This is a genomic window from Chryseobacterium oncorhynchi (genome assembly GCF_002899895.1).
Classification (GTDB): Bacteria; Bacteroidota; Bacteroidia; order Flavobacteriales; family Weeksellaceae; genus Chryseobacterium; species Chryseobacterium oncorhynchi.
Map to the genome: position 1 here is coordinate 576,714 of NZ_PPEI02000001.1, position 57,671 is coordinate 634,384.

Genomic DNA, 57,671 nt, shown 5'->3' on the forward strand with positions numbered 1-57,671 from the left:
GTAAAACTCTGCACAAACTTCTGTATCTATTTCTGATGTGTTATTGATATAATATTTTCGGACAAGCCCATCTTCTACAAGATAGGCTTTGTTGTCCGAGAATTTATTTTTTCTTGAAAATTCAACTTCAGCAAATTTTTCCCAAACGGGATCACCATCCTCTACATTAAGGTGTGAAAACAGTGTTTTATTAATACTTGCCAATGCTGAATCAATTATAATTTACAGTAAATTTTCATCTACAAGGTTCGGAAGGGTCACCTTTAGATTAGGTTCAGCCTCCATTGCTCTTTTAATAGCGAAAATAGCGCCTTCATTTCTTGCCCAGCTTCTTCTGGAAATTCCGTTGTTGACGTCCCAGAAAAGCATAGACTTTAATCTTCTGTCTGCATCATCACTTCCGTCCAATAGCATTCCGAAGCCTCCGTTGATTACTTCTCCCCAGCCTACTCCACCACCATTGTGAATGGAAACCCAGGTTGCCCCGCGGAAACTGTCACCAATAACATTGTGAATGGCCATATCTGCAGTAAATCTGGAGCCGTCATAGATATTGGAGGTTTCTCTGTAAGGAGAATCTGTTCCTGAAACGTCATGATGATCTCTACCCAGTACTACAGGTCCTATTTCGCCATTTTTAATAGCTTTATTGAATGCTTCTGCAATCTTCATTCTTCCTTCTGCATCTGCATAAAGGATTCTTGCCTGAGAACCTACAACCAGTTTATTTTCCTGTGCTCCTTTGATCCACTGAATATTATCCTTCATCTGCTGTTGGATTTCTTCAGGGGAGTTTTTAATCATTTCCTCTAATACTGCACATGCAATATGGTCTGTTTTCTGTAAGTCTTCAGGATTTCCGCTTGCACATACCCAACGGAACGGTCCAAAGCCATAATCGAAGCACATAGGTCCCATGATGTCCTGAACATAGCTAGGATATTTGAACTCTCTTCCTAATGTCGGATTTTCTGACATTACATCTGCTCCTGCTCTGGAAGCCTCCAATAGGAAAGCATTTCCGTAATCGAAGAAGTATGTTCCTTTTTGGGTGTGTTTATTGATTACTGCAGCGTGTCTTCTTAATGTTTCCTGAACTTTTTCCTTGAATAATTCTGGGTTCTCAGCCATCATTGCATTAGATTCCTCGAAGCTTTGCCCTGCCGGATAATATCCACCAGCCCAAGGGTTGTGAAGTGAAGTCTGATCTGATCCGATGTCGATTCTTAAATCTGCCTGATCAAATTTCTCCCAAACTTCAACAATGTTTCCAAGGTAAGCCAAGGAAACAGTTTCTTTATTTTGTTGCGCTTCTCTTACTCTTTTTACTAATTCATCAAGATTCTCATGGATTTCATTGACCCATTTCTGTTCGTGACGGATTTTCGTGATTTTCGGATTTACTTCCGCACATACGGTAACGCATCCTGCAATATTCCCTGCTTTAGGCTGAGCTCCACTCATTCCCCCAAGACCTGAAGTTACGAAAAGACCTCCATTTGGTTCTTTATTGATCTTTCTGAAGGCGTTTAAAACCGTAATGGTAGTTCCATGAACAATTCCCTGAGGTCCGATATACATATAACTTCCCGCCGTCATTTGTCCATATTGAGTCACTCCAAGTGCGTTGAATTTCTCCCAGTCATCCGGTTTTGAATAATTTGGAATCATCATCCCATTCGTTACCACTACTCTTGGTGCATCTTTATGAGAAGGGAATAATCCCATCGGATGTCCGGAATACATAACCAACGTCTGTTCATTGGTCATTTCTGACAAATATTTCATTGTCAACAGATACTGTGCCCAGTTGGAAAATACGGCTCCGTTTCCACCGTAAGTAATCAATTCGTGGGGGTGCTGAGCAACTGCGTAATCCAAATTATTCTGGATCATTAGCATAATTGCTTTCGCCTGTTCAGATTTCCCAGGATAATCTGCAATAGATCTCGCCTTCATTTCATAATCCGGACGGAAACGATGCATATAAATTCTTCCATAGTCTTCTAGTTCCTGCTTAAACTCAGGAATTAGTTCTGCATGAAATTTTGGATCGAAGTAACGTAAAGCATTCTTTAATGCCAGCTTTTTCTCCTCCTCTCCTAAGATTTCCTTACGCTTTGGAGCATGGTTTATATTAGTCTCGTATAATTTTGTTTGTGGCAGCTGATTGGGTATCCCCTGCTGTATCTGTTCTTGGAATGTCATATTGCTATTTAAAGTTCTATGTTTAAACAATGTTTGAAGTTTTAAAGATATTCAAATTATGAAATATAGGCAACTAAACAAGGGAAAATGATTGATGATAAGGCCTTAGCATTACGGTTTATTTACCATTTTTGAATTTAATGCTATATTTGAATAGATGCACCTTAATTCCCCTCCAAGGAAGGGGAATTGTATTTACCAAAGGAAGTCGTTATTCAACATAAAAAAACCTCACTGAAAATCAGCAAGGCAACTATTGTATGTATTTAGAGCTTAAGTTAAAACATCATCATTTTTCTCTTCATGGTCATCTTGGTTGTCGCTAAGGCTCCAATAATTATTTTCTTCATCTTCCTCTCCTATCTCTTCCATTTTATCATCATCTTCTGCACCGGGAATATCCAGTCCTTTATCTATTTTATCCTCCTCAGCATATTCATCAAAAATAGGATTTCCATCGCCATCAAGCGAAATATGTTTTTCTTTTTTAAATATATCTTCGTTGGGATCATAATCCATACGTTCCAACCTTTCGTTCTGTTCATTTATATTGTTTTCCGGTGCCATAATTTTTAGGTTTTAATGTTTATTTAATAAGAACAAAAATAATTCCAAGTTGCTATGAATGATTAGAATAAACTTCAGGATTAGCACAATGAGGCATTTTCTCTCCCTTTGAAAAGGCTATCAAGTTCCCTGCAGCCAGCCTGGCCATTCCATTTCTTGCTTCAATCGTAGCGGAACCAATGTGTGGAAGAATACATACACTTGACAGCTCCAAGATTGGATCATCTGCTGACATTGGCTCAGGATTAGTCACGTCCAGCCCTGCTCCCCAGATTTTTCCCTCCACCAATGCATTATATAAGTCTCGTTGGTGATGAAAACCTCCTCTTGCTGTATTGATAAAAATAGAATTTGGTTTCATCTTTTCAAATACTGAATGGTTAAAAAGGTTGGCGTGTTCAGGTGTAAAATTGGCATGAATACTCAATACATCTGAATTTTGAATTAATTCTTCAAACGAAACATAGGTTGCTTCAAGCTCTCTTTCTGCTTGCTCATTATGACTCCTATTGTGGTAAATAATGTTCATATCAAAGGCCTTTCTGGCTTTCTCAGCCATTTCAAAACCGATTCTTCCCAGTCCGAATATTCCTAAGGTCTTCCCGTAAAGTTCTTGTCCCAAAGCATGTAAAGGATCAAATGTATTCCAATTTCCATCCTTTATTTTCTGAAAGTTATAACTTGCTCTTCTCGCTACCGACTGCATGAGTAGAAAAGCAACATCTGAAGTGGCCCTGCTCAATACATCCGGTGTATTTCCAATAGGAATATTTCTTTGGGAAGCTTCTTTGATATTCACATGATCAAACCCTACGGAATACAATGCAATTGCTTTAACATTAGGGCAGGTCTCAAAAAATGTTTTATCATATTTAAAATCGCCGCCGACATTTAAAATAGCATCTGCATTTTGACAGTACTTCAGCCATTCCTCGTAAGACAGATTCTCATTTTCAGAAAATATGATTTGTATTCCCTCTTCTTCCAACATTTTGATTCCAATTTCAGGAATCATTTTATTTATAAAGACTTTCATTGTTATTGATTAATAGATTTAAATAAAAAAACCTCACTCGCAAAAAGTAAGGTTATTCAACTTTAATATTAAAAAATTTATTTCTTTTCATCCGAATGATTTTAATCTCCTCCACATATTACGCAATATTTATTGAATCTATTCTCAAATATTAATGCATTATTTTAGGAGTTAAGGACTTAAGAGCATCCAATTTTCATTCCGAAATGAGTTAAAAAAAATCTAAATTTCAACTTATTTTTTATTGATTGGTATTTCCCAACATCGGAACAAATTTGTAAGCTCCAAATTCTTCTTTTTCGAATTCTGTAGGACCTACTTTTGTAAATCTAAATAAAACCTGTTCATCTGTAGGACCTAATGGAATAACCATTTTTCCTCCTACTTTCAATTGTTTCAAAAGTTCTGTAGGTAAGGTTGAAGCTCCACAGGTTACAATAATTTTATCAAAAGGGGCAAAAGTCGGAAGTCCAGCAAAACCATCTCCAAAGCTTTGAAATTTTGGGTATAAATGAAGTTCTCTAAGCTTATTTTTTGAGAAATCAAATAGATCTTTCTGTCTTTCCACCGTATATACATGGGCTTTCATTGCCAATAAAACTGCTGTCTGGTAACCACATCCCGTTCCAATTTCCAGCACTTTTTCTCCGGCTGTTATCTGTAATAACTCAGATTGTTCCGCTACTGTTGATGGATGAGAAATGGTTTGATGTGCCAGAATCGGGAAAGCTCTATCTTCATAGGCAAAGTCTTCAAAAATGCTTTCGATGAAAAGATGTCTCGGAACTTCATTCATTGCCGAAAGTACATTTTCATCTGAAATACCAATTCTGTATCTAAGATATTCTACTAAATTCTTTCTTTTTCCTTTATGTACAAACGAATCCTGCATCATTATTTAAATAATAGTTATTACGGTTACCGCTATTAGTGTTACAAAAGTAACAAAACAAAACGTACTAATCAACCTAGGCATAGTCCTTTTCTCCTATTATTTCCGCAAAAAAATAAAGCAATCAAAAAATGACTGCTTTATTTTTATTTCTTAATTCCATCTTATCGGATAAGGTCCATAAAAATCGCTGAAAGTATTATCAGCACATCTTTTTCTCACAAAAAAGTTATAGTTCACTGTCTTACTTAATCCTATATAAATAGCTTTTTGACCTGTGATAGCTAATTCTCCACTCGCTGGTGGTGCAGAACTAATCGTTAAGACAGTCTCATACGGAGAAATCCCATCATTTTCCCAGGATACTGTAGCATCAAAAGTAGAAGAATATATGGAAGAAGTCGTTTTTGAATAAGTTGCATATCCCGGTTTTACGCAAGTTGTGGTATTGCTGGCCAAAACAGTAACAGGTCCCTCCCAGTTGCTTCGTCCATTGGCTGTTCCACAATTTTTCCTTACGTAAAGGTCATATTTATTATTCTTATACAATGGGAGGTTATAGAAATTATTATTCGTTATAACAGTAGTTCCATTGCCTAAAGAAAAGCCATGATCTCCATACTGTACTTCATAATGTCCCTCGCCCGAGCTATTAATGTTCCAGGAAAACGAGTTATTTCCTTTTTCAAAATTCAAATTGGTTGGGGTTCCACATTTAGCCTGTGGGTCATATGGACTATCTCCTATACATCCTGCAGTACATAATCCAAAGAAGAGTACAATCGATATTAGTCTTTTCATCGTTATTTTTGAGACCGTTAATTTACTGTAATTTCTTTAATGCCTGAATATGTTCAAACTTAAATATCTTCAAGTGAAAAGTCATATATTTTATAAATGTACATTCACTATCTTTACAAAAATTTAATACAGCTATGTTAAAAGCAGGTTTGGTAGGTGCCGGACATTTGGGGAAAATACATTTAAAACTTCTTAATCAGTCAGATAGATATGAGTTTGTAGGTTTCCATGATAAAGATGTTGAAAACGGAAAAAAATTAGAAGCCGAATTCGGATATAAATATTTTGAAAATTTTGATGAATTGCTGGAGCAGATTGATATGCTGGACATTGTCACCCCGACAATTTACCATTATGATTATGCATTGAAAGCGATTGAAAAAAGACTTCATTTCTTTATTGAAAAACCGGTAACCCAAACTCTTGAACAGGCAGAGGAAATCCTGCGTCTATGTCAGGAAAACGGTATTAAAGCACAGGTAGGACATGTTGAAAGATACAATCCTGCATTTATTGCGACTAAGGAGTACATCAATAACCCAATGTTCATTGAAATCCATCGTTTGGCAGAGTTCAATCCTCGTGGAACAGATGTTTCTGTGGTATTGGACCTTATGATTCACGATTTGGATATTTTATTAAGCATGGCTAAATCTAAGGTGAAAAACATCCATGCAAGCGGAGTTTGTGTGGTAAGCAAAACACCGGATATTGCCAATGCCAGAATAGAGTTTGAAAATGGATGTGTTGCCAATCTTACTACTTCCAGAATCTCTATGAAAGCGATGAGAAAGAGCAGATTCTTCCAGAAAGATGCTTACATTTCAGTGGATTTCCTTGAGAAAAAAGCAGAGGTGATCAGAATGAAAGATGCTCCTGAAACACCTACACCATTTGATATGATTATTGAAAACTCTGAGGGAGAGAAAAATCAGATTCTGTTTGAATATCCAAATATTCAGCCTAATAATGCGATTCTTGATGAATTGAATTCGTTTGCAGATGCTATTACAGGTGATAAAAATGTGGAAGTTTCTCTTGAAGACGGAACTGAGGCATTAAAGATTGCCTTACAGATTATGAAATTAATTTCTTAGTTATTAAGGTTAAATATATATATAAAAGGCTGTCTTTCTGAGACAGCCTTTTTTTAAATTTATTGCAAACCTAGAAGGATTGATAGATTTTTTCATCCTAAAAAAGTCATTTTATAAAGGTTGATAATGATAGGCTATTCCTTATCATAACGGGAAATATTAATTTAAATTATTTGAAATAGAATCACAATAATTATCTTAAATTGCAATTCCATTTTCAACCTTTAAAAATAGGAATTTACCCTTAGCCTTATGAAAAAAATAGCATTTCTTTTTCTTTTAATTTCGGCATTTGTATCATCACAGACATCTGAATTGGAACAGAAAATAAGTTCTATTATAAAGGGTAAAAAGGCTACGGTTGGAGTTTCCGTTCTTGGATTTGAAAGCAATTTTAAATACAACAAAAATGGGGATCAAAAGCTACCCTTGATGAGTGTTTTCAAGTTTCACATTGCCTGTGCTGCGCTCGATCTTGTAGATAAAGGTAAATTATCCCTGGAACAAAAAATATTCATTAAAAAAGCTGATCTTCATGAAAAAACATGGTCTCCGTTTCGGGAAAAGTACCCTAATGGAAATATTGAAATTACTTTACATGAAATCATTGACTATACGGTAGCCTTAAGTGATAATAATCTTTGTGATGTACTCATAAAACTTGTCGGAGGAACCAAAGCTGTCCAGCAATTTATGGATTCTAAAGGAGTAAAAAACTTCCAGATCAAATATACTGAGCATGACATGGCTCTTAATGACTGGAAAGCATTGTATGAAAATTATAGCACTACCAATTCTGCTGTACAAATGCTGAAAACATTCTATGACGGAAAATTGCTTTCCAAAAAATCTACAAATTATCTAATGCAGATTATGCTGGGGACTAAAACAGGAACCAATAAAATTATAGAGCAACTTCCCAAAGGAACTCCTGTTGCCCATAAAACTGGGTCTTCCGGTAAGCCCAACAATGTTCTTACCGTTGCAGAAAACGATATGGGAATCATCACTCTTCCCAATGGGAAACATTATGCAATTGCCGTATTTGTAGTCAATTCTACAGAGGCGGAAGCAATAAACTGCAGGATTGTGTCTGATATTTCCAGAGCGGTTTGGGATAATTTTAATAAGTAAAATAATAAGCTTAATTTTAGAGCAGAGAATTAGATCAATTCTTTGAATTCATCAGTATGAAAAAAATAATATTAGCAGCGGCTTTATTTTGTTTTACATTCATCTTTTCACAGAAGAATCAAAACTATTTAGAGATCAGCTATGGAAGTGTTTGCTGTGGTCCTCTTTCTGAAAAACCAGTCATCAGTTTCTTAAAAGAGTTTAAGAAAAAAAATCAAATAAGAAGTCTGGAAATCCTTATGCAGAAAGGGCTTGGAAGAGAAGGAGAATTCAATCTGTACGTTGGCACCGATTTTCTTACAACCAATCAAAGAAGTCGACTTGTAAGAGGAATTACGGCAGCCGTTTCCAATCAAAACAACAACAGAAAAAGTGAAAACAATGGCAATGTAAATTTTGATCCGGCAACCATTGTACGTCAACAGGATCTTATAAAAGAAAAAAATTTAACTATCTATAAAAAATAAAGGAAAATGATCAAAAACATTGTAGTTATCGGAGCTGGAACCATGGGAAATGGTATTGCACACACTTTCGCACAAAGCGGTTTTAAGGTAAATCTTGTAGATGTATCTCAGGATGCCTTAGACAAAGGGTTGAAAACCATTACTACGAACCTTGACAGAATAATTGCAAAGGGAAACCTTACTGAAGAACAAAAAGCGGAAACCTTAGGAAACATCACTACTTTCACAGCACTTAATGATGCTGTTGGAGCTGCTGATCTTATTGTAGAAGCTGCTACAGAAAATATGGATCTTAAATTAAAGATCTTCGGTCAAATGGATGAATTGGCACCTGCCGGTTGTATCCTTGCAACGAATACATCTTCTATTTCCATTACTAAAATTGCAGCGGCAACGAAAAGAGCTGACAAGGTAATCGGGATGCACTTTATGAATCCTGTTCCTATCATGAAGCTTGTGGAGATCATTAAGGGATACTCTACTTCTAAGGAGACTTTCGATGCCATCTATGAAATGAGCAAAACTTTAGGTAAAGTTCCTGTAGAAGTGAATGATTATCCTGGTTTTGTAGCCAACAGAATTCTTATGCCAATGATTAATGAATCTATCGAAACACTTTACAACGGTGTTGCAGGAGTTGAGGAAATTGATACGGTAATGAAATTAGGTATGGCTCATCCGATGGGACCTCTTCAATTGGCAGACTTCATTGGACTTGATGTATGTCTTGCGATCCTTAATGTGATGTATGACGGTTTCAAGAATCCTAAATATGCTCCGAATCCATTGCTTGTAAACATGGTAACTGCTGGAAAACTGGGTGTAAAATCAGGTGAAGGCTTCTACGATTATTCTGAAAGCAAAAAAGCTGAAAAAGTTTCAAAAATGTTTTTGAAATAATTTTAAGTCAATAATTTTATTTATCTTTGAGAAAGTTAAAACATTAAAAAAATGAAATTACCAAAGTTTTTATTGGCAGATAATTCGGAATTTCCAGAAGATCTATTCGTAGTCCACACAGAATATCCAAGATTTATCCTAAACGTTGAGGAAGAGGAAGTTGAGTGGTTAGATGATCTAGAAGGAGATGATGAAGAGACTATGGCAGATGAAGCTACGAAAGTAGTAGAAGCAGCATTCAAATGGTGTGATGAAGAGTTGGCTAAGTACGACGAAGAAGAGGAAGATTAATTACATAACACTCTAAACATAAAAAAGGAACTCAAATTGAGTTCCTTTTGTTTTATTCTGATTTATTGAATTTCAATAATAAAAGATTGTCTTTATAAAGTTCTAATGTATTTCCGGAAATTACATACTTGTTTGCTTTTCCCATCATATCCATAAAGTTCTGCTCTACTCCGATGTTGTTACACATCATTTTTGTAGATCCCATCTGACCGGCAGAGAAGCTCCCTGAAGCAGGATCTACTTGTGCTGTTCCAAAATAGTTATTACAACCTGCATTTCCTGTGATCTTTTCTCCCTCGATATTCAATGTTGGAATTTTACCTTTTACATTGTCGGCCAAAGTCCATTTTGTATTGGCAAGAGCTGCCTGAGCTTTTCCTACTTTAGAGGCAGATGCACTGGTCATAGTTCCACATGAAGCTAATACCGCTGCTGTACATATACTTAAAAAAAGATTTTTCATTTTTTTCTTTTTGAATTAATCCAAATTTACGGATTTTATATTATTTAAACGGTTTCTATAGAATTTTATTGTTCTTTAACAGTGGATATTTCGCCTTTATTTTAAGCACAAATACATGACAGGCTTCCTGCATAGCATTGCTGTATCTTTAGCTTCAGTCAAAACTTAATACAAACATCATAAAAAAAAACGGACTTAAAAAAGTCCGTTTTTCTCTATTTTTTATCTTTTACAATTAAGATCTCAATTCTGCATTGAATTCTTTCTGGAAAGACTTAATCAGGGAATCCATTACTTCCGTGATTTCCTTTTCTTCCAGTGTTTTTTCTTCGTTTAATAGCTCGAAGCTCATTGCATAAGACTTCTTACCTTCAGGAAGATTTTTACCCTCATATACATCGAATAGGTTGATGCTCTTAATGAAAGGAGACTTGTTTTTCTTCGCTGTCTGGTATAGTTCCTGATAGTTTACATTCTTATCAATTAGTAAAGCAAGGTCTCTTCTGATCTTGTTGAACTTAGGAATGTCCTTAAACTTCAGTTCATTTTTAGAACGTAATTCCTGTGCAAATTCAAGTTCAATTTCTGCATAGAAACAATCCTGATCGATATCGAAATCCTTTAAAAGAGCCGGAGCAACTTTTCCGATTCTTACTAATGCTTTTCCGTCTGCTTCATAAGTAAGGGCATCCGAGAATCTGTCATCAGATAAAGCCACTTCTTTATAGTTGACTCCTAATCTTTCTAATAAAACTTTAACATAAGCTTTCAGATTGTAGAAACTTACTGCTGATTTAGGTTGTAACCAGTTTTCTGCAACATCTCTTCCGGAAACAATAATTGCAAGCTGTTTTCTTTCTTCGTATTTATCTTTTTTGTGATAGATTTTTCCGAATTCAAAGAACTTGATATCCTGATTCTTTCTGTTGATGTTATATACTGTATTCTGAAGAAGTCCTTCTAATAAGGATTTTCTCATGAATGCAAGGTCACCGCTTAAAGGATTTAATAGTTTCACAGCATCCGTTTCATCTTTTACAGAAGTTAATGAATTATTCATCACTTCATTGAAACCAATACTTTGTAAAGTTCTTGCCCAGCTGTTTTCCAATTCATCCTGATCGTTAGCACTTAGCTTAACAGGGGTAAATGAGATCTTTTGTGGAGCATCAATTTTATTGTAACCGTAGATTCTTAAAATCTCTTCAATCACATCAATTTCTCTTGTTACATCTGCTCTGTAGGCAGGAACAGAGATTTCAAAACCGTTAGGAATTTCATTTAAAACCTGAATTTCCAACGCCTTTAAAATTTCCTTTACTTTTTCTCTGTGAATTTTTGTTCCTAAAATCTGCTCAATTTTAGAGAATCTCAGGATCACATAGCTATCCTCAATTTTCTTAGGATATTCTTCCAACAATTCTCCTACTAATTTCCCTTCTGCTATCTCCTGAATCATTTTAATAGCGTGAGTAATTGCTGTTCTTGTAATATTTGGATCTACGCCTCTCTCAAATCTGAAAGATGCATCTGTATTCAAACTGTGAAGTTTTGCTCCTTTTCTTACTGCAATTGGATTGAAGTAAGCACTTTCAAGGAATATTGTTTTTGTAGTGTCAGATACTCCTGAATTTTCTCCTCCAAAAACACCTGCAATACACATTGGATTGTCTTTACCATCCTTGATCATGATTTCAGAACCGTTCAATGTTCTTTCAACACCATCCAGGGTAGTAAATTTCGTTCCTGCTTTTACTACACCTACTTTCACTTTTTTGTCTGCAATTTTGTCTGCATCAAATGCATGAAGCGGTTGTCCGTATCCGTGAAGAATATAGTTGGTAATATCTACTACGTTATTGATCGGGCTTAACCCGATTGCCTTTAGTCTGTCTTTTAACCAAGACGGAGATTCTGCAACTTTTACATTCTCAATAACGGCTCCGATATATCTTGGACATAGCTCTGCATCTTCAATTTCCAGTTTGAAATCGTGAGTTCCCTCACCATTCAAAACTTCTGAAGCTACTTTATTAAACTTCGACTTCAATTGATTTGTAGAAAGATAGGCATTCAGATCCCTTGCAACACCGTAGTGAGACATGGCATCTGTTCTGTTTGGCGTTAAACCAATTTCAAAAACCTCGTCATTCGTCAATTCAAAATAGTCTGCAAAGTTCTTTCCTACTTCATATTTGGTTTCATCCAACACCATGATTCCGCCATGATCTTCACTAAGGCCCAATTCGTCCTCCGCACAGATCATTCCCTGAGAAACCTCACCTCTGATTTTTGCTTCCTTAATTTCAAAAAAGTTTCCTGTTTTGTCATAGATTTTTGTTCCAACAACTGCTACAGGAACTGTTTGTCCTGCATCTACATTAGGAGCTCCGCAAACGATATTCAATATCTTTCCGTTTCCTACGTCTACCGTTGTTTTCTTCAGTTTATCAGCATTAGGATGTTTTTCGCAGGTTAAAACCTTACCTACAACAATACCTTCCAGACTACCTCTTACACTTTCAAATTTATCTATCCCTTCAACCTCAAGACCTATATCTGTAAGGAATTCACCGATTCTTTCAGTTTTCAATTCCGTTGTCACAAAGTCCTTCAGCCAGTTGTTTGATATTTTCATTTGTTTATCTATCTACTTTTTTAATTGGTCAGATGAAACCGAAAGGTTCTCCTGCTCTATTTTGAAACTTTTATTTGAAACATCACGTAATTATTTTACGTAATTTTTCGAGGTACAAATGTCGTGTTTTTTTGAGAAATACAGAAATTTAGAAACAACTTTAAGACAAATAATTTTGATTCATTTCTCTCTTGAAGATGGGATAAATCACCACCCTATTTACTTCATCTTAAAAATTCTTAGTTAGCAGTTGGTTTAACGACTTTTTTTACACTATCGGAAAATAGCACAAGGCCTCCTGCCATCATAATAATATCTTTCAATACAAGACGTCCTGCTCCCGACAAATAGGGAAATCCAAACTGAGGAGTCGGATAATCTTCGCCCAGATTAGGGACATACACTTCAGGTGTTGTGACAAGGAATGACAGTGTAACCAATGACATTAAAAATGTTAAAGCACCTCCCACAGCGCCTATTTTAGGAAACCAAACTCCTAATAGAACCAAACCTCCTATGATTAAGATCATTGTACCTAATCCATATGAAAATACATACGTTCCATTTTCCGTGTGCCAGTCAATGTTTTTCTTTACTACTTTTCCCTCCGGATTTTTGTATAATGTATACTCAGAAACTAGCTTTTGATCTTCATTAAGAACTTTATTTCCTGCATTTTTATAAAAGAAACTCATCATTGGGCTGTTGGCAACAAAGGGAACAATTCCGTCTGCCTCATATTGAAATGCTTTAAGCCCACCAATCCAGGCCATAACAATGAATATTGAAATTCTCAGAAAGTTAAAGAAATAGGTATCCAGTCTTAATAAACGGTGGTATAAACTGCTGTTTTGCATATGATTTACTTTTTAACAAAGGTATTCACGCGCGCAGAGCCTTACCATAGATATTTCAGGACATTACATGGACATTTTTGCCACTACAGAAATTCCCACTTTCTCTCTATATTTTTTGGGAGAGCAACCTACAGATTTTTTGAAATATCTGCTGAAATAAAACTCATCACTGAATCCCAACTCCGAAGCAATTTCCTTTATGGAGCGATAGGTTAAATGAAGTAATTTTTTGGCTTCCAGAATAATTTTTTCATTAATAAGCTGGCTCGGGGTTTTGGAAAATTCTTTTTTAACAGCCTTGCTTAAAGTATTGCTTGTAATACTAAGCTTGTCACTGTAAAATGAGAGTTCCTTTTCATCCTTGAAATGAAGCTCTAGTAATTTCTGGAATTCTACAACATTTTTATTGGGAAGCTTTTCATTGGAAACAGAACTATGCTCAACGCCACTTTTTTGTTTGCTGCATAAAGCAAGAATCAATTGAATATAGGTCTTGATAATGGACTGGGAAAACAGATGATCTTCAGATTCTTCTTTTTTGATATGACTAAAAAGCTCCAGAATATAATCAAAACTATCTCTTGTAAGCGCTATCCCGGGATTCATGTAAATATTATTGAAAAGAAGTCCGTTGCAGGCTACTTCTTCCTTATGATATTCAATGCAGTAATAATCACCATGGAAGAAAAGAATATGAATATTTTCCTCAGATTTTGAGATTAATTTCAACTTTTGATAAGGCGACAGAAATAGAATGTTATATCCGCTATAGGAATAATTGATATCATCCACAGAAAAAACTCCCGAACCCTTCCACAAAACAACACTATAGTTTTCAGTGGTAAAACCTGAAAGAAAATCTGAGGGATGGTAAGAGTGTATTCTAGCTTCCATGATTTAAGATCAATTCTTATTGGGCATAAAAAATAAAAGCCGGAAATTTAATTCCAGCTTTTATCTATTTGTTATTTAATATTACAACCCGATTACCGGCATTGACAACATTAAGATATTTTCGTTTTCTTCAAGACCGTCAAGAGGCTCAATGATCCCAGGTCTGTTAGGTTGAGACATTTTCATTGTAATATCGTCAGAACCTAAAATCGTTAACATTTCAGTTAAGAATTTAGAGCTGAATCCGATATTGATATCTTCTCCGTTGTAGTCACAAGGAATCTGCATATCTGCTTTATTTGCATATTCAGTATCTTCTGCATGTAAGTGAAGAATGTTTCCTGAAAGCTTAAATCTCACCTGATTGGTAGATTTGTTAGACATGATAGATGCTCTTTTGATCGCTCCCAACAATAGGTTTCTGTTGATGGTCAATACATTTGGATTTTCCTTAGGAATTACCGCTGTATAGTTTGGATATTTACCATCAATCAGTCTACAGATCCAGATATGCTTATCAAAAGTAAATTTAGCCATATTCTCGTTGAAGTCGATTTTAACGTCTTCATTGGAACTTGCCAGAATATTCTTAAAAATATTCAAAGGTTTTTTAGGCATGATAAACTCCATTGGTTCAGCATTCATCAGGTCTGTTCTTTTGTAAACAACCAATCTGTGAGAATCGGTAGAAACAAAGTTGGTTTCATTTTCTCCAAACTGGAACAGAACTCCTGTCATTACCGGACGAAGAGAGTCGTTACTTGTAGCAAATAATGTATTGGTTAAAGCTTCAGACAAAACACCTGCCGGCATTGTCACACTTTGTGATGCATCAAATTCTGGTAGCTCAGGGTAGTCATCAGCGTTATCTAATGCTACTGCGAAATTATCTTTTTCATCTAAAATCTCAAGCTGGCTTCCAGTTCCCTCCGCATTGTCCTTTACAACAAATGTTAAAGGCTGTTCCCCATATGTCTTGATAAAATCCTGAAAAATTTTAGCAGGAACGGCAAATTTACCTGAATCATCAGACTTCACCTCCAAAGAAGTTACAAGAGTCGTCTCGCCGTCAGATGCTGTAATGGTAACATTATTTCCGTCTAATTCAAAAAGATAGTTTTCTAAAATCGGTCTCGATTGAGAGCTTGATATTACGCCACTTACAGTTTGCAACGCCTTCTGCAGTTCACCACTTGAAATAATAAATTTCATAGATTTATAAAATAAGTTTCTACAAATATAATAAATACATACAACAAAGAAAAAAATAATATGGAGGAGTTTTGAACAAACATCGTTAATCTGTTTTAAGACCTGATATTATGTTCGCATTTCCAAGGGCTTCCACTTTTTATTAAAAATATGGCTTTTGAAATCACTCCCATTGATTTTTCAATCCTGTATTCCAAATATAGCAGATTAAATTCAACAATCAAAGTACAAAACCTATCTTTGTTGAAAAAAGTAAAAGATCTATGCAAAAACCTCCACTCCATAAAAGTTTCCTCAATGCTTTTCGCGGTGTTTTTGCGATGATAAAAACGGAAAGAAATTTCCAGATCGAGTTTCTGGCTTTTCTTATCAATGTATTTTTAATTTTTTATTTAAAGCTTTCCAACCTTGATGCAGCTATCATTCTCCTTGCCTCATTAGGTGTTTTAAGTGCTGAAATTTTCAATACCGCCATTGAAAAGATCTGTGATATCATTCAGCCTAATTTCGATAAAAGAATAGGCTTTATTAAGGATATTTCAGCAGGAGCTGTGGTATTAGTGGCTGCAGTTTCTGTAGTAATCGGCATTCTGATTTACGGAAAATATATTTTTTAAGGGACTCGTACCATCAAATTTTCATAAAAGTCATATAAAACTCCATTCATTTAATAATTTTTATTAAGTTCGCAAAAATTCATTTTATGAAAAAGATAGTAGCTGGAATTTTAGTATTGGGAACTCTTTCATCATGCAGCCTTGGTGATGATACTCCAACAGGAAATAATAACAACAATATTTATGACACTAATATTGTTGGGGTTTGGAAAGTACAAACTGAATATCAAATTTCAGGTTCTGATAAGTCAATGGTCATCCACGAAAATATCCCTGATGATTGTAAGAAAAAGGGTACTTATGAATTCCGAAATGATGGGAAATATTATATGAATGACTATAATACGGTGAGTTCTGTTTGCCAGAAGACTGAATCTACTCTTCCCTATTTTTATGATTCGACACAGATGAAACTTACCATTAACAATAATAATGCTGAAGTTCTGGATCTTTCTACCAACAAACTTACCATTTTAACTCCTGCTAACTATGATTATAATGGTGATCATACTAATGACTATATAAAAACTGTTTTTTATAAATAACCAGTGTAATAAAAATACTGAAGCCTCCTGATCATTTTTCAATGCTGGAGGCTTTTTTATGGTTAAATGGATAATGAAGTATTGCTATTTGCTTTATTGTACTGCAATTAAAATATCTACTTCTGCGTCTGCAGGATTCATTGCTTTTTCTCCATATATTTCAAAGTCGGCTGTAAATATTCTACCCAGATCCATGTTCCAGATTTTGATCCATTCGTTGATAACCAGATTTTCTGCTAAATTTCCCTTAGGTGTAAATTTCACATAGTCTCCTCCATCAAAGGATTTACCAACCATTCCTTCTGGAATATGATCCAGACTTGCTACTTTGCATCCAAGGATTGTGGTATAAGGTTTTGTATGGTCTTTTTCATAATCTGTATAGATAGAATAAACAGCATTATCGATCTTATTGGGAATATTTTCCACAATATTTTCTTTCATTAATTGTTCCCATAACACCGGAATATCCTTTGCTGCCTGATTATTTTCATTGGTAGTTCTTACCGCAATTCCTATCACCTTAAAAGGCTCGACTTTCACGTTATTCATGTTTTAATTTTTCTTTTGTCTTTACCAAAGATAGAAATGAATTGTGACAACTGTTTGTCAGTAGGATTTCTGATAGCATTCAAATAAGCAGGACGGAAAGCTCATGCAGATTTTAAATTTTGGCTAAAGCCTATGGATTGGTGGTTTAAAAATAAAACGGGCTAAAGCCCGTTTCTATTGATATTGATATTGTAATGTTTACAATTCTATGTTTTATCTTATAAAAGATTATACACCTACATAGATAAATCCTTTTTCTCCGGATTTAAAAATGGCTTCGATTCTTTTGTAATCATCTACTTCATATTCGTCTGCCTGAAGAATTTCAGCTTCTGTGACTTCGAAAAGCACTCCGCCTACTTCATCCTGATCATTTCCTGAGAACTCCAGAACGGGATGATATTTCTGACCGCTTTTTCGTAATACTTCAGGGTCGGTGATTTCAAGCATCCTTAGCTTATATCCTGATAAAGCATCTTTCTTTCCTTGTAAAATTCGTCCAAAGGTTTCAAGTTGAACCTGCTCTTTCTGCAGTGTTCCGTAAGAAAATAAATGTGGCATTATAAGTATTTTTCAATGATTGGAATTGCAATTTCAGCCATCATTCCATAGCCTTTTTCATTAGGATGTACTCCGTCTGCGGAAAGCAAAATTTCTTTATCCTCTAAGATTGCTGCATAAAAATCTATGTACATTAAAGAGTGATCTACGGCAATATCCTTAAGAATCTGGTTGTAGGCAACAACTTGCTCGTTGGTTCTTAATTTCCCTGAACCTACCACTACTCCATCTATTTTTTTTGAAACCGGAAGAATGCTTACCAGATAGATATCTTTTGAGAATTCTTTTGCATGCTGAACAGCTGTTGTAATATTATTTTTAAATGTTTCAGGTTTTACAACTTGAATTCCCTCTTTTATAGCAAGATCATTGGCTCCGTAGCCTATAAAAACAAGATTTCCGTCTGCAGAATTTCTAGCGCCCAACTCAGTAGGCATTCTCTTCAATAATCCTTCTGTGGTTTCTCCGCCAATTCCTAAATTATAAAGAATCAGTTCATCACCATTTCCCTCATGGAATTTTTGCAAAGCATATCTCTTCAAAATATCTACCCAGCCCCCAAAAACGCCATCATATTCTCCATACGTAATACTGTCTCCAAAGAACAGTCCATATACAATTTTCTTCATTCAATTCGTTCTTTTGTTTTTATTTTAACCTGCCGCAATTGTTCAGGTAAAAAGCGTTAAAAATATTTTTCAAAGTAAAATAAAATCTTCTGAATACACTCAATCTATGAGCATTTTTTAATATCAATTTTAATTAAAAATGAACAATAAAGAATCATTAAATTTCCGGTTTACTACTTATCAATCTAAAGTGAGAGTAATATTAGGATGAGACTGAATAATTTCGATTAGAATTTCAAACAATGTCTGTCCTTTTCCTGCCATTAGATCGTCCAGCTTTCGCTGAATCAGTTCTATATTAAAAGGTTTTCCCTGTCTTATTTTATTATCATAGAACTCCTTAGTAGCCTTAACCCCTAGATCTTCTCCTGATTTTTGAGCTTCTTTCCAGATGATTTCAATTTCTTCATTGTTTTCAATAACTCCGAAGCCTCCGTAAAGGATATCGTTAAAGCCATCCAACGTTCCTACTTTCCAGTCTGTATCTTTCATTAAGACATTGGAAACCTCTTCATAAAATTCTGCTAAAGACGAAAAATGACCGCCATTGATGACGATCATTTTTCTTTTATTGTTATTTGAAGTATTCAACACCGTTTTTGAATATGTTGTGATAATTCGCGGTTGGTATATTCTTCATAAGACCCTCTGCAAAGCGCTCCGGGTGTCCCATTCTTCCGTAGATCTTTCCACATGGGCTTGTGATACCTTCAATTCCGAATAATGAATTATTAGGGTTGAATGGCATTCCGTGGGCAATGTTTCCATCAAGATCAATGTATTGAGTTGCAATCTGTCCGTTTTCATATAACTTCTTGATTTCCTCTTCTGAAGCCATGAAACGTCCTTCACCGTGAGAAATAGGAATAGTGAACGTTTGACCTTTCATTCCTTTTAACCAAGGGCTTTCGTCATTTACAACCTGTACCGTCACCATCTGAGAGATGTGTCTTCTGATAGCATTGTGTGCTAACGTTGGTGAGTTTTCATCCAAGTCCTTGATTCTTCCGTAAGGCAACAATCCTGATTTAACAAGAGCCTGGAACCCGTTACAGATCCCTACGATCATTCCGTCTCTGTCTAGTAATTCATGAACGGCATTTCTCATCTTTTCGTTTTTCAGAACGTTTACAATGAACTTTGCAGAACCATCCGGCTCATCACCAGCTGAGAAACCACCTGAGAATGCTAAAATCTGTGATGTTCTGATTTCCTCCACCCAAGCATCAATACTTTCATCCAATAATTGGTGATTGATATTGATTAAAGGTAAGCTGCTTACAACAGCTCCTTCTTTCTGGAATGCATTCAGTGTATCATACTCACAGTTTGTACCCGGAAATACAGGAGCAAAAACTTTTGGCTGTGCTATTCCGTGTTTTTTGATTATGATATTTCTTGGATGGATTGAATTTGACTTTTCGTCAATTTCTACCGTGATTTTTTCTTTTTCTACTGTTGGGAAAAGGTTTTCGAACGTGTTGGTATTAGCAGCTACAAGATCCAAAATACTAGATTCAAGACCGTTGATTTTTAAAGTTCCTGAGTCTTTTACTTCACCGATCAACTGAAGAGCTGTTGAGCTTAATTCTTCTTTTGATTCAATGATTAGGCTACCGATATTTTTAGCTAATAAAACAGCTTCATCAGCATTGATCTCAGCACCTAGTCTGTTTCCAAAGCTCATTTTTGCTGCTGCCACTGCAACTCCACCTTCTTTCACCGTTTTTACAGAAACAATCTTTCCTGATTTGATGTTTTCAAAGATGAATTCATATACTTCTTTTAAAGCAACATAATTCGGAAGACCACTTTCCTGAGCGATATGGTTGAAGAAATACAACTTGTTCCCCGCTGCTTTAAATTCAGGTGAAATGATATTTTGTTTGTCTCCGTTCGCACATGCAAAAGAGATCAAAGTTGGAGGAACGTTCAGATCCTGATATGTTCCACTCATGGAATCTTTACCTCCGATAGCGGCAAGACCAAGATTGATCTGTGCATCGTAAGCTCCTAAAAGCGAAGCTAAAGGTTTACCCCATTTTTCAGGAGCCTGGCCTAGTTTTTCGAAATATTCCTGGAAGCTTAATCTGATATTTTTATAGTCACCACCCATGGCAACAATCTTCGCAACACTTTCTACAACAGCATAAGATGCTCCTAATAGTGAGTTTTGTTTTGAAATCTCAGCATCGAATCCCCAGCTTGCCAAGGAAACGGTTTTAATATCTTTTGCTCCTAAAATTGGTAGTGTCTGCACACTTCCCTCCATTAAGGTCTGCTGATATTTCCCTCCTAAAGGCATGGCAACAGTTGTCCCTCCTACTGAAGAGTCGAACATTTCCAATAATCCTTTTTGGGAAGCTACATTTTTATCTTTTAAAATCGTGATGAAGTTTTCTGCTGTGAACGCTTTCGTTTCTGCTTTTACTTCTCCAAGGTGGTTGATTTTTACTTCCTGAGATTTTGAACATCCGTTGGTATCCAGGAATTCTCTTGAAAGGTCTACAATTTTGTCTCCTTTCCAGAACATCTGCATTCTTCCTGAATCTGTTACTTTTGCCACTTCTACGGCAACAATGTTTTCAGCTTCACAGAACTTAATGAACTTTTCTTTATCTTTTGGATCTACTACAACAGCCATTCTTTCCTGAGATTCGGAAATAGCTAATTCTGTTCCGTTTAATCCTTCATATTTTAATGGTAATACATCAAGATTTACTTCCAGAGAGTCTGCAATCTCACCAATTGCTACAGAAACACCACCGGCACCAAAGTCATTTGATTTTTTGATTAATCTTGTTACTTCAGGGTTTCTGAAAAGTCTTTGGATCTTACGTTCTTCTACTGCATTTCCTTTCTGAACTTCTGAACTCATGGTATGAATAGAAGTCTCGTCCTGTTCTTTTGAACTTCCGCTTGCTCCTCCCACACCATCTCTACCTGTAGCACCACCTAAAATGATGATTGAATCTCCATTTTCAGGTTTTTCACGTCTTACCCAATCAATAGGAACAGCTCCGGTAACGAAACCTACTTCCATTCTCTTTGCTTTATAACCTTCGTCATAGATTTCGGAAACCATTGTTGTGGCTAATCCGATCTGATTACCATAAGATGAGTATCCGTTAGCAGCTTGTTTTGTAATTGTTTTCTGAGGTAATTTACCTGGTAAAGTTTTATCAACTGATTCTAAAACGTCTGCAGCACCCGTTAATCTCATTGCCTGGAATACGAAAGATCTTCCGGATAATGGATCTCTGATAGCTCCTCCCAAACATGTTGATGCTCCTCCGAAAGGTTCAATTTCTGTCGGGTGATTGTGGGTTTCGTTTTTGAATAATAAATACCAAGGCTCTTTTTTACCATCATATTCAGCTTCAATCTGAATGGTACATGCATTGATCTCATCAGAAATCACAAGGTTATCCAGATTTCCTGTTTTATGGAAGTATTTACCGCATACTGTTGCCAGATCCATTAAAGAGATTGGTTTCAGCTCACGGCCTAAGAATTTTCTTTTTTCTATATAATCATTGAAAATAGTTTCCAATGTATGCTTGAAGTCTCCTTCAAACTGAATGTCTGACAATTCTGTTTCGAAAGTCGTATGACGACAGTGATCGCTCCAGTAGGTATCTAATACTTTAAGTTCAGTTTCTGTAGGGTTTCTCTGCTCAGTTTTAAAATAATCCTGAATAAACTTCAGGTCATCTAAACCTAATGCAAAGCCATGATTGTTATAGAAATTTTCAAGCTCAGCCTCGTTGAAATTGATGAAATTTTCGTGGATCAAAACTTTTGAAGGTGTTTCGTCTGCAGGGATATCCAAAATGGAAAGGTCTTTTTCCTGAGATTCTACTTTATTGATCAAAAGGTCCTTGATTTTAACAAGATCAGCTTCAGATACTCCTTCAAATTCGATCAGTTTACCACTTCTTACTTTTGACTTTTCATTTTCTGTCAGCAAAGCAATACACTGTTGTGCAGAGTCTGCTCTCTGATCATACTGGCCAGGCAAGAATTCCATACTGAAATGGATAATTTTTGCAGGGTTTTCTGTGTGTAAAATATCAGTAACAGGGTCTACGAAGGTGTTGTTTACCACTTTTTCAAATTCTCCATCATTCAAATTGAAGATGTCATACACATTGTAGACTTTTACCGTTTGAATTGCCGGAACAACCGCTTTTACTTCATCAAAAATTTTTGGACTTTCAACATCGAAAATTCCTCTTTTTTCTACGAAAATTCTTTTGTTATTAGACATTAGATGTCAGATTTTAATATTAGATTTATTTTTCTTTTTACTTTCTGATTTCAGAGCATCCGTATCAGATTCCTGTCTACGTTGGTTGCTCTTTTGGGTGTTATCATCCACCCTATAATATTGATTACAAATTTAATCTTTTTACTTTCTTTAACCTCAATCTTTTTCCTATAGTTTTACAGGGTCATGATTAAATTATTATTTTCTGTCCCGTCTGTATTGGATGCGCTTTTAGGAGTTGTCATCCAACCTTCTTTATTGAATACAAATTTAAAAGAATAGGTCTTCCCTTTTTCAAATCTGGAGACCGGAACTGCCAGTTCAAAGCGGTTTTTATCTTTTTTTGTCATTTGATATTCTTTATTTTCAGGGTTCCAGTCATTGAAGCTTCCTGCTACAGCCATCGTATTGATCAGACTTGCATCCAGATTCTTTGGATGAGTGTAAGAAAAAACAACGTTATTTCCTTTAACAGTATATCCGTATACTTCCTTTTTATTTTTATCTGAGGTGGAAATAAGATCTCCAACTAGGTCCGCCGAAGTATTATAAAGTGCATTAAAGGTTTCAGGTCCATTGATGTTAACAATCATACAAACACCTATATTCAGCTCAGGATATATAGCAAACCATGTGTTTGTTCCATAAGACCCACCATGCTTAAATCCTACTTTTCCTTTTTCATTAATAAAATTTTGGTCCCAGAAATATCCATACCAGGCTTCTTTACTATTGCTAATATTTCTTTGTGACTCTTGTGCTACTTTATTTTTTACATCCAGCTCTTCTTTCAAGAATTTCACCATATCTCCTATTGTAGATTTGGTCTTTGAGCCTCCTGAACCCCATAGATTGCTCTTTGAAACTGGCATCAGACGATAATTGATATGATATCCATTGGCCTGAACCTCATTTTTCTCAAGTTCCAGCTTGGTATGATCCATTCCCAATTTTGAAAATATATTTTCTTTTAAAAGGGTTTCATAGCTTTTTCCGTAGATATTTTCCAATATCAGACCTGACATTTCCAGACTTAAATTACTGTACTTATATTCTTTACCTGGCTCCATGCTTAATTTGACAGTAGCCAGATCTTTTTTAAAATCATCTTTTGTATATCCCTCGTTAAGCTTCTCATAAAGAAAAGGGGTATCATCCGTCATTTTTTTCCTTAATTCATCATCGTTAGGAAGATTTCTTGGAAGTGCTGTTTCGTAAGAGATTAAGTTTTTTATTTTTATGGGAACACCATTATATTCTAAGTTAGGGTAAGATCCTTTAAGATATTTACGTACATCATCATCAAGACTTATTTTCCCCTCCAACACTGCCTGAGCCAATAACTGACCTGTAAAAAGCTTAGTAACGGAAGCTATGGCAAAATAAGTAGTATCGTCTGCCTTATTTCCTTTTCCTTTATCAAGTTCTCCAAAATGTCTGGTATAAACTTTACCATCTTTTAAAATACCCATAGATACAGAATAGGCTCCTGATTTTTGGGCAAGATTTTTAGCATTAGCATCCATAGCAGCATAAACATTCTGATCGCTTTGTGCGCTATGTTTTACAAACGCTAAGGCAAATACAAAAAATAAAATATTTTTCATGGTATGGGTTGTTATTAGTTGACAAATTTATTTGGATTATCCGGATGTTCTTTTTGATATTGCTTTACTTGTTCTATTTCATCTTTCAGCCATTTTTCAAAAGGAATTCTTTCGTCATTATAGCCTGAGGCATAAACCCTTTTCTCATCTTCAGACATAAAAAATTGTAATCCACCGAACAATTCCAAATTTACTTTTCTATAATCATATATGTTAATCTGATAATAGGGAAAGTTCTCTTTCGGTCTTTCAACAATTTCAAAAAGAAGTTTTTTTTCACTTTCAGACAACTTATTATATACATTTACATAATGAAGCCCTGAAAGTTTTTTATTTTGTTTTTCAAAGAACTGCAGAATATCCTTTTCTTTTTGGTTGTATTGAAATGGATATGGGTAGTACTTCCCATCAATTTCCACATCTTTCTCCGAATGTTTTGTAAGAGGCTGAATTGTTTGCCCCTTAGAATTCATCACGCCCCAAATTCCTCCCGTCATTCTTGGATGCTCATCATCTGTTTTCTCCCAATCACATCCATCACAAAACAAAGAATACCCATAGTTGAAAGGGGAAGCAAAATCATGGTTGGGTTCAATAACGATTTTCCCGTTTCTGTCTGCAAAACCTATCTTTCCATTTTTTACAAATCGTCTAAAGCTTTCAGAAAAATAATCCGGTCCATTGTCATATGCAAATGGGGTATAAAGAAAATTTCCCTTTTTGTCATAAACATATCCCCAGGTATTTTTAGTCCATTTTTCACCCTCTTTATATCCATTAAAAAGAATAGTTTCTCCTTGTACAGGATCTCCGTCTTTAAGGTCTGAATAAATTTTAAATTGTGCCGGAATAATAATTTCGCCAGACTGGTTTTTTACTCCAACCAAAGAATCTTTTGATTTGAAATATACTAAACCCTCCTTTTCCTGAGAAAAAGAAATCATTGGAATGAATAAAATGGCAATTAGCAGATATTTCATAACAATTGAGGTGAAAAAAAATATGCAGCCCAAAAGACTGCATATCATTTTTATACTTTAAGATCAGCTTCCAATCCTATTAAGTCTTTATTCTGGTCCAGAATCGGCTGTACTTCATTTTTGATGAACTCTTCCGTCTGAATCGGTGCGAAACCGATAAAGTTTTTCGGATCTAAAACTTCTTTTAATTTTGATTTATCTAGTTTTAAAGAATCATCGTTTAAGATTCTTTCGATAAGGTCGTTTTCTTTTCCTTCTTCCTTTACTTTCTTGGAAGCTTCCATAGAATGAACTCTGATTACTTCGTGAATTTCCTGACGGTCACCCCCAGCTTTCACTTCTTCCATGATAATATATTCTGTTGCCATGAAAGGAAGTTCTTCTTCAATGTGCTTGTTGATTCTGTTTGGATATACTACGATTCCGTTCATAATATTGTTCCAGATCAATAAGATAGCATCCACTGCCAGAAACGCCTGTGGAATGGTTAATCTCTTGTTTGCAGAGTCATCCAGTGTTCTTTCAAACCACTGTGTAGAAGCTACCATTGCAGAACTTGTCGTTAAAGACATTACATATTTTGCCAATGCTCCAATTCTTTCACTTCTCATTGGATTACGCTTGTATGCCATTGCCGATGAACCGATCTGGTTTTTCTCGAATGGTTCTTCAATTTCCTTAAGGTTTTGAAGTAAACGTAAATCGTTCGTGAATTTGTGAGCAGACTGAGCGATGTTTCCTAATAAGGCAACAACCTTAGCATCAATTTTTCTGTCGTAGGTTTGTCCGGAAACTCCGAAAACTTTTTCGAAGCCGAATCTTTTTGAAAGTTCTTTATCTAAGTGTTTTACTTTAGAATAATCACCGTTGAAAAGCTCAAGGAAACTTGCAGCCGTTCCTGTAGTTCCTTTTACCCCTCTGAAACGAAGAGTTTCAAGGAAGAAATCAAGCTCTTCGATGTCAAGAACCAAACTCTGTAACCAAAGCGTAGCTCTCTTCCCAACTGTTGTTAACTGAGCTGGCTGAAAGTGAGTGAATCCTAAAGTTGGAAGATCTTTATATTGAATGGCAAAATCTGCCAAGTTCTTCATTACGTTAACTAACTTTTTCTTTAGAATTAAAAGTCCGTCACGAATTTGAATTAAATCTGTATTGTCTCCTACAAAAGCTGAAGTAGCTCCCAAGTGAATAATTCCCTTTGCTGATGGTGCCACATCTCCATAAGTATGAACGTGAGCCATTACATCATGACGGAATTTCTTTTCGTATTCTGCTGCTTTATCAAAATCGATATTTTCAGCATTAGCCTTTAATTCAGCGATTTGCTCGTCTGTAATTTCAAGACCTAAGTCTTTTTCGATCTCTGCTAAAGCGATCCAAAGCTTTCTCCAGGTACGGAATTTGTTATTATGTGAGAAATTAAACAACATTTCTTCACTGGAATAGCGCTCTTCCAATGGATTTTTGTAGGAATTCATTCTTTCTTTTACTTTTTAGATGTACAAAAATACGGTTTTTCAGTGAGAGATGAAAATTAGAATGCTGCTTTTGGATAGATTAAAATTAAATGATTATCTTTTATTTTTCCGGATTTAGATGTTTTCTTTAATGAACCCTAGCTTATCTGGCTTTAAACCATTATTATGTTAACCTGATTATATATATCTAGATTGGAAGTTACTGTTAAAAATATACTTTCGTTCTTTTGGGGGTTTAAATACCTCTTCTTTTTCAGTTTCCACCTGCTAGACTCAGCCTATAAAGTATTTCTTAATTCTTTCCTTTTTTTCCAGTCAAATTTATTTTTATTTTCATGATTTCGTGTGGCTAAATCTGATAGCATTTTATCAATTTTCTTTTGGGAAACCCATTGACCATTAAAGAAAACATCGGAAATTTTTCTTGTATTCTGTATGTTTTCTAAAGGATTTGCATCCAATAAAATAAGATCAGCAAATTTTCCAACTTCCACTGTTCCTATTTTATCATCAATCCCGAGCCACTTTGCAGATAATCTTGTAGAAGAATTGAGAGCTTCTTCAGGAGTGAGTCCTGCTTTTACCAAAAGTTCAATTTCATCATGAAGAGAATATCCCCAAACAACGCCGGAGCATCCTGAATCTGTGCCTGCAAGAAGAGGAATCCCTGCTTCTTTAAAAGCTTTTACCAGACGGTTATTGAATCCTATCATTTTATCCAGATAAGTAATAAATTCAGGGCTTGCTTTGTCGTGGTACTGATTTGAAGTCATCCACTTATTCTGCATCAGCGGGTGAATATATTGGAATCCCTCAAGTTTAGGAATAATATCTATTGATCTGGCTTGTTCTTCAATCCGTTTAATAACAATCAAAGTAGGTGAAAGCCAAGTTCCGTTTTCTTTTGCAAGCCTTACAAATTTCTGTATATCCTCATCGCTGTAATTCTCCGATTGCTTGGCCAATTCTTCTGCGTGCGCAACCAGATTAAAGCCGGGAACAAATGCTTCTTCAATTTTTCCTTTAAATGCATCCGGAATATGCCCTACTACTTTCATTCCTTGTTTTTTTGCTTCATCGGCAATCGCTTTAAACGTTTCGACATTCAGTTCTGAATATACTTTGATGAATTCGTATCCTTCCGCTTTGGCTATACGAACAGTCTGCCTTCCATCGGAAGGAGTATTGGCTATTCTGCCTGAGCCATTTCCCCCATTAATCAATGCAGCCAGAGCAATTCGGGGCCCAATAATTTTTCCTTTTATGATTTCATTTCTCTGGGCAAAATTTTCTACTCTCGAATTGAGATCAAATATAGTAGTCACACCATTCGCTATATAAGGCATCATAATATCCTGATTATCCACAAAGAAAGTGTCTCCTTCTGTGGGATACGATGTTCCGAAATTAATGTCTGCCACTCCGTGAACGTGTATATCAATAAGCCCGGGGATAAGCCATTTCCCTTTTCCATCAATACTTTTTGCTGATTGGGGAACTGCCTCATTAATGGAAAATATTTTGTTGTCTTTAATAACCAATGTTGCATTTTTAATGATCTTTTTGTCTAAAGTCATTGTAATAATATTAACATTCTTTATAGCAATAACAGCCTGTTCATTATTTTTCTGCGCATTCAACATGATGATAGAAAACACTGATAAAGCCATAAATAAATACTTAAAACATTCCTTATCCATAGTCTGCCTGTATTAAAAATTGTACTTCGTATTCAAATCTTGATAGTTTAAATGATAAACAAACTCTATATTAAAAACGTTATATACTCCTAAATATTTAAAAAAATCTAAAAAAATAAGACCTGACCCATTCAGATTTCTTTATGATTACCCACTTCTAAAAAACAAAAAAGCCATTCGTCTGAATGGCTTTTATATTTTAAATTATGATTTACTGATAAATCACAACATCATCTTTTTTAATCTGGTAACCTGATTTTTTATAAGGGACCAAAACATACGTTTCTTTAATATAGCTTCCACTTTTCCACATTTTGCTTTTCCCTTCTTTGTCAAGAATAATGCTTTTTGCATTTCCTTCGGGGATAAAAATTTCAGCCCTTTTCATATCCTTACTAAAAATAACAGCTGTCATTGAAGTTGAATTTTTATCCGAGTCTACTTCCTTTAATTTGATTTTCTGTTCAAAAACCTTTACACAAACATTCTTGATTTGTGAATACGTAAAACCTGCTGAAGCTCTGCATCCATGGACATCTACGTCACCTCCCACAATTGGAGATCTTTGCTGGGCAAAGGCTAAAGAACTAAGGAACACTGCGCCCAATAAAATAGTTTTTCTCATATTGAAATATTAATAGTTTGAGTTTTGAAAAATAACAACAGTAATAAGGTATTAGTTAACCCCAAGATACAAAAAACCTCTCATTTTGAGAGGTTTATAAATATATTTTTTAGTTCAGGGAATTTTTAGTGTACTGTATCCTCCCAATTAATACTGCTTAACCTGTTAAAAACAAAGAGACCGTCTTAGCAGACGGTCTTCTATTGTATTTTATAAAATCTGGATTTACTGATAAATCACAACATTGTCTTTCTTAAGCTGATATCCGCTTTTTTTGTAAGGCACCAGTACATATCCATCTTTTTTCCAAGCTTTTGCTTTCCCTTTTCCTGCTCTGGTAAGAATTATACTTCTTTCCTCTGCATCCTTAACGAAAACCTCAGCTTTGTTCTTGTCTTTACTGAAAATAACGGCAGCAATATAATTTCCATTTGAAGCTACTTCTTTTAACTTTATTTTTTCTTCAAAAGTTCTTACACAGTCTTTTTTGATCTGAGAGTAAGTATATCCTGCTGACCCAATACATCCGTGAGCATCTTTATCGCCACCTACTACATGTGTTTCTTGTGCGAATACTAAAGTACCAAGGAACATTGCGCTAAGTAAAATTGTTTTTTTCATGTTGTTTTCTATTATTATGATAACTACGCTGGGTATTATTAAAAATCATGCCAAAGAAAACATAAAACACATTTCTGTGAATAACTTTTTACCTATTTATTTTGTCCAGTTTATTTTTGAATGCTTCACGTCATCAGAGCTTGTTCCGATCATAACATCAAAGTCTCCTGATTCCCAGTCGTATTTCAATTCTCCGTTGTAGAACTTCAGGTTTTCCGGAGTGATATCAAAGGTTACTTTCTTGGATTCTCCTTTTTTCAAAAATATTTTCTGGAAACCTTTTAATTCTTTCACTGGTCTTGTAATGCTACCTACCATATCTCTGATATACAACTGAACCACTTCTGCTCCATCATAGTTTCCGGAATTGGTAACGGTAACAGATGCCTGAATAGCCTGATCTCCTTTTGGATTGGCATTAGAAACACTGATATCTGAATAATTAAATTTGGTATAGCTTAATCCGTATCCGAATGAATATAATGGCGTATTACATTCATCCATATAGTTTGAACGGAATCTTTGGTACTCACATTTATCAGTCAGTTTCTGATCTAGTGGACGGCCTGTATTTTTAGCATTATAATAGATAGGAACTTGTCCTAAGCTTCTTGGGAATGTCATGGGAAGCTTTCCTGAAGGGTTTACTTTTCCGAAAAGAATATCTGCCATAGCATTTCCTGCTTCTGAACCTGGGAACCATGCATTTAAAATAGCATCAGGAGTATCTTTCACATTGGTTAAAGCTAATGGACGTCCTGTGAAAAGAATCATCGCGATTGGTTTTCCTGTCTTTTTCAACTCGTTTAGAAGATCTACCTGAGACTGAGGAATAGTGATTTCTGATCTTGATGAAGACTCTCCACTCATTTCAGCTGATTCTCCAATAGCCAAAACAATAACGTCAGCTTTGTTAGCGATATCAACAGCTTCTTTTAATAATTCTTCTTTTGAACGGCTGTCTCTGTCTGTTTTTTTCCCGTGGGCCGCGTAGATTTCTTCTAATTTTGCATTATAATCTATGTTTGCTCCTTTAGCAGAAAGGAATTTCACTTCTTTACCATAGTTGGCTTGAAGCCCCTGCATTAAATTAACAGAAACGTTGTGCTTGGTAGCCACACTCCAGGTTCCTGCCATATTTATAGAATTATTAACCAATGGACCAATTACGGCTACTGTTCCTGATTTCTTCAATGGCAATACCTGATTTTCATTTTTCAATAAAACCATTGACTGAGCGGCAACATTTCTTGCAATATTTCGGTTTTCTATACTGTACACTTCTTTTGCTGCTAATTTTGCATCACCGTGTTTGTATGGGTTATCAAATAATCCTAAGTCATATTTTGCTTCAAGAACTCTCTTTGCTGCAGTGTCTATCTCAGCCTGTGTAACTTTTCCTTCGGATAAAGATTTTTTTAATGTTGTTAAAAACCCTTCACCTACCATATCCATATCCACACCTGCTTTCAGGGCAAGGGCAGAAACTTGCTGAAGATCTCCCATTCCGTGGTCAACCATTTCATTGATACCCGTATAATCGGTCACTACAAACCCTTTAAATTTCCATTGATTTCTCAATACTTCAGTCTGAAGCCATCTGTTTCCTGTGGCAGGAACTCCATCAACTTCATTGAAAGAAGCCATTACTGAAGCTACACCTGCATCAACTGCCGCTTTATAAGGTGGAAAATATTCGTTGAACATTCTCACATGGCTCATATCCACTGTATTATAATCTCTTCCTGATTCACCAGCTCCGTATAATGCAAAATGCTTTACGCAGGCTAATATATTTGTACCATTGGCAAGATCTTTTCCTTGGTAACCATAGACCATGTTTTTTGAGATTTCACTTCCAAGGTACGGATCTTCACCAGAACCCTCAGAAACTCTTCCCCATCGTGGTTCACGAGAGATATCAACCATTGGAGAGAACGTCCAGTTGATTCCGTCAGATGCAGCTTCTTTCGCCGCAACTCTTGCTGATTGCTGTACCAGATTCATATCCCATGATGCAGCTAATCCTAAAGGAATTGGGAACGTGGTTTCATACCCATGAATAACGTCCATTCCGAAGATCATAGGAATCTTCAAACGGCTTTTTTCTATCGCCACTTTCTGAACAGCTTTAATTTTATCTGCTCCTTTTATATTAAATAGTCCTCCTACTAATCCTTGCTCTACCTTTTTTCCAATATCTGAACTTTGAGCCATTCCGGTTGTAAAGTCTCCGGAAGTAGGAAGGTTCAGCTGGCCGATTTTTTCATCCAAGGTCATTTTAGATAAGAGATTATCTACAAAGGCTTTCTTTTTTGCCTGATATTGAGCAGTCTGATACGACTGTACGGGCTTGTCTACCATTTCCTGAGCGGAAAACACTGGCGAAAGTGCTATGGCTGCAAGTATAATTAACTTTTTCATAAATCTATCTTCTTAAATTATTGTTTTATTTTTCTTTCTTTTTCGACAACATCCATTCGTATAATTTAGGATCTGAATAAGCTGAGTCCCATGAATTATGATTATCATTAGGGAAAACGATTAATTCAGCCGTTGGATTTACGGGATGAAGTTTTTGATAAAATTTGAAAGCATTCTCCGGAAGAACAACATCATCCATCCCACCGTGAAATATTTTCATATTCAAATTCTTAAATTGATCAATATTAGCAGTCATAACCTGATCTGTTGGTGCACAAACTGAAGCTACAGCAGCAAACATTTCAGGGTGTTCCATTGCCAGTTTCAATGTTCCCCATCCGCCCATTGAAAGCCCTGTAAGATAAATTCTGGAGGCATCAATTCTATATTTTTTCTGAATTTCTTTAATTAAATTATAAACAGTTACCGTATCCCACCAGCCATTTTCCGGGCACTGTGGTGCTAGAATAGCCACAGGTTCCTTAATCAGGTTTTTGTAAGTGAAAGGGCTATGGGCTTTTACAACTTCAAGATCACTTCCTCTCTCTCCTGAACCATGAAGAAAAACGATCAGAGGAACATTCCCTTTCGTTTTTTGGGGGTAATCCAGAATATAGGAGATCTTTTCAGTTCTTTTAAATTCTTTGTTCAGCTCTGCTTTGATTTCCTGAGCATTTAGCTGTAAGGAAAATGGAAGAAGCAAAAGGGGAATGTGCTTTAATTTCATGCTGCTACTAGGTTTTGGCTAAAGCCTTTGGACTTGGTTTTTATTTATTTTAAATGAGCTCAATTTCTATTGAAAGTGTATCGCTCTATTTTTTATCTCTCATAAATCGCACAGATTAAGCAAATAATTGAATTTAGACAGTATATAAAATCTACATTATCAGCTTAATCAGTGATCTTTATTATTTTATTCCATATTTGGAGGATTGAAAGCTTAATTTCTTTAATCCTTGTTGAATTTCCGGAGCATTCATAAATAACTTCCAAAGAAATCCTGTTCTGTAGTTTTCTACCATTGGAGCTATTGTTCCCTGATCGATAGCCAGATATCTTGGAGTAAACCAATTATTATAATTGATGGAAGTTGCATCATAAGGTCCTGCCGAACCTATGAATTCTGGCTTTTGAGTGTACATAAACCTTAGGAAATCCATTGATTCTTTTGGGGTGTATGGGAAGCTGCTCAAGGCTGCTGTGGGAGTTATTACTCCATTATCATTTCCAGGCATGTGAGCCGTATAGCCTGTGCTTCCGTCTTCATTTCTGGTATATCCTGCTGTTAGTCCCCAATAGTTAGTTCCATAACCTTTCCATTGTTTCGGATTTTCAACGCAGTATTTGTAATCAATAAGGGTTTGATTTTTATTGATATCAAAGTAATTTTTCACTAATTTATCTGATAATCCTGTCGGATCAAGACCAATATAGGAGTATTGCGCCCAGAACAATGGGCCACCGTATTCTTCGGCATAATTGTGTTTTACATACAGAGGAAGTCCGTATTTTGTTTTATCTGTAAGGTAGGTTCCATTTCTGGTCCAGCCTTTATAATAGGTTTCAGCATCTATAGAATGAGTAGGTGAAGATGCTGCCAGAATATAAGTGATTAAGCATTCATTATATCCTTCAAGAGGAAAGTTCATTTCCCATTGATATTCCGGTGACCAGTGCCAGTAAAGGACTTTTTCACCGCCTTTTGTGTACCAGTTCCATTGAATTCCTTTCCAAAGTTCATCACATTTTCCGGCTAAAGCTTTTTCTTCTGCGTTTCCGTTTTTAAAATATTCACGGACCATCAGTATTCCTGAGGTAAGAAATGCTGTTTCTACAAGGTCTCCACCGTTATCTTTTTTACCAAAAGGAACTGTTTTTCCAGTTTCTCCATTGATCCAATGTGGCCAAGCTCCTTTGTGACGTTCTGCCTTTGCAAGAAAATCCATAATATGGGTAAGTCTCTTCACTGCTTCTTTTCTTGGAACAAAGCCTCTTTCTACACCAACCAAAATGGTTGCCAGTCCAAATCCCGAACCTCCTGTTGTAACAACATGCTTGTCATTATCAGGATAGATATTATCTTCATGATAGCGTTCTCTTCCCAGCATTGAGTTTGGTTCAGCATAGTCCCAGAAATATTTTAGTGCGTCATTCTGTACTTTGTCCATCAGCTGTTCATCGGTAATATTACTTTTAACAGTTTTATTTTGGCCAGCTTCTGGTTTAGAAACCTGAGCATTTTTACAGGAATAGGTAAAAAATAAAGAGGTTACGACAATTGAAAGTATGGTCCTTTTCATTAGTATCATTGGTTTACTGGTTAATAAAGTTAGAGGAGAATTTTCACTCTCCTCTAAGCTTATGACAAGTTATTTTAGTATCCTGGGTTTTGTGTAAATGCCCCAGCACTTTCAGTTATTGCATCAAACGGAATTGGGAACAATTCGTTTTTCCCAACTTTGAATCCATAAGAAGCAAGTACAGTAGCCGCCTGCCCTGTTCTTACTAAGTCTACAAAACGATCTCCTTCCATAGCAAGTTCTACTCTACGTTCATTCCAAATTGCTGTTCTAAGAGCACCTTGCGTTGAAGCCGTAGTTCCCGCCAACTGTGCTCTGGTTCTAACTCTATTAAGATTCGTAACAGCTGTAGCAGAATTACCAAGTTCATTAGCTGCTTCTGCATTAATCAGAAGAATTTCTGCAAATCTTAATATCCTGATATTCTGAATAGATCCATAACCACAAGCACTTTTATTCAAAGCTTTTGGTACATATACTTTTTGGTTATACGTAGTCACAGATTGAGCATCCCCCATCGCAATTAAATCACCCTCCGGAGTTGTTTCTCCGTTTCTAAGTATTGTCAATTCTTTTCTGATATCACCGGGTTCAAATGCGTTTTCAAGAGCACTTGATGGTGTAAAGAAGCCCCATCCAAATTGATCTCTTACTCCTTGTACTTCAGCATACTGGCTTCCCTTGAGAGGAGGCATACAATCACAGTTCACTTCAAAAACTGATTCTTTTCCAAATTCTCCTGCCGGTCTGAATACATGATTAAAATCTGGATCTAAGTCATACCCCATACTCATTACCTGATTAGAAGTATCATATGCTTTCTTCCAATCTTTCTTATAAAGATATACTTTGGAAAGTAAACCTAATGCTGCTCCTTTTGTTACTCTTCCCAAATCTGAAGCAGGATAACTCTGAGGAAGAATTTCTGCTGCGCTGGTAAGATCAGAGATAATAAAGTTATATACTTCTTCTACTGAGTTTCTTGGAACCTTATAGTTGCTTTGAAGTCCGTCAAAAATAGGAACCCCGCCATATATTCTTACTAAATTAAAATAAAGGTATGCTCTCAACATTTTGGCTTCTGCAACCAGTCTCGTTCTTAATGCAGAGTCCATATCAATCTTTGGAACATTTGTAATCACCTGATTACAGCTGTTTAAACCTTGCCATTGTCCGATCCAATATCCTTTTACTCCTTCATTACTAACGGTATACGTAAAGTTATCATATTCATTGATAAAAGAAGCATCTCCGGGATTAGATCCTTTAACTACATCATCTGCTGGTACGCCAAACATAAATTGATAAGGAAAAGCAGAATTATCCCAACTTCTTAAAAAGCTATAAATAGCATTGGTTGCCAGCATAGCATCATTTTCTGTCTTAAAAAATGAAGAAGCCTCCGTATACCCTTCCTGTTTTATATCTAAATAATCATCTTTACAGCTTGCTGCCAATGAAAATAATGCGATTGATAAAAATATCTTTTTCATAATTCTTTCTTGTTAAAATGTTAAATTAAGACCCAAAGTATAAATTGCTGAAATTGGATAGATGTTATTATCCACACCCATTTGTACTCTGTCTGTATTCATGATTTCTGGTGAAAATCCTTTGTATTTAAAGCTTGTCCAAGGATTTTGAGCACTTACATATAATCTTAATTTTGTAATAGACATAGATTTTGCAAATGACTGAGGTAAATTATATCCTACCTGAATATTTCTGATTCTGATATAACTTCCATCTTCTACATAAAAGCTATTTGGTAAAATAATAGCCTGATTATTAGTGGCCATTGGATAAGCATTAGATGTTCCCTCACCATGCCATCTGTTGTTATAAAAATCTAAATCCCAGCTTTCATTTCCATAACGCTGCTCTCTGTTGAAATTGTAAATTTTGTTCCCAAAAACACCTTGAAAATCAATAGCGAAATCAAAGTCATATACATTCAAATTAACACCAAACCCGTAAGTTCCTTTAGGAATAGGGCTTCCCAAAAACGTTTTATCTCTAACATCAATCACACCATTTCCGTCAAGGTCTGCAAACTTAAATCCTCCGGCTTGTGCCCCATTCTGAGTAGCCCATGCGTCTACTTCTGCCTGATTCTGGAAAATACCTTCTACCTGATAACCATAATATGAACCAACGGCTTGCCCCTCTTGTAGTCTTATGATTGAATTACCATATAAGCTAGCTCCCGCATTTAAGTATGAATCATTTAAAACAGAAGTAATCTTATTCTTTAAAGTCGTTAAATTTCCATATACACCGATTTTTATATGATCATTGATATTAGTATCATAGCTAACAGAAAATTCTAATCCTTTATTATTAAAAGAATATGCATTGGTAATATAGTTATTCCAGTTAGAAGCACCGGAAACCATCCCCTGAACGATACCATACACTACATCCTTAGTATCTTTATCAAAATAAGTAGCATCAATTTTCAACTTATTATTGAATAATGCCATTTCTAATCCAAAATCTTTACCCGTCGTTGTTTCCCAGCCAATATTGGGGTCTATAACCTTATCTATAGTTTCTGCAGGATATCCGGAATTTCCGTAATAGGCTCCACCTTCAAGCTTAGTAGTATTTAATGTATAAGCTCTCTGTACATCAGGATTCCCAAGTTTACCCCAGCTTGCTCTTAATTTTAGAAGGTTAACAACATTTTGCTCACTCATAAAGTTTTCTCTGGAAATTACCCATCCTGCACTTACAGCTGGAAATACACGGGATCTGTCATTCGCAGAATATTTGGAAGTTCCATCTCTACGAACAGATGCATTCACTAAGTATTTCCCATCATAATCATAATTAAGTCTTCCAAAAAAAGATTCTATTCTATCCTGATATGGAATAACGTTTCTTTCTTTTTCATCAAAACTTGTTTTATAAATATCTGTTCCTTGGGAAATATCCATAGAAGCATTTGTTCCGTTATAATTAACATTCAAAGCTTCTGCATATGCTTGAGAGTAAGAGTTCCTTGTTCTGGAGAAACCTGCCATCAATTCCAGATTATGTTTTCCAAAATCTTTTTTCCAACTCAATGTATTATCCCAGATATAATTTCTGGTTCTGGAATCTCTTGTTATTAATTTATTTGGCTTTTGATCAGCAACAGGAACATAACCAAATGTTGGAGTATATTCGTATTTATTTGAATTAATATTATCAGAGCTATAGCTTACTCTTAAAGTAAAATCTTTTAAGAATTTATATTCCCCCCAAATGTTGTTCAACAATCTTTGTTCTCTGGTCTGAGATCTGAACAAGTCCATTTTTGCTCTGGAATTAGGAACCTTAGCCAATGTAAAATATTGGTAGTCTCCTGTAGCCGGGTTAATTGGTGCATACACAGGAGGAGATGAGTAAGCATCCAATAATGTATTATTTACATGATCTGTACGCATCTTTGAAAAAGTGAAATTATTCCCGATTGTGATATTATCGGTTATCTTGTAACTAAGATTTACTTTAGTCGTAAACCTGTTAAAGCCACTACCAGAATTAATACCTTGTCCTGCTGCTAAATTTCCTTCGTCCTGAAGATTTCCTGCACTTACATAATAGTTTAATTTTCCAAGATTTCCTGAAGCAGAAATATCATTAGAGTTAATGATACTTGTTCTTAAAATCTCCTTGAACCAATCCGTATCTGCAGGAAAAGAAGCTCTGGTTAAAAACACAGGATCCTTTGCTTTATCATTGATTAGTTTCTCATTATATAATTGTAGATACTGATCTGAATTAACCATTTTAGGAACATTAGTTACCGTCTTAATCCCTAAATATGAGTTAAAATTAAAAACAGGCTTTTTACCTCTCCCTGTTTTGGTTTTAATAATCACAGCACCATTAGATGCTCTTGCTCCATAAATTGCCAAACTCGAAGGATCTTTCAGTACACTCATGGATTCAATATCCTGAGGGCTTAAGAAAGAGATATCATCTGTAATCATACCGTCAACAATAAAGACAGTTTTACCTGTTAAAGAACTGATCCCTCTGATATCCACCCTAGGTGAGGCTCCCGGTGCTCCAGAATTTAGTACCTGAACTCCAGATAATCTTCCTTGGATAGAGCTAATTGGGTTAGCATTAGGTTTATTTGCTAAATCTTTAGCAGAAACGATACCGATACTTCCGGTCACGTTTTCTTTTTTTTGAGACCCATATCCAATCAAAACTACCTCTTCGATTTTTTGCTCTTTTGCAGCAGTATCTTTAGGAGTAGTCTGGGCATTGACATTCATACCAAAGTATAGAACAGCAATGAGACATGAGTACTTTAAATTACTTTGTTTCATATAGTTTCAATTTTATTCGTACAATCAATTTATATTAATGTTTCATTTTGAAGCAATTTATTTTCTCAAAAGAAGACATTAGCCAAAAATATAAAAAAAACTGAATCATGTTAAAATATCTTAAAAATTTAAAAACAACCATATTTTATTATACCAAAACGCACAATAAATCATTATAAACAAATAATAATGTAAAATAATTATCAATTTACAAACATATCTCTAATAAAGAAATAAGTTTTTTAGCCAAAAAAATCACCAAATGATACCCCAACATTAATATTTTGTTAAATAAATAATAGTATTTACCTTTGGTGCAGTTTTTGAAAAAGCAATTAAAAGATCAATGAAAAAATATATCATTGCAGCCGCTCTTATTATAGGAACCGGTGCTGTTATTACAACTACGGTACAATCCTGTACTTCCCTGGCCACTACGGACATGGGACTTTCTATTATCAAAAAAATGCTACTTAATGGTATTGATAAAGGAATGGGAGTTTACACCAACAAAGAAGCCTTTTTACAGAATAATATGGTAGACAAGGCTCTTCCAAAACAACTTAGAGAAATTAACTCTATGCTGGAAAAAATTGCTCCGTCATTGGTAGCCAAGGAAAGAGATTATATTGCACAGGCGGCAGCCTATACTGTAAATACTTCAAGACCCATACTACAAGGTGCTGTAAACAGTTTAAATGCTCAGGATGTCACCAGAATCATTCAGGGAACTACGGCAACACAAATTCTGAAAGAGAAGACATCTCAACAACTTATTGCAGCCATTGCTCCAAAAGTAGATGAGAAACTGAATGAATATGGAATTGTAAAAACAATCAATACAGCCTTATCCGGAAGTAATTTTCTGGGAAGCCTTTTAGGTGGAAATAAAAATACTGTAAACGCCGGCGGACTAAGCGAGCTTGCTTCGGAACAACTGGTAAGCGGGCTCTTTAATATTATAGAAGATTATGAGCAACAGAACTCTAAATCCCTCTTAGGACCATTTGGAAAATAGGAAAATTTTCGCTATATTTATATTATATTAACAATTGCAGATGGATATATTACAAGGAAATCAACACGCAAGTCCTGAAGATTTCTACAAGTCTTTAAAGGAAAAACTGGAAGATCATCATGATTTTCCTGAGGATTATTTATTTAAATTTATTATCCCTACAGACCAGACAAAACTTACTGAAATTTACAGGGTTTTTGATGGTATTAAATTTACATTAGGAAACCGCGAAAGCAAAAATGGAAAATATACAGCCTGTAACATCAATGCATTTGTATTGGATGCCAATCAGGTAGTAAGTATTTATAAAGAAGTAGCAAAAATAGAAGGCGTTATTCTATTGTAAAAAACTAAAAGGCTGTCATATAATTGACAACCTTTTTTTATTCTCAGCTTCTGAATTTCAATAAAAATGTCCGTTTCAAAGATTGAAACGGACATTTTTATTTTTATGTGACTTTATTATTTCTCAATAAAGAATTTTACATTTTCAATAGGTCTCCCCAGCATTGCAACCGAGCCTTTCACTATAATAGGTCTTTGGATCAGTGAGGGATTTTCAGATAAAATCTCAATCCATTCTTCTTCAGAATGATTTTTATCTGCGTAATTATCAATATACAGCTTATCCATCTTACGAATGATATGGAAAACACTTTGATTAAGCTTCTTCAATACCGTTTTAATCTCCAAAACACTCAATGGGTCTTCGATGATATTAATGATCTCAAAAGACACTCCGTTTTCATCAAGATACTCTAATACAGCATTTGATTTTGAACAGCTTCCGTTATGTAAAACCTTAACTACCATTTCTAATTATTTTAAAAAATTAAACTTGCCTACAACAAATTTAATAAGAATTCAATGGATGTTCTCTTAATATTCTGATAAAAATTTGTTAAAACAAACCGTGCAGTTCTGCTTCTATCTTTTCAAGAATCAACCCAAAATCTTCAGGTTTTTCTACGAAATCAAGATCATCAACTTCAATGATTAAAAGCTTTCCTTCTGTATAGTTGGAAATCCATTTTTCATATTTCTGGTTCAGTTTTGAAAGATACTCAATACTGATTGATGCTTCATACTCTCGCCCTCTTTTGTAAATTTTCTTTACCAGATTGGGAACATCTGATTTTAGATAGATCAAAAGATCAGGTGCTGAAACAAACGTCTTCATCAGATTGAAAACTGACGAATAATTATTGAAATCCCTATCGGAAAGAAGATTCATATCATTTAAGTTTTCCGCAAAAATATGTGCATCTTCATAGATGGTACGGTCCTGAATGATATTTTTACCGCTTTCTCTGATTTCTTTTACCTGACGGAATCTGCTTCCCAAGAAATATACCTGCAATGCAAAACTCCACTTGCTCATATCTGAATAAAAATCTTCCAAATAGGGATTGTGATCTACATCTTCAAATTGTGCATCCCATCCGTAATGCTTAGAAAGCATGGTGGTTAAAGTTGTTTTTCCTGCTCCAATGTTTCCTGTAACTGCAATGTGCATATTCTTTTTCCTTGTATTTACTAATTAATTGATAAGTTTTTCTACGCCTTCTGCCTGAACTTCAGATGCATCTTGAATCAACTTTTCCAACGTATTGTCGGAAGTTTTTCTTTCTGCATTTTCCTCATTTGTCTTTTCATCCTTATTTTCCACAGGCTTTTCTGTAGATGGCAAAGGTATCTCAGGTTGAGGTTCCTGCTGTTTTTGCTGTCTGGCTGCCTTTACTTTTTCAAGGCTGTAAAGATAGAGTTTGTTCCCATTGATTTCAAAATAAGAAAGGATGTTTTTATCCACAATTTGCGCTTCAGGATCTTCAAAAATGGTTAGCATCCCCTTTTCAGGAACATACTTTAGGATAGAGTTATTGGCAATAACCAAAATATTATCATTTTCTCTTCTAAAGCGTTTTCCATTATCTATAGGGGCCTCAAATAACTTTTCAAACTTCAGACTATAGATTCTGATATGTTTTTTTGTAAGGATATAAACTTTAGTTTCATAAACCAATAGATCAGTCAAATCTTCAAAACTGATGTCAAAAGGAAATGAGTTGATAGTGGTTTCGTTTCTGAAATTATACTGTATCAAACGCTTTGTGCTATCATCCAACAACCAAAGTTGCTGCAAATCTTCAACATAGGCCATTCTGATAAAACCGAACTTTTGCTTAAAATCAATCCGCTGTATTTCATTCATATTTTGATCTACAAATTTCATTTCCTGAGCATTTTCAGAAAACAAAGGAACATTCAGAGGGTTTTGTACACTTTGAACTTTATAAGGAACCGTGAGCATCATTTTACCAATCTGCTTCCCAAGAGAATCATATTTGGTAAAACTGAAGTCCTTATTTTTATAGATATATAGATTTCCGTAGTCATCAGCAAGCATATCCTTTGCTTCCTTCAGTTTTAAGGTATCTAAAGGAAGAACTTTCTGCGCCGCAGATGAGCAGAAAATAAAAATGCATATCAGATAGAGTAATCTCAAAATTCTTTTTACTAAGATAGCGCTCCTTATGGAACGCTACCAATTTACATACTTTATTTTATTCGGATAGAAATTGTTATAAAACTTTTCTTATTTAATAGCAACTTCATAAATCTTTGGCCAGTTCTTACCTGTTACCAGCATATTTTCTCCTTTAAAGGCAATTCCGTTGAGTACATCATCACTTCCCTTGGTATTTTGCTTTGCAATTTCTGTAAAGTCAAATGTACCGACTACTTCTCCGTTAGCAGGATTAATTTTTAGGATAATTGGCTTTTGCCATACGTTGGCATAAAGAAATCCGTTGTGGTATTCCAGTTCATTTAGTTGGTCATAAGCCTGAGCACTTCCTGCAATAGCAATATACTTAACCAGTTTTGAAGGGTCACTTGGATCAAGGAAATATAAAAGTTTACTTCCGTCAGATGCAATCAGGTTCTTTCCGTCGTACGTTAATCCCCAACCTTCACCCAATACATTTGGATAAGCGAATTCTGAAAGGAGTTTTAATGAGCTTTTATCATAAATATATCCTTTTTTGCTCTGCCATGTTAACTGATATACTTTATCCCCTACAATGGTACTTCCCTCAGAGAAATCCTCAGCAGCCTGCTTTGTGGAAGCAAGCGGAGTTGTTGTACCCAATGTATATTTTAAGATCTGTGAAGAACCATTTTGTCCGTCACTTTCATAAATTGTATTTCCTTCTGCCTGAAATCCTTGCACAAAATTCTTCGGATCATGAGGATATTCTGCTACAATCTGATAAGAAATATTTTTCTCAGGATTCTTTGCAAATACATTGATTGTCGCATCCTGATTCAATACTTCTCCTCCTTTTGTTTTGATATTAAAAGTAACCGCGTTATCACCTAGCGTGAAAAACTTTGGATCAATGGTTAAATCTGTTGTTTCCTTATCTCCAAAGCTGATGGTTACACTTTCTGCATTTTCTGTAACTTCTTTAGGAAGCTGTAGTTTATCACCGAAATGATATCCTTTTGTTTCCATTGATGTATTATAGTTGCTTAGTGTATTAAGTATCTCTTTATCATTATTACAAGAAGCCAGTAATAAAATCGCTGCGAAACCTGCTATTATATTTTTTTTCATTGATATTCTAAATATTTCCCCAAAAATAGCAAATTTTATTCCGTATTGCCAATATTATCCGTCGGTTCGCCAAATTGTAGGATATATCCGTTGTTATCATATATAGCAAACTCCCTCATTCCCCATTCAAAAGTTTCGATTTCATAACAAATTTTAGCTTTTGTTTTAAGATCTTCCCATAATTCATCCACTTTATCTACATTGAAATAAAATGATCCAGTGAAGCCAATGGTAACCGGACCTTCATCCTGATTGGGAAGAGAAAGCATGATATACACATCATCTTTTTGAAGTGAGGCCCAATGCCATTCATCATTTCTGCTTAACAACTTAAAACCGAGAACATGGATATAAAATTCTATTGTTTCATCTAGATTTTCTGTCCAAAGCATTGGACGAAGTCCAGTAAAACGACTCATGGTTCTTGTAGTTCAAATGTATTTTTATGAATTTTCATATTAATAGAAACCCAGATTTCACCATCAATTTGAACTTCATTTTCAATATCCGGATCCGTGGTAAAGCCTACTTTTTTGTAGCATTCGATAGCACCAGTGTTCCAATCGTAGACATTCAATTCCGCCAGATCCCTATTAAAATGACTAAACCCATATTTCAAGAGTTCCTGCATCACTTTTTTTCCGTATCCTTTTCCACGATTGTTTTCATCCCAGATCAGGATTCTTCCCAGAAGAAATGTTTTTTCCTTTAAAAATATCTGAGCATGACCAATGGTATTCTGACTCGCCAGATCAATTATTTTAAATAATGTCCTGTTTTCGTCGGACAAATCACCCATAAGCTGATCTTCTGTGAGAGGAAAATGGTATTTAGGTCCTGCAAACTGAAGAAGTGATTTTTCATCTTCAATTTTTGAAATCAATGTATGGGCATCATCTATGGCAAAAGACTGTAATTCTATCATCTTATTATTTTTCAAGATATTGCTTTAAACTTTGTCCTAAAATAGAATTCCAGCCTCCTGTAAAGTTTTCTCTTGAAAAGCCCTCTCCTAAATCCTTGAAGTTTTCAATATCTTCATGGGCTAATTTTACTAAAGTTCCGCCATCTTCTGACTGCAGTTCCCAAGTGACCGTCGTTTTCAGATCCGAAAAATCAGGGTAAGCCCAAGTGTGCTTCAACTTTTTATTGGGAATAATTTCAAGAATCTCACATTGGTGATGGTATTTTTTCTCATCTCCAGGTTCATAGAAATTAAATATATTTTCTACTTTCAATTCAAAATCTTGGATATCAAAATACCAAGATTTCATTTCGTTTTGATCTGTTAATGCTTCCCAAACCTTTTCGATTGGAGCATTGATTTTATACTGAACAATGATGGGTGTCTTCATTTTACTATTGTTTTTAATAGGCTACTAGAGTATTTTTAACCACAAAAGTCACAAAAGATTTTAACACTGAAGCTATTTTAAAGTTAATATTCTTACTCTTAAAAAAAACTCTTACATTTTGAAAATCTATAAATTTTCACTTTGTGAGCCCTATGCAAGTTAACCTTAATTCTAGACTTAATTAAATCCTTTTGTGACTTTCGCAGTATATTTTTAATAGGTTCAAATACTTTTTACAAAGCATTCAATCTATTATCAATGGGAAAAACCGGTGATCTTCGCTTCATCAAAATCCAACTGCATTTCAATGGTTCTCATCACATGATCATCGAATATTTTTTCTCTTTTCATCCTGTGCAGTTCGTTTCTCTGAGCCTGAATAATTTGACGTAAAACATCTTTATTTTGATTAATAGCAGTCACATAATCTCCAGTGGAGGCCATACATTGAGCTTTATCTGCCATCAGCATCATTTCATTTTCGAGCTTATGCTTTTGGTGGCGTACAAGACTATTAGATACAGCTAGTTCAGAAAAATCATTATCTAATTTATGCAAAGCCGTTTCTTTTAATTTACGCATCAGGATCACTTCTTGCTTTTCCTCAGGCAATTCGCTTCCTGCATCTTGTATATTCAATAGCTTCAGAATCGGGCTAAGCAATAATCCCTGCCCAACCAGTGTAATCAATATGATAACGAAAGTCACGAATAAAATGATATTTCGGTGCGGAAATGCTTCTCCATTGGGTAGGAAAGCTGGAATTGACAATGCCGCCGCCAGTGAAACTACTCCTCTCATTGCTGCAAAGCTGATGATAAAAGGTTCTCGCCAGTCCGGTTTGGGTACTTTTAATCTCAGTTCCTTAGAGCAAAGCCTTGGAAAATACATCAGTGCATAACTGTATATTATTCGGGTTCCGATAATGGCTCCACCAATAACAACGCTATAGAAAATCCCTTCTGAGATGGTATAATCTGTAAGTCCCTCAACTACGATTGGCAATTCAAGGCCGATCAGGATAAAGATGATGGTATTCATCAGAAATATAAGGACACTCCATACGTTTCCGGACTGTATCCTTGAGGTATGACTCAGATAACAATGTGAGTTATAGGACATCAATAACCCTCCTGCAACCACGGCCAATACTCCCGAAAAATGGAAATGTTCTGCGCCAACATACATGATGTAGGGAACGATAAGGGTAATAACAGTATCAATATTAGAGTTGGTAGGGATAATTCTCAACAATGCTCCAAATGAAAATCCTACTGCTACTCCAATGGCAATTCCTCCAACGGCCATGGTAAAGAAATCCTGAACAGCATCTCTCCAGATAAACTGACCTGAAATAACCGCTGCCAGTGCAAATTTAAATACAATTAAACTGGACGCATCATTAATCAGACTTTCGCCTTCCAGAATATTGGTAATTTTCTTAGGAATCTTCATATGCTTAAGAACGGAAGTAGCTGCTACAGCATCCGGCGGAGAATTCACTCCTCCCAACAGGAATCCCATTGCCAACGTGAGCCCTGGAATAATAGAAGATGAAAGGTAAGCAACTACGATTGACGTTAAAAACACCAATCCAAACGCCATGGAAAAGATCTGTTTTCTCCATTTATGAAAGTCCTGCCAAGAAGTGAACCATGCTGCTTCAAACAAAATAGGAGGCAGAAAAATAAGGAATACAAGATCTGGCTCTATCTCTACACGCGGCATTCCCGGAACAAAGCTTATTAATAGCCCTGCAATTACAAGAAAGATTGGATAAGCCACCTTAAGTTTTTGTCCAATCATTACCAATATCATTACAGACAGTAATACTACAATGGATATTATAACATAGCTGTGAATCATTTTGATTTAGTTTTTTTAAGTATTATTTTTTATTGTTAGGACTAAAAATTTCGAAAAAAAATTGGCCAAGGCAAATACTTTTTTAATTTAAACCGTATAGGCTTCTTTTTTATCTCACGCAGATTTTGCAGATAACGCAGATTTACGTTAGACAATTCTTATTTTTTTATCTTTTAATTTTAAAGTACAATATTGTTTTTTGGAGTAATGGCTGGCGGAAGATCTGTTTCATCCAGCATATCTCTCATATCAATCTCTATGGTTCGGCTGATCTGAGTAATAGGAACATCGTTTGGACTTCCCTCAAAAGGGTTTACCGACGCCTCTCCTACACTATCTAAGGTATGAAAGCACCATGTTACCAGTAATGAGAAAGGAATATTAAACCAAAGTGTCCATCCTTCTACCATGGTTCCCTCTCCCAGTTTGTCAAATTCTTTTAATAATCCAAAAGGCACAAAAACAATGAACAATAGCAAAAGATAGGTGGTAATGGAAGAAAAGTTTCTTGGGTAAGGAAAATTCTTGATTCTTTCTGCTTTTCCCTGGCTATCGGTAAATTTCACCAATTGCTGATTGATCTGTGTCCATTGAAAGTCATTGATTTCTCCTTTTTCATAAGCTTCAGACAATTCTTTGCTTTGGCGGGCCATCAATTGTGTTGCTCTATTTTTTTTGCTTAAAATATATTGAAGTTCTGGCTCAGAAAGATATTTTTTCAACTCATCATCGAGCTTTGAAAGTCGTTCCGGAATTTCATACTTCTTGGCATATTCGTCAAACTGAGATGTTCCTGTATTTTCCCAAACCCTTGATTCTCTAAGCTGAAATCTAAGGGCAGTAAGCCACGCATAATGACGAAGAAACATTGTTTTTACTTTATTTGAATCTTTGGCAGCAAGAGAATCTCTTACTATATATCCAAAGCTACGGCTATCATTGATAATAGCTCCATAAATTTGTCTGGCTTCCCAAAGTCTGCTGTAACTGGCATTGTTTTTAAATCCTACAATAAAGGCAACGGCAGTTCCCATTATTGCAATCGGCTGCCAGGGCACAGAAACAAATTTAAGTCCTAAAAAGTACAGAACCGTAGGAACGGCTGCCAATGCAATTAAGGCATAAATACTTCGCCTTGTCCAGCTGATAAATTCGCGCGCTCCAAATCTTTTTCCTGAATGCATATGTGTTATTTTTTTGTGTTAATTATGTAATGATGTTATTCGAATAATAGTTTTCATCAGGGCATTCAGTAGAAACAGTAAGAATTAGTTTTTAGTAAACGGAATATTGTTGTAAAAACCAATCTGAATCTGTCCTCTATTTCTGTTTTCCTGAATCTGATTCATATATCCCGCTTCAATTCTCATGTTTTTATTAATGACGTATCCCAGCGCTCCATATACTCTATTCCTGTCAAAAACAGGGCTGTCGAAATGCAGGAAAATTTCATTGTATACCGATGCATAAAGTGTTTTCGGCAGCATTTCTTTTTGAGTAATCGGAATATTCAGTCCTAACATGTAGCGGAATCTCATTCTGAAATCATCTTCCAGAAAACGTTCTTCCAAACGATAGCGATGTTGAATATTAAAACGTCCAAACTTCTGCTTTGTGATATACTGCTGGAAAATCCTGTGTTCTATATTTTCTCTTTTTTCGCCGTTGGCGTAAGGCTGACTCAGAATAAACCCGTATCCCAACAACACGTTATTGTTGTTTTCTGTAAGATCATATCCAATCCCTGTACGGATTAAAAGCTGCTCAAGATCTCCAATACCGTCAAAATTTCTATACTGAACTTCATTGTGCCAGTTGAGTTTCTTACTGATCTTATTATTTCCAAAATACATGTACCAAGCACCCAGATCACTTTTTTGTGCAAATGTAAAAACGGATCCCAGACCCAACACTGTAAATGCCAACTTCGTAAAAACCTTTCTCATGTTTATCAATTACTATTATCTATCGTTTTGAACAAAATTAATATTTTAAATCAATAATAGCAAGTGATATTTTAGGATTAGGTTGATAGAGGTTTTATATTAAGCCACTTTAAATCTGAGACTTCAAGCCATATCAACCGGGAATCTGCTCTATGAGGATATCGTTTCTTCCTTTGTCAAAATAAGTACAAGTCATTACATCCAGATTCATCACCCATCCTTCAACTCCATTTTCTACACAGTCATTGCAAAATGTCATATAATCTGTTCCTCCCTGTTGATGGAGTTTTAATCTTGTTTTAAAATTGTCAAGGTTTACCTTTTCAGAAATAATAAGAGTATCGTACTTACTTCCTGTTTGGGCAGATTGATTATCAGCATCAAAGTACTCAGTATTTCCATTATCAACATAGGTGGTGTAGTGAGAGACTCCCAATCCTTTTATTTCTTTGATGTATTGGGGAAAGTCTGCGCCGCTTTTTACCTTTTGGTGTGCTGATTTAATGTCGTTAATTGTAAATTTCATCTTTATATTTTTTTTAAAAATTGCTTGTTTTTTATTTCATGAGAGTCTAAGTGCTTTAGAACTAGAAATCATTCTTTTCCTTAACTCAAATTTAATTTTTTTTGGAATGCAAATGTATATCAAATAAAAAACCGGCAGTATAACCGCCGGTAAATTGTAACTATATATTACATACAAAATATTAATCTTATGGATGCTGCTGCATTTTAGCAGGATCGTCATAATTTACCATCCAGTTGATCCCGAATTTATCCGTAAACATTCCAAAATAGGCTCCCCAGAAAGTATCTGCCATTGGCATTGTCACCTTTCCCCCCTCAGAAAGTCCATTGAATATTGTTCCTGCTTCTTCTTTAGATTCTGCATTTACAGAAATTGAAAAATTGTTTCCCACTTGAAAGTCGGAAGCCCATTCTCCACCTGTATCACTTCCCATGAGTATAGTTTCCTTAGAAATCGGAAGACTTACATGCATAATTCTGTCTTTATCTCCCTCAGGAGTCTCTTTCCCTTCCATTGGAGGCATTTCTCCAAAAGTTCCGATGTAAGGATATTCTCCTCCAAAAACGGACTTATAGAAGTCGAATGCTTCTCTGCAATTTCCATTGAATGTTAAATAAACGTTTACTGATGCCATGATTGTTTTTTATGAGTTAAGTTTTAATGAGTTTCTATTGTAAACAGACCTTTATCTATGTTGGTCTATCAGGATCATGTTTCCATCCGGATCTTTCAGGTAGATATGCTCCGGTCCTGAAGTGGTTTCATCAGCTTCTTTATCAATTTCGATTCCCTCTTTCTTTAAACGCTTCTGAATCTCACGTACATCATCAAAGGATTCAAGATTCTGTGCATTTTGATCCCATCCGGGATTGAAAGTAAGCATATTCCCGTCGAACATTGCCTGAAAAAGGCCTATTAAATTAGATCCGTTTTTCATGATCAGGTAGTTTTGCTCTGTACTTCCGGCCATTGTTGTAAAGCCTAGTTTTTCATAAAAATCCTTGGATTTCTGAAGATCTTTTACACTTAAGCTGATTGAAAATGCTCCTAGTTTCATATGTATTGTTTAAAGTTGAGGTTAAGTCTAAAAAGGTCAACTCCTTTTAGTGATTATTGATTTTTCAAATGAGTTTTGAATTCCAGGGTTTCATCATAGCTTTTCCAGTCGCCTATAAATTCTATATACTGTCCCTCGATTTTCTCTGTTTTTTTATTCCATTTAAAATTATAAACAAATCGTCCTTTAAAGACTCCTGAATGTTTTCCTTTATTCTCTTCAGCCAATTCATATTCCCCAAACACCGTTCCCTGTCTTTTGGAATCCTTATATTTTGAAATAGTAATTTTCCCTTCAAATTTTGCATAATTGGCACCTACAAGAGAATATCCTGAAACAAAATACTCCTGATCATTCTTCTTATTCTGTTCAGAAATATTGATTTTAAGTTTCAGTTCCTGTCCCTTATTCCCAATCGTTCCTATATAAGGTTTGCTGTTATTCAGCCATGTGTTTGAAATATCCGGCATCTGCCCCAAAACAAAATTAGCAGCCAGTAAGAAGAGCAATAAAAGTTTTTTCATACAGTGTGTTTTAAACTCCAAATTGTGCCAGGTGATGGTTAAGATGCTTTGCAAACATATTATTCCATTCCTGAGCTTTTAATTTACCGAAGGAGAAAGATTCTTTACCATCAAAAGCCTCCGCTCCTAATTGTTGAGTCTTCTGAATAAAACCAATCAGTCTTACTTTTTCTTCTTCAAAGCTTTTTCTTCCTGTTATTAAAAACTGAGGTGCAGTTGGGGAATCTCTTGGGTATGCTTTTTCACCTACCACCTTTGGCTTTACAAAGGTTTTTAGAATAAATTTTGCAATGGATCCCGGTTTTTTATGTTTTTCTGGTTCGTATATCATTTCATAGGTTACAGAACAGTGAGCTAACATCTGGTCCACTGTCATTTTCCCCCATAATCCATGCGTGTCTTCTATAAGTCTGTTTATTCTATCAATATAGTTTTGAGCATCTTTTGCGTCAAATACATTTTCCATATACTTTCTAATTAACTATAGACAAATATATTAGTTTTTTTGTTTGATTTTATATTGAAATGAATATTTCGTTACAACGTTTTAGGTTCGTGTTTGAAAATTCGAAAGTAATAGGGTTTGAGAAACTTCACGCATCAGAATGGATAAGAATAAAGCTACGACAATGAGTCATAGCTTCTATTTTCTTATTTATTATTTCTATGAGGAAAACCGTTCGATATATACCCATTTATATCCTCTGGAGAAGTAGCAAATCGAATATTGAAAGGTGATTTAGGGATTACATTTTGCCAACCCATTACTCCTCCTCAGAAGTTCCTTCTGCTGCAATTTCCTGTGGAGCGGCTTTTTTGAAGATAAACCAAAGCTTGATCTTTAAGGCAATCCATCCTATAATAGCATACACTACCAAAAGAATACTTAAGTGTTCCAAATATGGGAAAGTAAGTTCTACAGATCCTTTTTGAATCAATAAGATTTTAAAAGCCTGTAAAAAGGGAGTTAGCGGAATGATATTGGCGATAAACTGTACAAATGCAGGCATCGCACTTAAAGGCCATGTAAAACCACTGATGATAAACGCAGGAGAGGCTATTACCATAAGGATTTGTGTTGCTTTCAATGCATCCGGAATCAGTATACTGATGAATACACCAAGGAACGAAGCTGAACCTACAAAAACGGCCGTAAGAAGAATAAAATTAAGTATTCCCTCCGGCATCGGAACCCTGAAAATCATATGCATGAAGTAATAAACCCCTACAATCAGAATAGAAGATATCCAGATCGGGATTACCTTGATAAGCATGGTCGGGAATGCCCATTTTTTCATTTTTCTGTATTCCTTTACAAAAGATCCTCTTTCAAATTCAGCAGCAAAACTTACTGCCATTGCCAGCAAAATAACCTGTTGCAGTACCACAGCCAGCATTGCAGGCCACATAAATATAAGGTAATTTCCGGTGGTGTTGAAAAGCGTAATATAATTGGCCTTGAAAGGCTCATATTGTGTTGCAGCCTTTGCTGCAGGCATTCCTGCTTTTTGTAAGGCCTTTATGGATGCTCCGGCAGAAAATGTTCCTATGGTAAGCTGTAATGCTTTGGAGGCAAAATTAGCCGTCAACACGTTTCCCGTATTGATATAAACATTCAGTTCAGGGTATTTTTTCTGAAGCATATCTCCTTCAAATCGGGATGGAATAATCACAATAGCTGCTGCTTCATGCTTAATCACTTCATCTTTTATGCTCAATGGCTCCTGAATATATTTGATAATGCTAATGCTTTTATTATCACCCAGCATTTCCGTTAATTGGTTAGACAATGGTGTATTATCTCTATCAATAACCAATACAGGTGTATTTTCCACTTTTCCGCTTTTGTAAACAAACCCCAGCAAGGTTGCATAAAAAACTGGAGCCAAAAAGAACACAGTCCTTAAGGTAGAATTGCCGATAAAAAGCTTGAACTCACGTTTTAAAAGACGGAAAAATTCTTTCATCTGTATATTTTAATATTTTAAATGACCAGATGGAACTTCATACATAAAAAATTTCATGAAGAAAGGAGCCATCCTATTTCGTTTCAGATTATTTCAGGATAACATTCGCATTCACCAAAAGGCTTTTTGCTTTATTCATATCCTTAGGTTTTACCTTGATCTCATAGATTGCATCCTGCAACTGATAGTCAGGATAAGCGGTAGTAATATCTGCATATCTGGTCAATTGCTTAATGTAAACAACACTTCCTTCCAGATTTTCTTTGTTATAAACCACCTGCATATTGACATTCTGCCCTTTTTTATATTTTGAAATAGCACTTTCAGGAACAGTAAATCTGAAATAAGTACTTTCAGGAATATACCCATTGAATAATGCAAAACCTGCCGTTGCCAATTCACCGGTATTCAAACTTATGGTTTCAATATCCATGTCATTAGTCGCAATGATGTATCTTTCAGAGTATGCTACATTAGCTTCCTGCAAAGCTCCCTTAGCCTGGGAAGCCTGCCCAGCTGCCATTTCTACCTTTTCGAAGCGGGTTCCTCTGTTCACATCATCCAATTCTGCCACCACGGCATCATATTGGGCCTTTGCTCCCTGAAGTTTTGCATACACCTCATCGTGTGCCTGTGGAGACATTAAACTATCACGGAACATATTGTTAGCTCTTCTATAGGATTTTTGTGCAAAATCATACTGCTCTTTCAGTCCTTTATATTTTGCCTGAAGCTGTCTCAACTGATCGGGTGTAGCGCCGTTTTTGGCCATTTGTTCCTGTGCTGTAGCAGCATTTACGGCACCTTGAGCCTGTGCTATTTTAGCAGAGACCTCCGGAACATCAAGTTGTGCCAGTGTATCTCCTTTTTTTACAGTTTGTCCTTCAGAAACGTATATTTTTAGAATTCTTCCGGTAACCTTTGGGGCAAAAGAGATTACGTCCTTTTTGGTCTTTCCTTCCGGTTCCTTTATTTTTTCATTTTTTTTGTCGCAGCTTCCCAATAAAAACAGAGAAGCAATGAGTATAGATATATTTTTATGCATCATTTTAATTTTTAAGGGATTAAATAAAATTTGGTGATATCCAGCTCCTGAGTAGATCTCATCAGCTCTATTCCTGCTCTTCTCTGATTGAAAATTGCGTTCTGGTAATCCAGTTCTGCTGCTTCGAGATCATTTTCTGCATCAATAAGCTGTGATGATTTGCTCATTCCGTATCTGAATTCTTTTTCAGCTTGTACCAGTGCACTTTTTGCCAATTCTTTTTGCTTAGCCTTTAATGCAATCTGTGCGGTAGCAATATCATAATTGGTTTGATTGTTTGCCAAATTCAGGCTTAGCTTTTTCAATGCATCTTCTTTCTGATTCTGCAATACTTCTTTTCCAACCTTGGCCGTTTCTTCGGCATGCTTTCCTTCTTTTCCGTCAAAAATCTCCCATTTGAATCCAATTCCCGCTGTAATTAATGGAAAAACATTAATGTTATTGGGACTCCAATCCAGCTTTTTACCTTCATATCCAAGTGCAGGAACTGCCGGAACTACGTTTTCAGAGCTTTTAATTCGGTTTCCGTAAAGCCCGATATAGTAAGCAGAAGCCATCAACTGTACCTTTGGAATCATCCATGTTTTTTCTGCCTTTATTTTATAATTTGCAGCATTAATTCCATGTTCCAACGCACGGATTTCAGCTCTTTGCTCTATTCCTTTTTCAGCGGCAAGCAATTCTACAGGAGACAATATCGGATCTATCATTCTCAGACGATCTCTATTGATTCCCGTTAAAATATAAAGCTGGGTAAGAAGCAATTCTTTTTTCCCTTCATATTCTACCACTTTCGCATCTAAAGTTGCTTGGGCCAGTTCTATTTTTTTATGATCGTAAGGAGTGATTAAGCCATAGCCTAATGCTTTATCCGCAGTCTTTTTATTGATGTCCAGCCTTTTTTTACTTTCGTCAAGAACCTTTTTAGATTGATGGATCAATGCCAGCTGATCATAGGCTTTGGAAATAGTAGCCATAACCTCATCTCTGGTTTTTTCCAAGAGAATATCCTCAGATTTTTTCTTTTCTTCAACTGCTTTTTTAAGGTATTTTACCTTTCCTCCGGAATACAGAAGCATTTTGGCATCTGCCTTGGCAACGCCTGAAAACCCAGAAACATTAAAGTTATTGTTGAAACTTCCCTCAGGGATATTAATAAAAGGGGCCAGATTAATTTCTGGTGACGTCAGTCTTGCTGTTCCATTAAGATAGCCAGCCTTACCGCTTAATTCCAGGGTAGGAAGAAAGATATCTTTTAGTTTATGTTCGTCGAGATCGGTAAGCTTATTTTGGGTAATCTGCATTTTAAGGTTCGAGTCCCGAACCATAGCACTATCCAGAAGTTCTTTAAAATCCGGCGCAGACTGTGCCCAGCCAAAAGCAGGAAAAGCAAAAAAACTAAACGTAAAAATCAATAAATTGTTTTTCATGGTTTATGTTTATAACAAATATAATGCAAAAATTGTTAAAATACTCACAGATTAGCAAATATAAACATCTATTTACAACAAGTTTAAAATACGTTTAAGTATAAAGCTCTTTAAAATAAAGTCTTATCAAGACCGTTTAAATCTTAATTAAAAACTAAAAAACTTGAAAAAAAATTTAACTCTACTTTTACTCTTCCTTTTCCGGATTCTCTGAGTCTTGAAAACAGGAACTTTTTTGGATAAGATTAAATAAAAACAGGATTGTTTCCCAAAGATTAAAATTTAAGGCCTTAAGCACTACAAATGAAAACTCCCCACATCACTGTGAGGAGTTTTCTATATAATTATAATAAGCTGATTTTACTTTTGAACTGCTTTTTTCATTGCAGCATCCGGACGTAAAACTCTGTAACGTACTTCTATATCTTTTGGAACATAGAATACCAATGGTAATTTACTGTTGTATCTTACGATTTCCGGCTTAAGACTAACGAACTTTTTAGAAAGTTTCTGCCCCGGACAACCCATTAATGTTCCAGCTGTTTCTCCTTTAGATTCTACTTCATAATAGTTGTACCCCCACCCCTGAAGATCCTGAGTTTTCATCTCTCCCATCAGAAAGTAGTTGTTACAATCCAACATTTTCTCAGCGCCAACAAAAACTTCAACTTTTAAATCATTTTCATTTTTCGCTACGGGTAGCTGAATATATACTTGCTTGTATCCTTCTTTAGCTTTTGGGAACATTTCAATTTGCAGTTTTTCAAACTTTTGACCTTTCGTTTGTCCGAAAGCACTTACTCCTGCCATTAACACCAATCCGGTAATTAAAATTTTTGAAAATTTCATCTTTTAATAATTTTTTTAATTGATACTATTTTAATTCCAAAAACCATTCCAAAACTAAACAATTGTTTGATGTTTTTTTATTTACAATTTTCAAACAAAAAACTGCAGTAAAAATTACTACAGTTTTATGCTTATAAGTTATTCTGAAATTGCAACATTGCTTCCTTTTGTATGTGCATTCATTTGCGGTGCGTAGTAATTCTGCATCGTTGTAATTCCGTTTGAGAATTTACCTGATGCATTGGCTACCACGTCGTACTCAAATACATATTTTCCTTTTGGCATATATTGAATATAGAAGTTGGTAGAGGCATCTTTTGTAGACTGATAATACCCCAGATTATTTTTCCATTGATATCCGGACAATGCGTTTAATGGTTCAAATCCTGCAGCACGCATGTCTTTAATGTGAATAAATTCCATGGCACGGTCTGTATTTAATATCATTCTTACGGTTACCTTATCTCCTACCTTCAATGGTGTTTCCGGTGAAATCTTCTGAAGTTCTTCCCCGTTTACGGTTTTCACTTTTTTATAAAGTTCCTTGGTTACGGAAATATAATTTTCAGATGATTTTATTTTATCCAGATCTTCATAATACTGCCAGAATAATCCTCCCTGAACAATTCCAGGACCTGGTTTTGTAACCGTTACTGTAGCCAGGTTTTTGTCTACAGTTTCTGTTTTCACAGCTGACTTCACATAGCCTGTTGCCTGAGTTTGAGGAATAAGCTCTTTTCCGCCCCAAACGATGGTTGCTTTGTCACTTTCTGCACCTGTCCATGATTTCCCTGAGTTTAGGATCGTAAAGATCACTTCTGAAGTTCCTCTTGAGCTACCCCATGAATTTACTTCTTTCTGTGTTACTAGCCAGATCTTCATTTCTTCAATAAAGTTCTGATCATTAGATTTCAGCTTATTGAAAGTTTCCAATGCTCCTGCATGGTTGACTACTTTTGAACCGAACCACCCCCAGTCATTCAGATTCTGTTTCCAGTAAACACCTTGTGTTTTGGTATCTGTAGAGGTTTCTTTAAGGTAAGTCATCAGTTTATCTGAAACCTCTTTTATTCCGTAATCATTCATTAATAAAGCAGCACGATGAAGTCCGAAGAACGTAAAATCAGTGATCTTAGCTGTTTTTGCTTGTTGCTTCACCAGAGATTTCAGGGTGGCACCTTTTCCTTTTAAAGGATATTGCTTTTCCCAGTAGTTTCGGGTATCAAGATAATCAAGAACCCAATTGCTCCATACATTTACTTTTTTAGTATCTGAATATTTACTGATTTCAGTATCCACATACTGAATTAATTTTGCTACCAGTTCTTTTTGTTCCGAACCTTGATAATCCTCTACATTATCTTTTAACCAGGAATTGATCTTTCCAAGGCTTTTAAGGATGTACAATGATGTTCCGTAAGAACTTGGATATCCCGGATACCATGAGAACCCACCATCCGGATTTTGTAATTTTTTAAATTCATCCCAATCCTGGCTGATAGAATTTTTCATTGTATTGGCATCAAATAAGAGTGCCAGTTTCTGCATTTGTTCATTCTCATTCTTACTGTCCAACACCCAAGGGGTTTCTTCCAATAAAAGTTGTTTCAGCTCCTGATTTTTTTCAAGGTTTGAGTTTAATAATCCTTTGCTTTGATATTCTTCGAAAATAGTTTTCATTTTCGGATTGGCCTTAAATATTTCTGAAGCCAGTACATCTGCAAACCATTTGTTGAAGATAACATCTGCAGAACTATTTTGGTCACTCTTCA

Annotated in this window: 56 protein-coding genes (2 of these 56 cut by a window edge); 9 read left to right on the forward strand and 47 right to left on the reverse strand. The window is 35.5% G+C overall.

All coding sequences use genetic code 11. The features are described 5' to 3' along the window. The 6 genes from C1638_RS02745 to C1638_RS02770 form a co-directional block, all read right to left on the reverse strand. Window positions 1–204: the 5' end (the start) of a Crp/Fnr family transcriptional regulator gene (locus C1638_RS02745; RefSeq protein WP_109617964.1), read on the reverse strand. 339 nt of this gene lie to the left of the window's left edge; 204 of the gene's 543 nt are visible here — the first part of the coding sequence; the start codon lies at window positions 202–204; the stop codon falls past the left edge of the window. Window positions 205–222: 18 nt separating this feature from the next. Then, the gene (gene hutU / locus C1638_RS02750) at window positions 223–2,208 is read right to left on the reverse strand and encodes a urocanate hydratase (protein WP_109617966.1); all 1,986 of its coding nucleotides are present in this window, start codon (window positions 2,206–2,208) and stop codon (window positions 223–225) included. Between the two features lie 273 nt (window positions 2,209–2,481). Continuing rightward, window positions 2,482–2,775, reverse strand: a complete 294-nt coding sequence (locus tag C1638_RS02755) for a hypothetical protein (RefSeq protein ID WP_109617968.1) — start codon at window positions 2,773–2,775, stop codon at window positions 2,482–2,484. 52 nt (window positions 2,776–2,827) lie between these two features. Next, window positions 2,828–3,811 carry a 2-hydroxyacid dehydrogenase gene (locus C1638_RS02760; protein WP_109617970.1) on the reverse strand — a complete coding sequence of 328 codons (984 nt, stop codon included), beginning with the start codon at window positions 3,809–3,811 and terminating at the stop codon, window positions 2,828–2,830. Window positions 3,812–4,052: 241 nt separating this feature from the next. Beyond that, window positions 4,053–4,703, reverse strand: coding sequence for a protein-L-isoaspartate(D-aspartate) O-methyltransferase (locus C1638_RS02765; protein ID WP_076352069.1), 651 nt, complete (start codon window positions 4,701–4,703; stop codon window positions 4,053–4,055). 153 nt (window positions 4,704–4,856) lie between these two features. Beyond that, window positions 4,857–5,504, reverse strand: a complete 648-nt coding sequence (locus tag C1638_RS02770) for a hypothetical protein (protein ID WP_109617972.1) — start codon at window positions 5,502–5,504, stop codon at window positions 4,857–4,859. A gap of 134 nt (window positions 5,505–5,638) precedes the next feature. Between C1638_RS02770 and C1638_RS02775 the strand changes: the two genes are divergently transcribed. From C1638_RS02775 to C1638_RS02795, 5 genes are all read left to right on the forward strand, one after another. Then, window positions 5,639–6,601 carry a Gfo/Idh/MocA family protein gene (locus C1638_RS02775; protein WP_109617974.1) on the forward strand — a complete coding sequence of 321 codons (963 nt, stop codon included), beginning with the start codon at window positions 5,639–5,641 and terminating at the stop codon, window positions 6,599–6,601. 252 nt (window positions 6,602–6,853) lie between these two features. Next, window positions 6,854–7,735, forward strand: coding sequence for a CGA/CIA family class A beta-lactamase (gene bla-A, locus C1638_RS02780; protein ID WP_109617976.1), 882 nt, complete (start codon window positions 6,854–6,856; stop codon window positions 7,733–7,735). 56 nt (window positions 7,736–7,791) lie between these two features. Next, window positions 7,792–8,202 (forward strand): hypothetical protein, encoded by a 411-nt coding sequence (locus tag C1638_RS02785; protein WP_109617978.1) that lies wholly within the window; start codon window positions 7,792–7,794, stop codon window positions 8,200–8,202. Window positions 8,203–8,211: 9 nt separating this feature from the next. After that, entirely contained in the window at window positions 8,212–9,102 is an 891-nt protein-coding gene (locus C1638_RS02790) for a 3-hydroxybutyryl-CoA dehydrogenase (RefSeq protein WP_174567007.1), read from the forward strand. Between the two features lie 51 nt (window positions 9,103–9,153). Next, window positions 9,154–9,393 carry a DUF8828 family protein gene (locus tag C1638_RS02795; RefSeq protein WP_002977986.1) on the forward strand — a complete coding sequence of 80 codons (240 nt, stop codon included), beginning with the start codon at window positions 9,154–9,156 and terminating at the stop codon, window positions 9,391–9,393. A gap of 52 nt (window positions 9,394–9,445) precedes the next feature. On the opposite strand, the gene C1638_RS02800 is transcribed toward C1638_RS02795, so the two are convergent. The 5 genes from C1638_RS02800 to dnaN form a co-directional block, all read right to left on the reverse strand. Then, window positions 9,446–9,856, reverse strand: coding sequence for an META domain-containing protein (locus tag C1638_RS02800; protein WP_109617980.1), 411 nt, complete (start codon window positions 9,854–9,856; stop codon window positions 9,446–9,448). Between the two features lie 235 nt (window positions 9,857–10,091). Next, a complete protein-coding gene (pheT, locus tag C1638_RS02805; RefSeq protein WP_109617981.1) occupies window positions 10,092–12,494 on the reverse strand; it encodes a phenylalanine--tRNA ligase subunit beta in 2,403 nt (800 codons plus the stop codon). A gap of 239 nt (window positions 12,495–12,733) precedes the next feature. After that, window positions 12,734–13,351, reverse strand: a complete 618-nt coding sequence (locus tag C1638_RS02810; protein ID WP_109617983.1) for a DUF417 family protein — start codon at window positions 13,349–13,351, stop codon at window positions 12,734–12,736. Window positions 13,352–13,414: 63 nt separating this feature from the next. Further along, complete coding sequence (locus C1638_RS02815; protein WP_109617985.1) at window positions 13,415–14,245, reverse strand: AraC family transcriptional regulator; 831 nt, start codon at window positions 14,243–14,245, stop codon at window positions 13,415–13,417. 81 nt (window positions 14,246–14,326) lie between these two features. Further along, window positions 14,327–15,457, reverse strand: coding sequence for a DNA polymerase III subunit beta (dnaN, locus tag C1638_RS02820; protein WP_076351230.1), 1,131 nt, complete (start codon window positions 15,455–15,457; stop codon window positions 14,327–14,329). 263 nt (window positions 15,458–15,720) lie between these two features. Between dnaN and C1638_RS02825 the strand changes: the two genes are divergently transcribed. Together C1638_RS02825 and C1638_RS02830 are read left to right on the forward strand one after the other, a co-directional pair. Then, window positions 15,721–16,074, forward strand: coding sequence for a diacylglycerol kinase (locus C1638_RS02825; protein WP_109617987.1), 354 nt, complete (start codon window positions 15,721–15,723; stop codon window positions 16,072–16,074). An 86-nt stretch (window positions 16,075–16,160) separates the two neighbouring features. Continuing rightward, window positions 16,161–16,619, forward strand: a complete 459-nt coding sequence (locus C1638_RS02830) for a hypothetical protein (RefSeq protein ID WP_109617989.1) — start codon at window positions 16,161–16,163, stop codon at window positions 16,617–16,619. Between the two features lie 93 nt (window positions 16,620–16,712). Here C1638_RS02830 and C1638_RS02835 read toward each other — a convergent pair whose 3' ends face one another. The 16 genes from C1638_RS02835 to C1638_RS02910 all read right to left on the reverse strand — a co-directional run bounded on the left by C1638_RS02835 (window position 16,713) and on the right by C1638_RS02910 (window position 38,694). After that, complete coding sequence (locus C1638_RS02835) at window positions 16,713–17,171, reverse strand: GyrI-like domain-containing protein (RefSeq protein ID WP_109617991.1); 459 nt, start codon at window positions 17,169–17,171, stop codon at window positions 16,713–16,715. 228 nt (window positions 17,172–17,399) lie between these two features. Further along, a complete protein-coding gene (locus C1638_RS02840; RefSeq protein ID WP_109617992.1) occupies window positions 17,400–17,732 on the reverse strand; it encodes a gamma-glutamylcyclotransferase family protein in 333 nt (110 codons plus the stop codon). Continuing rightward, window positions 17,732–18,361: an SGNH/GDSL hydrolase family protein gene (locus C1638_RS02845; RefSeq protein ID WP_109617994.1), complete on the reverse strand. Its 630-nt coding sequence runs from the start codon at window positions 18,359–18,361 to the stop codon at window positions 17,732–17,734. The genes C1638_RS02840 and C1638_RS02845 overlap by 1 nt, the downstream gene beginning before the upstream one ends. Before the next feature lie 180 nt (window positions 18,362–18,541). Next, the gene (locus C1638_RS02850; RefSeq protein WP_109617997.1) at window positions 18,542–18,955 is read right to left on the reverse strand and encodes a barstar family protein; all 414 of its coding nucleotides are present in this window, start codon (window positions 18,953–18,955) and stop codon (window positions 18,542–18,544) included. Next, window positions 18,936–22,631, reverse strand: coding sequence for a phosphoribosylformylglycinamidine synthase (locus C1638_RS02855; protein WP_109617999.1), 3,696 nt, complete (start codon window positions 22,629–22,631; stop codon window positions 18,936–18,938). Before C1638_RS02855 ends, C1638_RS02850 begins: the two co-directional genes overlap by 20 nt. 176 nt (window positions 22,632–22,807) lie before the next feature. Further along, window positions 22,808–24,238, reverse strand: coding sequence for a serine hydrolase (locus tag C1638_RS02860; RefSeq protein WP_109618002.1), 1,431 nt, complete (start codon window positions 24,236–24,238; stop codon window positions 22,808–22,810). A 14-nt stretch (window positions 24,239–24,252) separates the two neighbouring features. Continuing rightward, a complete protein-coding gene (locus C1638_RS02865; protein ID WP_109618003.1) occupies window positions 24,253–25,218 on the reverse strand; it encodes a WG repeat-containing protein in 966 nt (321 codons plus the stop codon). Window positions 25,219–25,268: 50 nt separating this feature from the next. Beyond that, entirely contained in the window at window positions 25,269–26,696 is a 1,428-nt protein-coding gene (purB, locus tag C1638_RS02870) for an adenylosuccinate lyase (RefSeq protein WP_076351210.1), read from the reverse strand. 278 nt (window positions 26,697–26,974) lie between these two features. Continuing rightward, on the reverse strand, window positions 26,975–28,396 hold the full coding sequence (locus C1638_RS02875) for an amidohydrolase family protein (RefSeq protein WP_228428002.1): 1,422 nt from the start codon (window positions 28,394–28,396) through the stop codon (window positions 26,975–26,977). A 211-nt stretch (window positions 28,397–28,607) separates the two neighbouring features. Beyond that, complete coding sequence (locus C1638_RS02880) at window positions 28,608–29,021, reverse strand: hypothetical protein (protein WP_109618005.1); 414 nt, start codon at window positions 29,019–29,021, stop codon at window positions 28,608–28,610. Window positions 29,022–29,246: 225 nt separating this feature from the next. Beyond that, complete coding sequence (locus C1638_RS02885; protein ID WP_109618007.1) at window positions 29,247–29,642, reverse strand: hypothetical protein; 396 nt, start codon at window positions 29,640–29,642, stop codon at window positions 29,247–29,249. A 96-nt stretch (window positions 29,643–29,738) separates the two neighbouring features. After that, the gene (gene bglX, locus C1638_RS02890; protein ID WP_109618009.1) at window positions 29,739–32,066 is read right to left on the reverse strand and encodes a beta-glucosidase BglX; all 2,328 of its coding nucleotides are present in this window, start codon (window positions 32,064–32,066) and stop codon (window positions 29,739–29,741) included. 25 nt (window positions 32,067–32,091) lie between these two features. Continuing rightward, window positions 32,092–32,793: a carboxylesterase family protein gene (locus C1638_RS02895; protein WP_109618011.1), complete on the reverse strand. Its 702-nt coding sequence runs from the start codon at window positions 32,791–32,793 to the stop codon at window positions 32,092–32,094. Window positions 32,794–32,974: 181 nt separating this feature from the next. Further along, window positions 32,975–34,366, reverse strand: a complete 1,392-nt coding sequence (locus tag C1638_RS02900; protein WP_109618013.1) for a glucoamylase family protein — start codon at window positions 34,364–34,366, stop codon at window positions 32,975–32,977. Between the two features lie 74 nt (window positions 34,367–34,440). Then, the gene (locus C1638_RS02905; RefSeq protein ID WP_109618015.1) at window positions 34,441–35,859 is read right to left on the reverse strand and encodes a RagB/SusD family nutrient uptake outer membrane protein; all 1,419 of its coding nucleotides are present in this window, start codon (window positions 35,857–35,859) and stop codon (window positions 34,441–34,443) included. Window positions 35,860–35,871: 12 nt separating this feature from the next. After that, complete coding sequence (locus C1638_RS02910) at window positions 35,872–38,694, reverse strand: SusC/RagA family TonB-linked outer membrane protein (RefSeq protein ID WP_109618017.1); 2,823 nt, start codon at window positions 38,692–38,694, stop codon at window positions 35,872–35,874. Between the two features lie 346 nt (window positions 38,695–39,040). Here C1638_RS02910 and C1638_RS02915 point away from each other — a divergent pair, with 346 nt between their 5' ends. Further along, the gene (locus C1638_RS02915) at window positions 39,041–39,712 is read left to right on the forward strand and encodes a DUF4197 family protein (RefSeq protein ID WP_109618019.1); all 672 of its coding nucleotides are present in this window, start codon (window positions 39,041–39,043) and stop codon (window positions 39,710–39,712) included. Between the two features lie 40 nt (window positions 39,713–39,752). Continuing rightward, window positions 39,753–40,058 (forward strand): DUF493 family protein, encoded by a 306-nt coding sequence (locus C1638_RS02920; protein WP_109618021.1) that lies wholly within the window; start codon window positions 39,753–39,755, stop codon window positions 40,056–40,058. Window positions 40,059–40,174: 116 nt separating this feature from the next. Here C1638_RS02920 and C1638_RS02925 read toward each other — a convergent pair whose 3' ends face one another. The 20 genes from C1638_RS02925 to C1638_RS03020 all read right to left on the reverse strand — a co-directional run. After that, complete coding sequence (locus C1638_RS02925; protein WP_109618023.1) at window positions 40,175–40,525, reverse strand: ArsC/Spx/MgsR family protein; 351 nt, start codon at window positions 40,523–40,525, stop codon at window positions 40,175–40,177. Between the two features lie 88 nt (window positions 40,526–40,613). Continuing rightward, a complete protein-coding gene (locus C1638_RS02930) occupies window positions 40,614–41,228 on the reverse strand; it encodes a deoxynucleoside kinase (protein WP_106915404.1) in 615 nt (204 codons plus the stop codon). Window positions 41,229–41,252: 24 nt separating this feature from the next. Further along, a complete protein-coding gene (locus tag C1638_RS02935; protein ID WP_109618025.1) occupies window positions 41,253–42,218 on the reverse strand; it encodes a hypothetical protein in 966 nt (321 codons plus the stop codon). A gap of 90 nt (window positions 42,219–42,308) precedes the next feature. Continuing rightward, window positions 42,309–43,331, reverse strand: a complete 1,023-nt coding sequence (locus C1638_RS02940) for a glutaminyl-peptide cyclotransferase (protein ID WP_109618026.1) — start codon at window positions 43,329–43,331, stop codon at window positions 42,309–42,311. A 35-nt stretch (window positions 43,332–43,366) separates the two neighbouring features. Then, window positions 43,367–43,750 carry a VOC family protein gene (locus tag C1638_RS02945; protein WP_109618028.1) on the reverse strand — a complete coding sequence of 128 codons (384 nt, stop codon included), beginning with the start codon at window positions 43,748–43,750 and terminating at the stop codon, window positions 43,367–43,369. After that, on the reverse strand, window positions 43,747–44,256 hold the full coding sequence (locus C1638_RS02950) for a GNAT family N-acetyltransferase (protein WP_109619066.1): 510 nt from the start codon (window positions 44,254–44,256) through the stop codon (window positions 43,747–43,749). Before C1638_RS02950 ends, C1638_RS02945 begins: the two co-directional genes overlap by 4 nt. 4 nt (window positions 44,257–44,260) lie before the next feature. After that, window positions 44,261–44,686 carry an SRPBCC family protein gene (locus C1638_RS02955; RefSeq protein WP_109618030.1) on the reverse strand — a complete coding sequence of 142 codons (426 nt, stop codon included), beginning with the start codon at window positions 44,684–44,686 and terminating at the stop codon, window positions 44,261–44,263. 255 nt (window positions 44,687–44,941) lie between these two features. Continuing rightward, entirely contained in the window at window positions 44,942–46,552 is a 1,611-nt protein-coding gene (locus tag C1638_RS02960; RefSeq protein ID WP_109618032.1) for a Na+/H+ antiporter, read from the reverse strand. Window positions 46,553–46,731: 179 nt separating this feature from the next. Then, window positions 46,732–47,736 (reverse strand): bestrophin family protein, encoded by a 1,005-nt coding sequence (locus tag C1638_RS02965; protein WP_109618034.1) that lies wholly within the window; start codon window positions 47,734–47,736, stop codon window positions 46,732–46,734. A gap of 84 nt (window positions 47,737–47,820) precedes the next feature. Then, window positions 47,821–48,498, reverse strand: a complete 678-nt coding sequence (locus C1638_RS02970; protein WP_076351176.1) for a DUF2490 domain-containing protein — start codon at window positions 48,496–48,498, stop codon at window positions 47,821–47,823. Window positions 48,499–48,631: 133 nt separating this feature from the next. Further along, window positions 48,632–49,024, reverse strand: coding sequence for a DUF1398 domain-containing protein (locus C1638_RS02975; RefSeq protein WP_109618036.1), 393 nt, complete (start codon window positions 49,022–49,024; stop codon window positions 48,632–48,634). A 187-nt stretch (window positions 49,025–49,211) separates the two neighbouring features. Then, complete coding sequence (locus C1638_RS02980; protein ID WP_109618038.1) at window positions 49,212–49,661, reverse strand: VOC family protein; 450 nt, start codon at window positions 49,659–49,661, stop codon at window positions 49,212–49,214. A 51-nt stretch (window positions 49,662–49,712) separates the two neighbouring features. Next, window positions 49,713–50,084, reverse strand: coding sequence for a VOC family protein (locus C1638_RS02985; protein ID WP_109618040.1), 372 nt, complete (start codon window positions 50,082–50,084; stop codon window positions 49,713–49,715). Between the two features lie 53 nt (window positions 50,085–50,137). Next, complete coding sequence (locus tag C1638_RS02990; protein WP_109618042.1) at window positions 50,138–50,608, reverse strand: hypothetical protein; 471 nt, start codon at window positions 50,606–50,608, stop codon at window positions 50,138–50,140. 10 nt (window positions 50,609–50,618) lie between these two features. After that, complete coding sequence (locus tag C1638_RS02995) at window positions 50,619–51,074, reverse strand: DUF1569 domain-containing protein (RefSeq protein WP_109618043.1); 456 nt, start codon at window positions 51,072–51,074, stop codon at window positions 50,619–50,621. A 298-nt stretch (window positions 51,075–51,372) separates the two neighbouring features. Next, window positions 51,373–52,575: an ABC transporter permease gene (locus C1638_RS03000; RefSeq protein ID WP_109618044.1), complete on the reverse strand. Its 1,203-nt coding sequence runs from the start codon at window positions 52,573–52,575 to the stop codon at window positions 51,373–51,375. 88 nt (window positions 52,576–52,663) lie between these two features. Beyond that, the gene (locus tag C1638_RS03005) at window positions 52,664–53,620 is read right to left on the reverse strand and encodes an HlyD family secretion protein (protein ID WP_109619068.1); all 957 of its coding nucleotides are present in this window, start codon (window positions 53,618–53,620) and stop codon (window positions 52,664–52,666) included. A gap of 11 nt (window positions 53,621–53,631) precedes the next feature. Continuing rightward, window positions 53,632–55,050: a TolC family protein gene (locus C1638_RS03010; protein WP_109618045.1), complete on the reverse strand. Its 1,419-nt coding sequence runs from the start codon at window positions 55,048–55,050 to the stop codon at window positions 53,632–53,634. Window positions 55,051–55,410: 360 nt separating this feature from the next. Further along, window positions 55,411–55,899 carry an ecotin gene (locus tag C1638_RS03015; RefSeq protein WP_109618046.1) on the reverse strand — a complete coding sequence of 163 codons (489 nt, stop codon included), beginning with the start codon at window positions 55,897–55,899 and terminating at the stop codon, window positions 55,411–55,413. Window positions 55,900–56,037: 138 nt separating this feature from the next. Next, window positions 56,038–57,671: the end of an alpha-2-macroglobulin family protein gene (locus C1638_RS03020; RefSeq protein WP_109618048.1), read on the reverse strand. Its footprint extends 4,294 nt past the window's final position; the window shows 1,634 of its 5,928 coding nt (coding positions 4,295–5,928); the start codon falls outside the window, past its right edge; it ends in the stop codon at window positions 56,038–56,040.

What these genes read in the sequence shown, in the direction of transcription:
- hutU (WP_109617966.1), bottom strand. Translation starts at nt 2,208, where the DNA reads ATGACATTCCAAGAACAGATACAGCAGGGGATACCCAATCAGCTGCCA.
- C1638_RS02755 (WP_109617968.1), bottom strand. Translation starts at nt 2,775, where the DNA reads ATGGCACCGGAAAACAATATAAATGAACAGAACGAAAGGTTGGAACGT.
- C1638_RS02760 (WP_109617970.1), bottom strand. Translation starts at nt 3,811, where the DNA reads ATGAAAGTCTTTATAAATAAAATGATTCCTGAAATTGGAATCAAAATG.
- C1638_RS02765 (WP_076352069.1), bottom strand. Translation starts at nt 4,703, where the DNA reads ATGCAGGATTCGTTTGTACATAAAGGAAAAAGAAAGAATTTAGTAGAA.
- C1638_RS02770 (WP_109617972.1), bottom strand. Translation starts at nt 5,504, where the DNA reads ATGAAAAGACTAATATCGATTGTACTCTTCTTTGGATTATGTACTGCA.
- C1638_RS02775 (WP_109617974.1), top strand. Translation starts at nt 5,639, where the DNA reads ATGTTAAAAGCAGGTTTGGTAGGTGCCGGACATTTGGGGAAAATACAT.
- bla-A (WP_109617976.1), top strand. Translation starts at nt 6,854, where the DNA reads ATGAAAAAAATAGCATTTCTTTTTCTTTTAATTTCGGCATTTGTATCA.
- C1638_RS02785 (WP_109617978.1), top strand. Translation starts at nt 7,792, where the DNA reads ATGAAAAAAATAATATTAGCAGCGGCTTTATTTTGTTTTACATTCATC.
- C1638_RS02795 (WP_002977986.1), top strand. Translation starts at nt 9,154, where the DNA reads ATGAAATTACCAAAGTTTTTATTGGCAGATAATTCGGAATTTCCAGAA.
- C1638_RS02800 (WP_109617980.1), bottom strand. Translation starts at nt 9,856, where the DNA reads ATGAAAAATCTTTTTTTAAGTATATGTACAGCAGCGGTATTAGCTTCA.
- pheT (WP_109617981.1), bottom strand. Translation starts at nt 12,494, where the DNA reads ATGAAAATATCAAACAACTGGCTGAAGGACTTTGTGACAACGGAATTG.
- C1638_RS02810 (WP_109617983.1), bottom strand. Translation starts at nt 13,351, where the DNA reads ATGCAAAACAGCAGTTTATACCACCGTTTATTAAGACTGGATACCTAT.
- C1638_RS02815 (WP_109617985.1), bottom strand. Translation starts at nt 14,245, where the DNA reads ATGGAAGCTAGAATACACTCTTACCATCCCTCAGATTTTCTTTCAGGT.
- dnaN (WP_076351230.1), bottom strand. Translation starts at nt 15,457, where the DNA reads ATGAAATTTATTATTTCAAGTGGTGAACTGCAGAAGGCGTTGCAAACT.
- C1638_RS02825 (WP_109617987.1), top strand. Translation starts at nt 15,721, where the DNA reads ATGCAAAAACCTCCACTCCATAAAAGTTTCCTCAATGCTTTTCGCGGT.
- C1638_RS02830 (WP_109617989.1), top strand. Translation starts at nt 16,161, where the DNA reads ATGAAAAAGATAGTAGCTGGAATTTTAGTATTGGGAACTCTTTCATCA.
- C1638_RS02835 (WP_109617991.1), bottom strand. Translation starts at nt 17,171, where the DNA reads ATGAATAACGTGAAAGTCGAGCCTTTTAAGGTGATAGGAATTGCGGTA.
- C1638_RS02840 (WP_109617992.1), bottom strand. Translation starts at nt 17,732, where the DNA reads ATGCCACATTTATTTTCTTACGGAACACTGCAGAAAGAGCAGGTTCAA.
- C1638_RS02845 (WP_109617994.1), bottom strand. Translation starts at nt 18,361, where the DNA reads ATGAAGAAAATTGTATATGGACTGTTCTTTGGAGACAGTATTACGTAT.
- C1638_RS02855 (WP_109617999.1), bottom strand. Translation starts at nt 22,631, where the DNA reads ATGTCTAATAACAAAAGAATTTTCGTAGAAAAAAGAGGAATTTTCGAT.
- C1638_RS02860 (WP_109618002.1), bottom strand. Translation starts at nt 24,238, where the DNA reads ATGAAAAATATTTTATTTTTTGTATTTGCCTTAGCGTTTGTAAAACAT.
- C1638_RS02865 (WP_109618003.1), bottom strand. Translation starts at nt 25,218, where the DNA reads ATGAAATATCTGCTAATTGCCATTTTATTCATTCCAATGATTTCTTTT.
- purB (WP_076351210.1), bottom strand. Translation starts at nt 26,696, where the DNA reads ATGAATTCCTACAAAAATCCATTGGAAGAGCGCTATTCCAGTGAAGAA.
- C1638_RS02875 (WP_228428002.1), bottom strand. Translation starts at nt 28,396, where the DNA reads ATGGATAAGGAATGTTTTAAGTATTTATTTATGGCTTTATCAGTGTTT.
- C1638_RS02880 (WP_109618005.1), bottom strand. Translation starts at nt 29,021, where the DNA reads ATGAGAAAAACTATTTTATTGGGCGCAGTGTTCCTTAGTTCTTTAGCC.
- C1638_RS02885 (WP_109618007.1), bottom strand. Translation starts at nt 29,642, where the DNA reads ATGAAAAAAACAATTTTACTTAGCGCAATGTTCCTTGGTACTTTAGTA.
- bglX (WP_109618009.1), bottom strand. Translation starts at nt 32,066, where the DNA reads ATGAAAAAGTTAATTATACTTGCAGCCATAGCACTTTCGCCAGTGTTT.
- C1638_RS02895 (WP_109618011.1), bottom strand. Translation starts at nt 32,793, where the DNA reads ATGAAATTAAAGCACATTCCCCTTTTGCTTCTTCCATTTTCCTTACAG.
- C1638_RS02900 (WP_109618013.1), bottom strand. Translation starts at nt 34,366, where the DNA reads ATGAAAAGGACCATACTTTCAATTGTCGTAACCTCTTTATTTTTTACC.
- C1638_RS02905 (WP_109618015.1), bottom strand. Translation starts at nt 35,859, where the DNA reads ATGAAAAAGATATTTTTATCAATCGCATTATTTTCATTGGCAGCAAGC.
- C1638_RS02910 (WP_109618017.1), bottom strand. Translation starts at nt 38,694, where the DNA reads ATGAAACAAAGTAATTTAAAGTACTCATGTCTCATTGCTGTTCTATAC.
- C1638_RS02915 (WP_109618019.1), top strand. Translation starts at nt 39,041, where the DNA reads ATGAAAAAATATATCATTGCAGCCGCTCTTATTATAGGAACCGGTGCT.
- C1638_RS02920 (WP_109618021.1), top strand. Translation starts at nt 39,753, where the DNA reads ATGGATATATTACAAGGAAATCAACACGCAAGTCCTGAAGATTTCTAC.
- C1638_RS02925 (WP_109618023.1), bottom strand. Translation starts at nt 40,525, where the DNA reads ATGGTAGTTAAGGTTTTACATAACGGAAGCTGTTCAAAATCAAATGCT.
- C1638_RS02930 (WP_106915404.1), bottom strand. Translation starts at nt 41,228, where the DNA reads ATGCACATTGCAGTTACAGGAAACATTGGAGCAGGAAAAACAACTTTA.
- C1638_RS02940 (WP_109618026.1), bottom strand. Translation starts at nt 43,331, where the DNA reads ATGAAAAAAAATATAATAGCAGGTTTCGCAGCGATTTTATTACTGGCT.
- C1638_RS02945 (WP_109618028.1), bottom strand. Translation starts at nt 43,750, where the DNA reads ATGAGTCGTTTTACTGGACTTCGTCCAATGCTTTGGACAGAAAATCTA.
- C1638_RS02950 (WP_109619066.1), bottom strand. Translation starts at nt 44,256, where the DNA reads ATGATAGAATTACAGTCTTTTGCCATAGATGATGCCCATACATTGATT.
- C1638_RS02955 (WP_109618030.1), bottom strand. Translation starts at nt 44,686, where the DNA reads ATGAAGACACCCATCATTGTTCAGTATAAAATCAATGCTCCAATCGAA.
- C1638_RS02960 (WP_109618032.1), bottom strand. Translation starts at nt 46,552, where the DNA reads ATGATTCACAGCTATGTTATAATATCCATTGTAGTATTACTGTCTGTA.
- C1638_RS02965 (WP_109618034.1), bottom strand. Translation starts at nt 47,736, where the DNA reads ATGCATTCAGGAAAAAGATTTGGAGCGCGCGAATTTATCAGCTGGACA.
- C1638_RS02970 (WP_076351176.1), bottom strand. Translation starts at nt 48,498, where the DNA reads ATGAGAAAGGTTTTTACGAAGTTGGCATTTACAGTGTTGGGTCTGGGA.
- C1638_RS02975 (WP_109618036.1), bottom strand. Translation starts at nt 49,024, where the DNA reads ATGAAATTTACAATTAACGACATTAAATCAGCACACCAAAAGGTAAAA.
- C1638_RS02980 (WP_109618038.1), bottom strand. Translation starts at nt 49,661, where the DNA reads ATGGCATCAGTAAACGTTTATTTAACATTCAATGGAAATTGCAGAGAA.
- C1638_RS02985 (WP_109618040.1), bottom strand. Translation starts at nt 50,084, where the DNA reads ATGAAACTAGGAGCATTTTCAATCAGCTTAAGTGTAAAAGATCTTCAG.
- C1638_RS02990 (WP_109618042.1), bottom strand. Translation starts at nt 50,608, where the DNA reads ATGAAAAAACTTTTATTGCTCTTCTTACTGGCTGCTAATTTTGTTTTG.
- C1638_RS02995 (WP_109618043.1), bottom strand. Translation starts at nt 51,074, where the DNA reads ATGGAAAATGTATTTGACGCAAAAGATGCTCAAAACTATATTGATAGA.
- C1638_RS03000 (WP_109618044.1), bottom strand. Translation starts at nt 52,575, where the DNA reads ATGAAAGAATTTTTCCGTCTTTTAAAACGTGAGTTCAAGCTTTTTATC.
- C1638_RS03005 (WP_109619068.1), bottom strand. Translation starts at nt 53,620, where the DNA reads ATGCATAAAAATATATCTATACTCATTGCTTCTCTGTTTTTATTGGGA.
- C1638_RS03010 (WP_109618045.1), bottom strand. Translation starts at nt 55,050, where the DNA reads ATGAAAAACAATTTATTGATTTTTACGTTTAGTTTTTTTGCTTTTCCT.
- C1638_RS03015 (WP_109618046.1), bottom strand. Translation starts at nt 55,899, where the DNA reads ATGAAATTTTCAAAAATTTTAATTACCGGATTGGTGTTAATGGCAGGA.